Raw genomic sequence first — 54,454 nt, 5'->3', positions numbered from 1 at the left:
AGCAGTCAATGCACAAGCTAAAATTCGGCATATCTTTGTTTTAGAAGAATTTGTCAACAGAGTGCAGGATTTTCCTCAAGTTCATGTAGTGACGGCAGAAATTTTGGCGGATTTGGCTGATTCCAAAACACCGCAGGGCATCGTGGCAGAAATTGCTTTTGAAAAACAGATGCTTCCTTCCGTTCTCAAAGGGAAATATCTTTTTTTAGAAGATGTGCAAGATCCGGGGAATGTGGGCACGATTATCCGAACAGCTGATGCGGCTGGCTATGATGGGGTGTTTATTTCGCAGCATTCAGCAGATATTTACAATCTGAAAACTCTGCGTTCCATGCAAGGCAGCCATTTTCATTTGCCTATTTATCGAGTAAAAACAGCAGATTTTCTTGACCTTGCTAAACAAGTACAATTTCCGATATTGGCAACGACACTTTCAAAAGATTCGATGGATTATCGGGAGTTAGCACCACTGTCGGATTTTGCTCTTGTGTTGGGAAATGAAGGTCAGGGGATTAGTTCTGAAATGGCAGAAGCAGCTGATTACCTCATTCATATTTCGATGAAAGGACGAGCTGAGAGTTTAAATGTCGCCGTTGCAGCAGGAATTCTCATCTTTTCTTTAAGTTAAAATTTAGAAATATATTTATAATTTGAAGCACATGGAGGTGGTTCTATGCTTTATAAAGAAGATAAAGAGTATATGGATCATGTTGGACAATTGATTGCTCAACCACGCGTCCAGAAATTAAAAACCATAACACATCACATTTATTCCAACCGTTTGGAACATTCGATTCATGTTAGTTATACGAGTTATAAAATTGCTAAGAAATTAGGTTGGGATGCAAAAAGTACCGCGCGTGGAGGTCTTCTGCACGATATGTTTTACTATGATTGGCGGGAAACGAAATTTAATAAAAGCCATGCTTGGGTACACCCTCGTTTAGCAGTACGAAATGCACGCAAAGTGACCAGGCTGAATAAAGTTGAAGAAGATATTATTGTTAAGCATATGTGGGGAGCAACATTGGCACCACCGCGGTATAAAGAGGCTTATATTGTCACCATGGTGGATAAATACTGGGCAATTAAGGAAGCAATGGCGCCAGTTCGGAAAAGAATGGCTAAAAGAAGACTTTTCCACAGAAAAATGTTAAAATCATAACATATAACAATAAAGGAGAGAGCTTATGAACAATACAATTATTCAAGAAAATAGTGGTATCAATAGTTTTTACGCTAAAGTTTATTCATTAGTCGGTATGGGGATTGGCATTTCTGCCCTTGTCTCGGCTTTGATGTTAACAATATTTCAAGATGTGATTTATTCAGTAATAATGGCGAATAGTTGGATTTTTTACTTAGCTATTTTTGCTGAGTTGGTTCTTGTCTGGGTAGCTTCAGGAATGTCTGCCAAAAACAATCCAGCTGCATTGCCAACTTTTCTAGTTTATTCGGCTTTAAATGGCTTTACGATTAGTTTAGTGTTGGCTCTTTACACACAAGCAACGGTTTTAGCAGCCTTCATTACCTCGTCAGCGATGTTTTTTGCTATGGCATTGATTGGGAAATTTACCAAAAAAGATCTTTCTGGTCTGGGCAGATCCTTTATAGCAGGTCTGATTGGAGTTATCATCGCTAGTTTGGTGAATATTTTCCTTAGAAGTTCTGGACTAGATTTCATCATTAGCATTATTAGTGTGATTATCTTCTCTGGATTGATTGCTTGGGATAATCAAAGAATTCGCTATGTCTATGAGCAATCAGGCGGAAATGTAGCAGCTGGTTGGGCAGTTTCACTCGCCTTAAGCCTTTACCTTGATTTTATCAATCTGTTCCTCAGCATTCTTCGTATTTTTGGAAGAGATAATTAAAAGCAAGAATTAGAAGTTGGACTGGTTTCAGCTTCTTTTTTTATGATATAATAAAGCAAATGAAAAGAAAGTATGAGACTAGTTATGAATGAACCTTATATCAGTCGTGAAAAATTAGCTGAAATCACAGCTCAATTTCCAACACCATTTCATTTGTATGATGAGAAAGGTATTCGTGCAACAGCTCGTGCGCTTCAGAAAGCCTTTTCTTGGAATCAAGGATTTAAAGAGTATTTTGCAGTGAAGGCAACTCCGAATCCGACTATTTTGAAAATCTTGAAAGAAGAAGGCTGTGGAGTAGATTGTGCCAGCTATGTAGAACTTTTGATGAGCCAAAAAGTAGGTTTTTCAGGAAATGACATGATGTTTTTGTCCAATGACACGCCTGCAAAAGAAATGCAATTTGCGCGTGAATTGGGAGCTACTATCAATCTTGATGCTTATGAAGATGTTGCATTTTTACAGGAAGTGGCGAGCATTCCAGAAATTATTTCTTGCCGCTATAACCCAGGCGGTGTATTTGAGTTGGGAACAGATATTATGGATTCTCCAGAAGAAGCCAAATTCGGGATGACCAAAGAACAACTCATCCAAGCATTTAAAGATTTAAAAAATTTGGGCGTTAAAAAATTTGGGATTCATGCCTTATTAGCTTCTAATACTGTTACGAATCATTATTATCCTGAATTAGCCCGTCAGCTATTTGAATTAGCCGTTGAGGTCGTAGCTGAGACCAATGTGGACCTGGATTTTATCAATCTTTCAGGCGGAGTAGGCGTTCCTTATCGTCCAGAAGAAAAAGCAAATGACATTTTAGCGATTGGGCAAGGAGTTCGCCGAGTTTATGAGGAAATTTTAACACCTGCAGGTTTAGGAAAGGTTAAAATTTTTACGGAACTGGGACGTTTTATGCTGGCCCCTCATGGATTATTGGTGACGAAAGTATTGCATAAAAAGAAGACTTATCGCACTTACATTGGTGTAGATGCTTCAGCAGTGAACCTGCTGCGTCCTGCTATGTATGGCGCTTATCATCATATTACAAATATGGATCACCCAGACGGACCGACAGAAATAGTGGATGTGGTCGGCAGTCTTTGTGAAAACAATGATAAATTTGCCATTCAGCGCGAACTGCCGATTGCCAATATTGGGGATACCTTAGTGATTCACGATACAGGAGCACATGGTTTTTCAATGGGCCATCAGTACAATGCTAAACTTCGTTCAGCTGAAATTTTACTGGAAGAAGACGGCGGTGTACGAATGATTCGGCGTGCTGAAATACCAGAGGACTACTTCGCAACTTTGTATGGCTTTGATTTTGAAAAATAGACAATTTTTGATATAATAAGAAGATGTAAAAAGGGAAAAGAGGATTACATATTTATGAATTTACTATTAGCTATTTTGTTGATTATTGTGGCTTTTTTTGGTGGCATGCTCGCTGGAATGTATCTAGTTCGCAAACAAATTGAAAAAGAATTTGCAGACAATCCACGTTTGAATATTGATGCGGTTCGTACGATGCTATCTGCAAATGGACAAAAGCCAAATGAAGCAAAGGTACAACAAGTGTATCGTCAAATTAAAAATCAACAAAAAGCAGCACTTGAAAATGCTAAAAAGAAAAAATAAGCTGTTAAAACAGTATAAAATTTGATTTTTAAAGAGATAAATGAATGGGGATTTGGGACTTGCACCCAGTCCCTTCTTTAGAAAGAAGAACTTATGGATAATCGACCAATTGGTTTTTTAGACTCAGGAGTGGGCGGTTTGACAGTTGTTCGTGAATTGATGCGGCAGCTTCCACATGAGGAAGTGATTTATATCGGTGATTCTGCACGTGCGCCTTATGGTCCCAGACCAGCAGATCAGATTCGCGAGTATACATGGCAATTAGTGCAATTTCTCTTAACTAAAAATGTCAAAATGATTGTTCTCGCCTGCAATACAGCTACTGCTGTGGTTTGGGAAGAAATCAAAGAAAAATTGGATATTCCAGTTTTGGGAGTGATTTTACCGGGAGCTAGCGCAGCAATTAAAGCCTCTCAACATGGGACGATTGGCATTATTGGAACGCCAATGACGATTCAATCAGATATTTATCGGCAAAAAATCGAACGTCTTTTACCAGAAGTGGAGGTGACAAGTCTTTCTTGTCCCAAGTTTGTCCCACTGGTAGAGTCTAACGAGCTGTCGTCTAGCATTACGAAAAAAGTGGTCTATGAGAGCTTGATGCCGCTAAAAGGCAGGGTAGATACTTTAGTGTTAGGCTGTACGCATTATCCTTTGCTAAAACCAATCATTCAAAATGTAATGGGACCAACAGTGAAACTGATTGATAGTGGAGCAGAATGCGTGCGGGACATTTCTGTTTTGCTCAATTATTTTGAAATCAATCACAGCAGAGAAGGAGAACTTCCTCAACACCGCTTTTTTACAACAGCAAATGCGAAAAGTTTTGCTGAAATTGCAGAAACGTGGCTAAATAAAGAAATAAATGTGGAGCATGTGACCTTATGAGTAGCAAAATTTATGAGTATAAAGATACCCAAGATTGGTATGTTGGAGAATGGTCTCCCTATGGTGGTGGATTCTATTTTAAAGACGTCGTTTCAGAAGAATTGAGTCGCATGGAAGAAGGGCTCCGTCAATTAGTAGTTGAAGAGCAGTCTTTTTCTGTTGCAGTGATTCAATATAACTCCATAATGTCTTTTGTTCAATTTGTCCTGCAAATGATTAATGAAAATCAAGATTCACAGTTTCAGGCGCAATTTCATAAAGGTGCTATTCTGATTACGGAAAAAGGACAGTTAGTTTTAGTGCATTTGCCTAAAAATGGGATTCAGCTGAATGATTTCTTTTCTCAGAAAAACTTGTCAGGTTTGACAGTCGGAGATACGATTTTAGTCGCTACTCGCAATGAAGGAAAAACTGCTGAATTTCGTAAAATATTTGAAAAATTAGGCTACAAAATTGAAAACCTGAATGACTACCCTGATTTGCCAGAGGTAGCAGAAACTGGAATGACTTTTGAAGAAAATGCTCGTTTGAAAGCAGAGACCATTTCTAAGCTGACTGGCAAAATGGTATTGGCGGATGACTCAGGCTTAAAAGTGGATGCACTAGGTGGTCTTCCTGGAGTTTGGTCTGCTCGCTTTGCTGGAAATGATGCAACAGACTTAGAAAACAATGCAAAATTGCTACATGAATTGGCAATGGTTTTCGACTTGAAAGACCGCTCTGCACAGTTTCATACAACTCTTGTGGTGGCAAGTCCTGACAAAGGAAGTCTGGTCGTAGAGGCTGACTGGTCAGGCTATATCAATTTTGAGCCGAAAGGTGAAAATGGATTTGGCTATGATCCTTTATTTTTAGTAGGTGAAACAGGCAAAACATCTGCAGAATTAACAATGGAAGAAAAAAACGCTCAATCACATCGAGCTCAAGCAGTTCAAAAATTAGTGGAGGTATTTCCAACATGGCAAAACAAACCATCATCGTAATGAGTGATTCTCATGGAGATCGTGCTATTGTAGAAGAGATAAAGACCTATTATCTCGGAAAAGTAGATGCTATTTTTCATAATGGTGATTCTGAATTGCCAAGTGATGATGAAGTATGGCAAGGGATTTACGTTGTAGCTGGGAACATGGATTTCTATGATGGTTATCCAGATCGCTTAGTGACAGACTTAAACGGCACGATTATCGCGCAAACTCACGGACATCTTCAACAGATCAATTTTGGTTTTCAAAAATTGGACTTCTGGGCACAAGAGGTAAATGCAGATATTTGTTTGTATGGGCATTTACATATTCCAGATGCGTGGATGGAAGGAAAAACACTCTTTTTAAATCCAGGTTCTATCAGCCGACCGCGAGGTGTTATCAATGAGCGACTTTATGCTAAGGTAGAGATTAGTGATGATGCATTTCAAGTGAACTATTATACGCGTCAACACGAACTGTATTCTCGCCTATCAAAGGAGTTTACTCGATGATTGCCAAAGAATTTGAAAATTTTCTCTTACAGCAAGAAGATACTTTTTTAACACCGGCAGAAAACTTAGCTGTCTTGATTGATACTCACAATGCTGATCATGCTATTTTGTTGTTGAGTCAGATGACCTATTCGCGAGTACCCGTTGTGACAGATCAGAAAAAGTTTGTTGGAACTATTTCGCTGACAGATATCTTGTCTTACCAAATGCAGCATGAAATCCCTGATGAGGAATTTATGACAACGGATATTGTTCACATGGCGAAAAAAGATGACCTGACAGTCGGTCCGGATTTTACATTGACAGAAGTGCTGCATAAGTTAGTAGATGAGTCCTTCTTGCCAGTCGTTGATCAGGACAATACATTTCAAGGAATTATTACACGCAAATCTATCCTAAAAGCAGTTAATGCTCTTTTGCATAGTTTTGCGAATGAATACGAGATTCATCCAAAATGAAAGAAGAAATAACAACCTTTTTAGAAGGAAAAAATTTATCTGACAATTCAAAAACAGCTTATTTTTATGATTTGGAGCAGTTCGTAGATGTGACCCATGCAAAAATTACAGAGACCAATCTGCGGATTTACCAAGCTTCTATCGCTGACTTTAAACCTTCTGTTCAGAAACGAAAATTATCTGCTATCAATCAATTTTTGCATTATTTATATAAGCAACGATTGATTTCAGATTTTTATCGTTTGGAGTTGCCAAAAGTGGGAATCCCGAAAGAACACGATGCGGAAATTTTGGATTTGTCTGATTTTTATGCAGATACAAATCAATACAACGGTCGCTTGATTGCGCTTCTCATTTTAGAAATGGGGCTTTTACCAAGCGAAATTTTGCAGTTGAAAGTAGCAGATGTCAATCTGGATTTTCAGATTATTCGCATTGAGAAAGCAGGTCAAAAGCGTATTGTGCCCATTCCAGACCAATTGATTGGAGAATTGGAAACAACTCTGGAAGGAACTTACTTGTTAGAAAAGAATGGAAAAAGCTATTCGCGGCAATGGGGCTTTCGTCAATTAGAGGCTTTTTTGATTGAAAAAAATCAAGCTACTTTATCAGCTCAGGGTTTGCGGGAGCAATATATTTTACGCCAGCGAGAAAAAGGCGTAGAAATATATGAAATTGCGCGCAATTTAGGCTTGAAAACAATGATGACGTTGGAAAAATACAGATAATGGACATAAAAATTAAAGATTTTGAAGGCCCATTGGACTTATTGCTTCATTTGGTGTCAAGATACCAAATGGATATCTATGATGTGCCGATTACAGAGGTTATTGAGCAATATCTGGCTTACGTAGCGACGCTTCAAGCTATGAAGTTAGAAGTGACGGGTGAATACATGGTAATGGCAAGTCAGCTCATGTTGATTAAAAGCCGAAAACTCTTACCCAAAGTAGCTGATAGCTTAGAAACTGAAGAAGATTTGGAGCAAGATTTGCTTTCTCAAATTGAGGAATATCGGAAGTTCAAATTATTAGGTGAGAAAATGGCTGAGCAACATGAAGAACGAGCTCTTTATTATTCCAAACCTAAAATTGAATTGGTGTATGAAGGTGCAACATTGCTCCATGATAAGACAACGATTGATTTATTTTTGGCTTTTTCTAAATTGATGACGCAAAAAAGAGAAGAATTTGCTCAAAGTCATACAACGATTGTCAAAGATGAATATAAAATCGAAGACATGATGGATGTGATACGTGAACGCTGTTATTCTCAAGAAAAAATTGCTCTGCAAGCCATTTTTTCAGAAACAAAAGATATGAATGAAGTGATTACCTTATTTTTAGCGACATTGGAATTAGTAAAAGTTCAGGAAATTCAAGTGATACAAGAAGAAAATTTTGGGAATATTTATCTAATAGGAAAAAGAAATGAGTAAGTTAGCAGAGATTGAAGCCCTGCTCTTTGTGGCGGGCGAGGACGGCTTGCGTGTCCGTCAACTGGCAGAGCTCCTCTCTATGCCTCCTACGGGAGTGACACAGAGTTTGGAGAAATTGGCAGAAAAGTATCAAAAAGATGAAGATTCAAGTCTTGCCTTGTTAGAGACGTCGAATACTTATAAAATTGTTACCAAGCAAGATTTTGCTGAATTGTTGCGGAAATATTCAAAAGCCCCGATCAATCAAAGTTTATCAAGAGCTGCCTTGGAAACTTTGTCCATTATTGCTTATAAGCAGCCTATTACGAGAATGGAAGTGGATGAGATTCGTGGGGTCAATTCTAGTGGTGCGATTTCAAAGTTGCAGATATTTGACTTGATTCGTGAAAATGGAAAAAAAGAAGTGCTAGGGCGCCCAAATCTTTATGTGACAACGGATTATTTTTTGGATTATATGGGAATTAATAGCTTAGAAGAATTGCCAATAGTAGAAGAGACAGAGTTAATAGCAGAAGAAAGTCAGCTATTTACTGAAAGGATAGAGGATGAGAATCAATAAATATATTGCCCATGCTGGGATTGCGAGCCGTAGAAAGGCAGAAGAGTTGATAAAACAAGGGCTTGTCACTGTGAATGGACAAGTTGTTCGTGAGTTGGCGACGACGATTAAGTCAGGTGATCGTGTTGAGGTCAGTGGTCAGCCAATTTACAATGAAGAAAAAGTGTACTATCTCTTAAACAAGCCTCGCGGTGTCATTTCTAGCGTGACAGATGATAAAGGTCGTCCAACGGTAGTTGATTTGTTGCCAAATGTCACAGAGAGAATCTATCCAGTTGGTCGACTTGATTGGGATACGTCAGGTGCTTTGATTTTGACAAATGATGGCGATTTTACAGATGAGATGATTCATCCGCGAAATGAAATTGATAAGGTCTATGTAGCTCGTGTCAAGGGAATGGCTGATAAAGAAGTTCTCCGTCCCTTGACCAAAGGTGTGGAAGTTGATGGCAAAAAAACCAAACCAGCGGTTTACGAAATTCTGAAAGTAGACCCGGTTAAGAATCGTTCGGTTGTTCAGTTGACCATTCATGAAGGACGAAATCACCAAGTGAAAAAGATGTTTGAAGCTGTTGGCTTGCAAGTAGATAAACTTTCTCGTACGCAATTTGGTCATTTGAATTTAACTGGTCTTCGTCCGGGTGAAGCTCGCCGTCTCAATAAAAAAGAGGTCAGCCAGTTACATAACCTAGCTGTGACGAAGAAAAAATGATGAAAAAAATCTTTATCGAACCAGTGCGTTTTTATCAAAAGTTTATCTCGCCAGCCTTTCCACCCTCTTGTCGCTATCAGCCTACTTGCTCAAATTACATGATTCAAGCGATTGAAAAGCACGGTGCTAAAGGTGTCTTAATGGGAATTGCACGTATTTTGCGTTGTCATCCTTGGGCAGAAGGAGGAGATGATCCTGTACCAGATGTTTTTAGTTTGAAGCGCAATTATGCAGAAGACAAAGAAAGAGGTTGAGACGCATCCTCTATAAAGTGGTCAACCAGAGATTCTTTATAAAATACTATAACTTAATAGTACAAATAAGAAAAACGGACAATTTTGACATTCTAACTAACAGAAAATCAAAATTGCTCGTTTTTTGTATTTCTCGCTGGCCTTTTGTTGCTGGTTCATCTCATACTCAATGAGAATTGAAAAGTTTTAAAGGCATTCGCTGTGTGAAATCTAAAGACTGCCAGCTAATATTGTACTTTTGTCTCCATACTTTTTTAATAGTTGGTATACTTCGTTTTTTTGTATTTCAAACGTTTCAAATTGACTAGATAGTTCTCGAAATTGATTCAGTTTTTTTTCAGAGGAATGGTTGTTTTCTTCAAGATAATCTTGTAGTAATTTAATCTTTTTAGATAATTCATCCTGATTATTTTGTAAATGCTCCAGATAATTTTTGAAATTTATGCTCGCTATAATAAATTCTGCATTGCTTCCAAAGCTATCATAAAATTTTTCATAATAATCTAAAGTCTTATCATTATAGTTGCGACGTTCAGAAGTTGATGAAGTAATCTGCTTAAATTTATAAAGCTCATTACGTTTAAGTTTATGCAGTTCTATACCAAATGTTTTAGCCTTTTTGACTAATGATTTTCCTTGTTTAGTAAAAGACTTTAGTAATGTTTCTTCTGTTAAGTCATCTAGGTCTTTTACAAAATGCCAATCACCTTCACCTCCAGGATAGTCCTTTTGCAAGCCATCAAATTGGTAATTCAGGTTGGTGAGCATAGATACAAGTTCCTTCTTTTCTGTACTAATGGGATCGCCTTTACTATTGAAGACTTGATAAATATCATAGGGTTTCACAACCAGTTCTATAGCATTTAATTGTTTTGCATAGATTTTTAACTCTTCATAGAATTTAGGCAAGAACTCATAATTAGTGACAACAGGTCCAGAGTTGATTTCTAGGTATGGACCACCTGCCATTTTTGTACTAAATAATAATGCTGATACTTGTAATTGATTGTTATCAAAGAAGCCAATGAACTCAACATTATATCCTATTTTTTTCAATAGAATAGACATTTCTACGGATTGGATAAAGGATTTTCGTTTCGCTTTTTGATAATGTTGCTTAAATGCTTCTTTAGTAATTATTTCTAAAGGCATTGTTCTGTACTCCTTAATCATTTGTAGGTTAATAAAAAGAGCTGGTGAAGCTACAGAATAAAATTATTTCTTATTTGAAAACGTTTTTATTTTGAACTATTTTATCACCCAGAATTTAACCCTGTCAAAATACTTGCTCTTGAATTTTAATATTATGAAATTTTTAATTCACCAAAATTTTGTATTTATAAAAGAATAGGCAAACGAAGCCATAGGAAATTCAGGTTTCTTACGGATTTTATTTATGGCTTAGTTGATAAAAGAAAATAAAAAAACAATCCAAAGGAGCATTTTCTCTAGAAAACAAAAGACAAACCTACCAAAATGGTGGTTTGTCTACAGTCTGAGATATTAGTTTTATGACCAGCGATTTTCAGGCGATATGCTATCGTTTGGACCATGTCTGTGGCATAAAGAGCAGGATCATTGGGTAAATCTCTAAACGCCCTGCGATCATTGCAAGAGAGAGTAGGAGTTTGGAAATAGGACCAAAGATGGCAAAGCTATCAGTTGTTCCTAACATTGGTCCAATGTTGTTGAAACAGCTAAGAACGGCACTGACGACTGTCATCAAGTTATTATTATCTAAACTAACGATGAAAATGAGAAAGATGATAATCATCGTATAAAGTACAAGGTATTTTAAGATTTTATGCTGAGTGTATTTGTCAATTACACTATGATTGACGTGCAGAGTCAATACCCGCTTTGGTGAGAGGGTGGACAATACTTGATTTTTAGCAATGCGAACCAGCATTAAGCAACGAACTACCTTTAAACCGCCGGCGGTTGAACCAGCAGAACCCCCTATACACATAAGAATGAGGAGGATGAACTGAGAAAAGAGTGGCCAAGCCGTGGTGTCTCCAAAACCAAAGCCGGTTGTAGTAATAATATTAGAGACTTGAAAAAATGAAATCTCCAAAGTTTGAGAGAGGTTTTGGTAGATATGAAAGACATTAAGGCAGATGAAAATCGTTGCAGATGCTACAATAATGAGATAAGTTCGCAATTCTTCATCGCCAAAGGATGCTTTAAATTTCCTCAATAGTAAAAAGTAATAGAGATTGAAATTCACTACAAAGATAAGTACTCCAAAACTGACTAGATACGTAATGAGAGAGCTGTTATAGTGAGCAATTCCGTCATTGTAGACACTAAAGCCTCCTGTTCCCGCTGTTCCCATGGCAATGATAAAGCTATCAAATAGAGGCATGCCTGCCAGATAATAAATCACTACAAAAATAGCAAAAAGTGCTAAATACAGCAAATAGAGAATTTGTGCAGTATCCTTTAATTTAGAGACAACTTTACCAAAAACAGGACCAGGGACTTCTGCTCGCATTACTTCCAAATGACCATTTTTATTATTTTCCATAATAGCAATAGCAAAGACGAGTACTCCCATACCTCCGATTAAGTGGGTAAAACTACGCCAAAAGAGTAAGGAATGTGACAAAACAGAGACGTCTGGTAAGATAGAAGCTCCAGTTGTTGTAAAGCCTGAACTGATCTCAAAGAAAGCGTCGATGAGATGAGGAATTTGTCCTGAAAAAACAAAAGGAAGCGCCCCAAAGAAGGACCAAAGTATCCAGCATAAGGCGACAATTAAAACCCCTTCTTTGGCATAAATATGATGATTTTTGGGCTTAAAAGAACTGCCTAAAAGTCCGACTGCCAAGAGAATGCCAATTGTAGCGCTAATTGAGAGCAGGTTTTGATTGGGTTCATGATAGATAAATGCTACAATGAGGGGAATCAGTAGCAGTCCTGCTTCAATGATTAACAATTTTGAGAGGAGGAAACGAATCATACTTCTATTCATGGCTTACCTCTCTAACAAATCATATATTTGCGTGATATTTTGGATTAGTGTCGTGACGATGATTTGGTCGCCTATTTGAATGTGGTCTTCCAGTCATTTTATTTTCTTCCTTTATTTGAAATTGCAGGGTTTCGATTTGTCCATTGGCAAGGTGGTGCATGGCTTGTAAATCAGAATATTGGGCATTCACACGTCCGCGGACAAAGTGCATAATCGTGTCAACAGCGATTCTCTTTGGTGTTACAATGCTTGAAAATTCCTGACTGTCAATGATTTCAAGCAAGCTAGTCCGATTGACTTTCGTGATATTTTTTTGAATACCCATGCTTTCAAGGAACATAGATGAAATGATATTTTCCTCATCGACACCAATCAAAGTGGCAACAGCGTCATAGTGCGGAGCACTTTCTTCTAGTAAAATGTCTTTTGCGGTACCGTCTCCTTGAACAATATGTAAATGTGGAAATTCTTGACTAAACCATTCAGCATGTCTCGGATTGATTTCAATCACCTTCAGTTTTATTTTGCTATTTTTTAGGATATTGAGTAGGTAATAAGCAATTTTCCCAGCTCCAATGAGCATCAGACTTTTTATGACTTTTGGTCGAACGAAATTATGGAAAAGAATAACCTCAACTCGGTTTCCAGTGACATAGATAGTATCATTCTGCAAAATGGTGATTTCACCGTCTGGAATGAACAATTGGTTATCGCGTTCGATGGCACAAATCAGAACATTTCCAAATTTTTTTCGGAATTGAGATAAAGTCATCTGGCAGAGGTTGCTATTTTGTTTGACTTTGAAGGCCATTAAACTGACACGTCCATTTGAAAAATGCTCCACGGAAAGCGCGTTAGGAAATTCGATGATATTTGCAATGTACCGGGCTGCTAGTAGCTCAGGATTAACAATGAGCGAAAAACCAAGAATATTTTTTTCTTTAAAATAAGAATTTGAATATTCTGGGTTAAGAGCACGAACAATCGTTTCTTTTGCCCCCCATTTTTTTAGCTAATACAGCTGAAATCATATTGACTTCATCTTGCTCCGTCATGGCAATAAAAATGTCACAATGTCCGACATCAGCCTGTTCTAAAATTTTAAAATTGGCACCGTTACCCACAATGCCCATAATATCATAACGTTTTGTAACCCTATTGAGGACAGATTCATTTTGTTCGATTAGAATCACATCATGATTTTCCGCCACAAGTGAACGGCAGAGTGCAGCTCCGACTTTACCGCCACCAACGACAATAATTTTCATCTTATACCTCCCAAGTATCCTATCCTATCATACCCTTTTTTGCAAAAATTTCATCATTTTGAAGAAAGAAAAAGAGATATTTTATTCAGAAGAGTCCAGTAATTGAAAATAAAAAGATAAAACTTGAAAATTCATCATAAAAATCTAGAAAATATGAAAAAATAAAGTTTTTTTTGTTGACATGTGCTAATAAAGTGATATACTAAGAAAGTACCCTCATTGATTTACCTCAAACCTGTTGTGATGTAAGTTAATGAGCCTTAAACCACGCTGTCTGCTGAGCTTGACTCCGGGCAGTGTGGCTATTTTTTTGCTTGATAGCAATCACAGTTCACTAAGGTAGGTGAGAAGGTTATAACATATGACAACATTTCAAAATCACATTGTTCTTTTTGAACCACAAATTCCTCAAAATACAGGAAATATCGCACGGACTTGCGCAGCAACGAATTCATCGCTTCACATCATTTTACCAATGGGATTCCCGATTGATGATCGTAAGATGAAACGGGCTGGCTTGGATTATTGGGATAAGCTGGACATTACTTATTATGACAATTTAGAAGAGTTCATGAGTAAAATGGACGGACAATTGTATTTGATTTCTAAGTTTGCGGAGAAGGTTTATGCGGAAGAAAATTTTGCAACTGTTGGAAATCACTATTTCATGTTTGGACGTGAGGATAAGGGATTGCCAGAAGATTTTATGCGTGATCATTCTGAAAAAGCCCTGCGTATTCCTATGAATGATGAACATGTCAGAAGTCTGAATTTGTCAAATACAGTCTGTATGCTGGTGTATGAAGCCCTGCGGCAACAGAATTTTGCAGGTTTGGAGCTAGTACATCACTATGCACATGACAAATTAAAATAGGATTTCTTAAAAGAATGGACGACATCGGATAAAATGCTTGCTCTAGCAGGCTTTTTTTGTTATGATTAAAGGGTCTTCAGGGCAGGGTGAAATTCCCGACCGGCGGTAATTTGCAGCTGTTGACAATCTTTTGTTTTTATATAGCGTTGTAGTTTCTTTGTGTACCTTTGAAACGCCACTTCATTTAAAAACAAAATCTTTGCCAACTGGATAGCTGTTTTAAGTCCGCGAGCGTAAGCTGATGTGGTGCAATTCCACAACCGACAGTACAGTCTGGATGGGAGAAGACGAGAGGCAATGAAGAAGGTCTAAAAGTACAGCTTTTAAATTTTATTTAAGGAAATTTTCTTATACTATTTCAAAGGTTCCGTTGATTTAGAGAAATCGTTCTTCAGCAAGCCTTCCAGCTTCTCTAATTTTTATAAATTGGAGGAACCTGTTATGACACATACACGCAAAATGGCTGTTGTTGCCATTCTTTCAGCAATTTCATTTTTGCTGATGTTCTTTGATTTCCCGATTTTACCGGGGGCTAGCTTTTTAAAGCTAGATTTCAGTATTTTACCAATCTTACTGGGATTAGTGGTGTTGGATTTAGGTGGTGCTTTGAGCATTTTATTGGTTCGTTCGGCGCTCAAACTGCTGCTGAACAATCAAGGCGTCAATACTTATATTGGCTTGCCGATGAATATCATTGCGGTTGCTGTTTTCGTAATTGCTTTTGCTTTGATTTGGAAAAAAGAGCAGACAACCGTTCATTTTCTAATCGCTTCTGTGGTGGGGACGCTCGGATTGACCTTGGCAATGCTGATTCTCAACTATGCCTATGCTATTCCACTCTATACAACATTTGCTAATTTTGATATTTCAAAGATTCTGGGTGTGGCAAACTATCTATTTGCAATGGTCATTCCATTTAATCTATTAGAAGGTGTGGTTTTTGCAGTTGCCTTCTGGCTGATTTATCTGCTTTTGAAACCAATTTTAATCAAGTATGAAAAATAAACAAACGTTTTTAACCAAGGGCTCTTTTGCCCTTTTACTTTTTGTGATTTTAGGATATGTTGTCAAGTTTCATCCTAATTATTTAAAAGGCTTTGATTGGCCAACTCAGACAATTTTGCGTGGGGATTTACCAGATTCTTTGACATTTTTCTTTTCTAACGTGACAAGTCTAATCAACATACCCGTTATTATAACTTGGGTTGTAGTTTTAGTTGGTCTTTTCCTTTATAAAAAATGGTGGAGTGAGGCGATTCTTTTGGCTGGAAATCTTGCTTTGACGGGAATTTTAGTGGCTCTTTTGAAAAATGTCTATCAACGTCCTCGTCCTACGATCCAACATTTAGTAGAAGAAGGTGGATTTTCTTTTCCGAGTGGACATGCCTTGGCTTCGACGTTAGTTGTTGGGGCGTTAGTGATTATTGTGAGCCAGCGCGTGAAAAATCGTCATCTCAGACATTTGCTGCAAGTGTTACTCATGGTATTCATTCTTACAATCATGACATCTCGCGTTTATCTAGGAGTTCATTATCCAACAGATGTTTTAGGAAGTCTTTTCTTAGGTTTAGGGATGTTGCATATTGAATTTCCTTATTATGATAAGTTGCGCTTCCAATGGCGTTTTGCAGGAAAGCAAAAATAGATTGTTAGCAGACAGTTTAGAGGAGGCAGGGTGGCAAAAGTTTTAGATAAACGTCTGATTACTCAAATTTTGTCAATAGTTGAGCAGATTCCTGTGGGAAAAGTGACTACCTATGGACAAATTGCGCATTTGATAGGGCGAGAAAGAAATGCTCGTTTGGTAGGTCGCGTCCTGTCTCAGGCTGGACTTTATGGGAAGTATCCTTGCCATCGTGTGGTTAATTCCGCAGGACGCTTAGCGCCAGCGTGGGAGGAGCAGAGACATCTCCTTTGGGCCGAAGGAGTGACTTTTAAAACGAATGGCTGTGTGGATTTGAAAAAGCACCAATGGAAGCCAACGGACATTAGTAAAGTGTAAATGGAACTCCGAACGCGAGTTCTGTTTTATTTTGTGGTACAATGAAAGTTATGAAACCATATAATTCGTTAAATGCTTATTATCGAAAACTATTTGGAGAGAAGACCTTTAAAGTTCCGATTGATGCTGGCTTTGATTGCCCTAATCGAGACGGAACGGTAGCTCATGGTGGCTGTACTTTTTGTACGGTATCTGGGTCAGGTGATGCCATTGTAGCACCAGAAGCACCGATTCGTGAGCAATTTTACAAGGAAATTGATTTTATGCATCGAAAGTGGCCTGAAGTCAAGAAATATCTAGTTTATTTTCAAAATTTCACCAATACCCATGATAAGGTGGAGGTCATTCGTGAGCGATATGAGCAAGCCATCAATGAGCCAGGAGTTGTAGGTATTAACATTGGAACCAGACCAGACTGCCTGCCTGATGAGACGATTGCTTATCTAGCAGAATTATCCGAACGCATGCATGTGACGGTAGAGCTGGGCTTGCAGACGACTTATGAAGCTACTTCGCAATTGATTAACCGCGCACATTCCTATGAATTATATGTTGAAACGGTTCAACGTCTGCGGAAATTTCCAAAAATCGAGATAGTTTCTCACTTAATCAATGGTTTACCTGGTGAAACTCACGAAATGATGATAGAAAATGTTCGCCGCTGTGTGACAGACAATGACATTCAAGGGATTAAATTACATCTTTTGCATTTAATGACCAACACACGCATGCAACGAGATTATCATGAAGGACGCTTGCAGCTGCTTAGCCAAGATGAGTATGTTTCAATTGTTTGTGACCAATTAGAAATAATCCCTAAGCATATCGTCATTCATCGGATTACAGGCGATGCGCCACGAGATATGTTAATTGGCCCTATGTGGAGCCTCAACAAATGGGAAGTTCTCAATGCGATTGAACAGGAAATGAACCGTCGCGGCAGCGTTCAAGGGTGTAAAGCAAAGGAGCAACGATTTATATGTTAAGACCATTACAAATGGCACATGCTTTTTTAGAGGAAGTAGTGACTGATGAAGACATCGTCGTTGATGCCACTATGGGCAATGGGCACGACACGCTTTTCTTGGCACGACTGGCTAAAAAAGTGTATGCTTTTGATATTCAAGAGCAAGCCGTTGAGCAAACTACCAAGCGCTTGGCAGAAGCTAAATTGGACAATGTTGAACTGCTTTTGACAGGTCACGAAAATGTGGATCAATATGTTGAAAGTATTAAAGCAGCTATTTTTAATCTAGGCTATCTTCCGTCGGCAGATAAAACAGTGATTACGCAGCCACATACAACTATTCAGGCTTTGGAAAAATTATGTCAGCGTTTAGTAGCTGGCGGTCGGATTGCAATCATGATTTACTATGGGCATGCAGGTGGCGATGTGGAGCGAGATGCAGTTTTAGACTTTGTTAGTCAATTGCCGCAGCAGGAATTTACTGTCGCCCTTTATAAAACAATCAACCAAATCAATCAGCCCCCCTTTTTAGTGATGATTGAGAAATTAAAAATGACCTAAGTGGAGAGAAAAATGGATAAGCAATATCTACATGAAAAATTGAGCTGCTTGCGCAGTCAATATCTAGATTCAACCAATGGAGAAATCTTAGCAAAGCAAGTAAATGATGCGCAGATGAGCAAAAAATGCTTCGGATTAAGAAAAAATTAGTCAATCTTGAAATGGAGCGCTGTCAAAAAATGATTGAGCATCGCGATTTATCGAAAATAGAGCAAAAAATCTCCGAGCAGAAGATGCTTTTTGAAAAATGCTGTAGGCAAAAATAAAGGAGGAAAAGGTGGACTTACTCCTTTATATTATTATCTTTTTATCTGTTCTGATTGTTTCAAATGCCACCAACAAGCTATTTCCAAGCTTGCCAACGCCACTCATACAAATTCTATTAGGGATTGGCTTGGGATTTTTCATTCCAGTTGGAACGTTTCATTTAGAGACGGAGCTGTTTCTAGCTTTAATCATTGGACCGCTACTGTTTCGAGAAGCAGAAGAAAGCGATATTACCAGTATTCTTAAGCATTGGAAGATTGTTATTTATCTGATTTTTCCAGTTATTTTTCTATCAACTTTTAGTCTTGGCTTTTTGTCACATTGGCTATGGGTGTCCCTTCCTCTTGCAGCTTGTATCGCAGTTGGAGCCGCCTTGGGTCCGACTGATTTAGTGGCTTTTGCGTCCTTATCTGAGCGCTTTACCTTTCCAAGACGTGTAGAAAATATTTTGAAAGGGGAGGGCTTGCTAAATGATGCGAGTGGTTTAGTTGCCTTTCAATTTGCCCTGACGGCTTGGACAACAGGGAAATTTTCAGCTCAGGAAGCCAGCACCTCACTTATCCTTTCAATCATTGGCGGTTTTATTGTGGGTGGTCTAACTGCTTTTTTAAATCGTCAATTGCAAAAGCTGCTGTATATGGTGCGAGCCTCAGACACAGCAGGAGAACTGTTGTTAGAATTAAGTTTACCGTTGCTGACATTCTTTTTGGCCGAAGAACTCCATGTATCAGGAATTATTGCAGTGGTCGTGGCAGGGATTTTTAAGGCTAGTCGTTTTAAAAGGATTACTTTATTAGAAGCTCAAGTTGATACCGTGACAGATACGATTTGGCAAACTGTCACATTTATGCTGAATGGATCGGTCTTTGTCATTTTAGGAATAGAGTTAGAAACGATAGCTGAACCCATTTTGAAAAGTCCGGTTTATGATAATCTCTGGCTCCTTCTAACGATTCTTTTGCTGACGATTGTGCTATTTGCCATTCGTTTTGTCATGATTTATGGCTTTTATTTCTGGAGAAGTCTGCGTTTGAAAAAGAGAATGTCGAAATATTGGAGAGATATTGCTCTGTTAACTTTTTCAGGCGTGAAAGGAACGGTGTCTATTGCGACCATTCTCTTGATTCCAACAGCGTTAGAACAAAAGTATCCTCTCTTGCTTTTCTTGGTGGCTGGGGTTACGTTGCTTAGTCTTTTGACAGGGCTTGTAATATTACCTCGTTTATCAGAAAACAAAGAAGAATCATCCGACTACCTCATGCATATTGCTATTTTAAATGACGTTGTCCAAGAATTAGAAGAAGATTTGAAACATACCAAAGTCAAGGCTCCGCTTTACGCGGCTATTGATAATTATCATGGACGAATCGAAAATCTTATCCTGGAGCAGGAAGGAAAATCTGTTCAAAAAGATTTGACAGATTTGCAATTGCTGATGCTGAGTATTGAAAGTGACGGCTTGGAACAAGCCTACGAAGAAAGAAAAATAAGCAACCGTGCCTATTCCATTTACCAACGTTATTTATGGAATATGGAGCAAAGAATCAACCGCAACCTTGCTTCGCGCTTCACTTATTTTTTGATTAGCTTTTTCAGAATGACTCGCTTATTGTTACATGAGATTGTTACGTTTGGCTCTACTTTCCGTAATTGGCTCAATCAAGATAGAGCAAAGCCTAGTAAGGCTGAAAGAGAAGAGATTGCCGAACTGTATCTAGCCAATACAGAAGTGATTATCGGGAGTTTAGAAAATCTGAAGGGCGTTTATAATACTGCGCTTATCAATTTCTTACAAGATTCGCGTATTCGTGAGACAGCAATTATTGAAAGCAGTGTTTTATTGAGCGGGTTATCACGCGTATCAAACCGAATAATATCAAGGAAATGCTACGAGGTTATTATTTGGAGCGGAAGATTATTTTTGAATACGAACACGAAAAGCTGATTTCAGCTAGTTATGCAAAATTTCTCCGTCAAAATGTCAATAATTTAGAAAATTATTCTCTCAAAGAAACCGCCAATACATTACCATACGACATGATGAACTATGTCAGACAGAAATAAAACGGGAGTGGATTGAGCACTTAGTTGCGAATTCACTCTTTTTTAAACAAAAAAATAAGCCTTGACAGGCTTATTTAGTTGGGATGGATATTTCAATGAGGTTTGTTGAATAGAGTGTCTTAATTCGAGAAACATCAATCGATTTTGTATCAATTTTTCGTTTCAAAAAAAATTCTCGAATTTTTTCAACTTCTTGTTCGCGAATGGTGCGGTGTTTATTTGAAATCAGAATTTCATAATGAAAAGGTGCTTGCGTAAAGACGACGTCTGTATTTCCAGCGGAAAAAGTCTCAACTAGTGTAGCATCTGTACTTTCTAATTGACTTTGTACAAGGCGTGCATGGCTGTTTGTCGTGTTAATAAGCTTCATCTGACTTCCTCCTATATTCTATTCCTATTATAGCACTTTTTCATAAGAAATGTGAACAATTTCTCATACTTTATGATTCTTTTTCCACATTTCAATTCCCCATTTATGACTGCCACGTTTTAATTTGGAAATAGCTTCTGCGATTGGAAACCAGACGAGCTGATTAAAATCTTCTAAAGGTGCTTGCGATTGCTCATACTGGCTTACTTCATAAATGTAAGCAGGGTTATAAAAATAGGTATCGCGGTGGCGAGAATAAAAATATTCATCTGCTTGTCCGTAATATTGACCGATTTGAGCAGTAAAACCAAGCTCTTCAATCAGTTCACGTTTTAAGGCAGTCAAGCGATCCTCATCTTGCTCAATCTCGCCTCCGGGCAAGAACCAAGCGCCGTTGGGGGCTTGCACTAAAATTATCTTTTCTTGCTTTTCATCTGGAATAACTGCATAAACGCCATAGCGATTCACATATTGAACGTCTTCTTGCTTTTCTCCAAAAGTTGCGACTGTCATATCGTTTCCACTCTTTCTTATATGCTACTAATATCATAATGCAGAAATCAAGTGCTGTCAAGGCTTTCAAGCATTTTAAGGTTCAAATTTGAAAATATCTGCTGTATATAAATTGAGCACTTTTTCAAAGAGAAGACGGAAAAGAATGGCAACGACTGTTGGGATGACAAGCCAAGCTAAGATTGCCAGTCCCATGGGAAGTCCGCCTGTAACAGAAGTGAAGAGTCCAGTCAGACCAACTAATCCAAAACCTGCTGATGCAGGCGTCCCGGTAATGGTGAAGAGCGGAACCAACAGACCAGTAGCAGCAGAGGTTGCGACAATAGGAACATAAGAGATTGGGTCCTCAAAGACATTGGTCATCATCATTTTCATTGAACCAAGGGCGACAGCAGCAGTTACACCAGGTTTATTGACGAAGAATGAATGAACAACAAGTACGATACAAGTTGTTCCGACCCCCATAGCAGAAGCACCGGCAGCGAGTCCATTTAGTCCAATGGCAAGACCGATTGCAACAGTTGAGATTGGAGCCACGATTAAGATAGCAAAAGTAACACAGATGAGAACACTCATTAAGTAAGGCTGAAGATCCGTAAAGTAGATGATTCCTTGCCCGATTAAGCTAGAAATCATTTTGACATAAGGAAGTGTGAATAACCCCACAGTCGCAAGAAGCGATCCAACGATTGGCAGAAGAACAAAATTAAAGGATTCAAATTTCCCTTCTAGCCAGAGCAATACGAGAACGCTAAGGGCACAAATTAGCATGACATTGATAATGTCCCCTGTACCAGTCGTGTAGAATCCAGTAACCATTTTGTTTGCAGTTGCCGTAATTTCAGAAGGGGCTTTTTGCTTTTGAACATATCCTAATAACTCCGTTGCTCCAGCTAATTTACTAGAAGCACCAGAACTAACAAAAGCAATGGCTGTCAGAAGCGCAGCTTTCATTCCTTTGAAATTAAATTCCAAGGCAACCAGCGTTCCAATTACGGCAGATAAAGTGGCTTGGAAAAGAACGTTAGCCACATTCCAAGTTGCAAAGAAAGCATTATTTTTGAAAAAGTCTAAAGAGAAAATAATGGCAAAGATACAGTTAGGCAGCAAGGCTACGATAACACCAATTGCGGTGCCGTTTAGAACTTTATGCAAAAATGATTTAGGGGTAAGTGATGCGGTTGTGTTTTCTTTTGTCATAAAAAACTCCTTTATTTTTGAAAAATAAAATCCGCCCTATCCCAAATGAGAATAAGGCGGAGTCATGTAAAAATGGAGATGATTATCCCATTTTAAAACGGTAGCTACGCCTTGATAAGATACTATAAATAATGATAATAATAGCTATAACCAACATAACGTAACTCCTTTTTTATTTTTCTTGTTGTCTATTATAACATCTTATTCCAAAAAAACAATAGAAAAATTGAAATTTTCTGATTATTTTGAAAAAACAGAATATCTATTATAAAATATGGGAAAACAGAAGAAAAATCTTCAAACAAATTTTACTTTTATATAAAAGTTGACACCAGGCGACAAGTTTCTTCTGTTATACTCATGATAGAAAAATGAAAGGAGCAAACAAATGAAATATGAATGGAGAAAATTAGATAAAAAACTTTATCAAGGTCCAAAAACTCCTGTGGTCATTGAACACCCTGTGCAGTCATTTATCATGTTAAATAGTCAAGGAAATCCAAATAAAGCTGACTTTTCAGAAAGGGTTTCTGCTCTTTATTCCCTCGCTTATGCGATTAAAATGGAGTATAAAAAAACTGCTCATCATCAAGAATTTACTGATTTTACCGTTTACCCTTTGGAAGGGAGTTGGCAGCAAACAGAAGCAGAGACTTTGGTAAAAGACGACTTGGTTTATACGATTATGATTGCTCAGCCAGAGTTTATTACAAATGAAATAGTTGAAACAGCTCTCGAAAAAGTAAAAGTGAAAAAGCCAAATCCATTTTATAATGAGATTCGCTTTGAACGAATAAGCGAAGGAAGCAGCGTTGCCATGCTTCATGTAGGACCATTTGACGATGAACCACAAACCTTCGCGAAAATGGATGCTTTCTGTCAAGAAAATGGGTTAAAACGCTGCACAGCATATCATCGTGAAATTTATTTGAACAATAAAAATCGCACCGCTCCAGAGAAACTAAAGACAATTTTGAGATATAGTGTTCAGTAACTAAAAAATCACTCCCTAGATTTCTAAGGAGTGACTTTCATGTTTAATTAGCATTGTTATCTGCTGGTTTTTGGATTTCTTTGTCGGCTTCATTTTCAGCTTTTTTAGCCGATTTGATGACAATTTTACCGTTGCTTGTCATGACAGCCTTGAGTTCTTTTTCACTTGGGTGTTCAAGGTAGTAGTCAGTAATGGCGTCTTCGATGTGATCTTGGATTGTCCGACGCAGAGGACGAGCTCCCATTTTCGGATCGTAACCCAAGTCAACTAATTTTTCCTTGACTTTGTCTGTCACGTCTAGGTGAATGTCATTTGTTGCAAGTCGTTCATTGACATCTTTTAGCATCAAGTCTACGATTTTTAGGAGATTTTCCTTATCAAGGGACTTAAATTCGATAATACCGTCAAAGCGGTTCATAAATTCTGGACTGAAGAAGTTGCCTAATTCACCGAGAACAGAGTTAGTCCGTCCTTCGCGTGTTGCTCCAAAACCAACATTTGCTTCAACTTTGCCAGTACCGGCGTTTGAAGTCATGATGATAATTGTATCTTTAAAGCTAACTGTGCGCCCTTGTCCGTCTGTCAGACGTCCATCGTCAAGAACTTGCAGGAACATGTGCATGACATCTGGGTGCGCTTTTTCTACTTCGTCAAGCAGAATGAGAGAATAAGGATTGCGGCGTACGCGTTCTGTCAATTGTCCGGCTTCTTCGTAGCCAACATAGCCTGGAGGTGCTCCAACGAGTTTGGCTACGCTGTGTTTTTCCATATATTCACTCATATCAAAGCGAATCATGCTGTCAGCTGAGCCAAAGAGCTCAATCGCTAATTGTTTAGAAAGTTCTGTTTTACCGACACCGGTTGGTCCGACAAAGAGGAAGGATCCAATTGGTCGATTAGGAGAGCCAAGTCCGACACGATTACGGCGAATAGCTTTGGCAATTTTATCAACGGCATCATCTTGACCGATGACATGAGCTTTCAAATCATCAGCCAGACTAATTAATTGCGATTGTTCCTTTTCTTTTAAGTCACCAACTGGGATATTTGTTTTTTGCTCAATGATATGCTCAATCGTTTTTTCACTGATGATAGGTGTATCTTGGTCTGCCATTTTATTTTGCTGCATTTCTTTGTATTTGGCAATTTGGTCACGGAAATAAGCAGCTTTTTCAAAATCTTCATCACGAGTAGCTTGTGCCTTGAGGTTTTCAGCTTCTACCAAGCGTTGATCAATAACTTTGGGATCAATAAAATTAAGTGTCAAATTCATCTTTGAACCTGCTTCGTCTAGCAAGTCAATGGCCTTATCGGGCAAGAAGCGATCTTGGATATAACGATTGGACAAGACAGCCGCCGCTTCAATAGCATCATCTGTGTATTTAACGTGATGATAGTCTTCGTATTTTTTTTGAATGCCTTTTAGAATAGTAATGGTTTCTTCAACCGTTGGTTCATCCACTTTTACTGGCTGCATCCGGCGTTCCAGTGCTGCATCTTTTTCGATAATGCGATACTCATTGAGAGTTGTGGCACCGACTAATTGGAGTTCACCGCGAGCAAGTGCTGGTTTTAGGATATTTCCAGCATCCATATTTCCATCGCCAGCAGAACCAGCTCCAACAATTTCGTGAATTTCATCAATGAATAATATAACATCTTGTCGAGAGCGAATTTCGTTCATGAGTTTTTGCATTCGCTCTTCAAATTGACCACGGATTCCAGTCCCTTGAACCAAACTAACGACATCTAAACGAATGACTTCTTTGCCTTGGAGTTTATGTGGAACATCTCCATCTACAATTTTCTGAGCTAAGCCTTCGACAACTGCTGTTTTACCGACACCAGGCTCTCCGATGAGGACTGGATTGTTCTTTGTTCGACGGTTGAGAATTTCAATGACGCGGACGATTTCCTCATCACGACCGATGACAGGGTCAATTTCACCGCGCCGAGCAAATTCGGTTACATTGATACCAAATTCTTCTAGGAGGCCTTTAGGCTGTTGCGGAGCTTGCTGGCGTGCACTCCCACCTTGATTGGAACCGTAACCTCCATTGCCGTAACCACCTCCAGATTGAGTCGGAGGGGTTTGTGGTTCTTGATGATTTTGAAAATTCCCTAGATTGTTAAAGAAATCATCAAAAGGGTCTAAGTTGTTTTGATGATTCATATTGGTCATTCCACGAAACAAGGCATTGTTTGGGTCTGTTTTCATGATTTGATAACAATTTTGACAGAGGTCAACTTGGTGTTGTTTTCCATTCACATTCGTGTAAAGATGAATGGTAGATTCATTTATTTTACAATTTTGACAAAGCATGTGCTACCTCTTTCTTTTAAAATTTGTTTGAATAATACCAATTGGTCAATAATAGTCAAATTTCTTAGTTTTATTATAGCAGTATTCTAAAACATTGCAAGAATAAAGTGTTAAAAGACAGATTTTTGTACTGAAGCGTTTTATTTTGTGTTAAATTTATCAAAAACAGGGCTTTTACTGGTATTTCATCTTTCATTTGTGGTAAAATAGTAACGTATAAATGAATAGGAGAAGGAAAATGGAATCACATTTAGTAAGAATTATCAATCGTTTAGATGCTATGACAAAAGATGGCGGCAATTTGAAACGCAATTTTGAGCGTGACGGAGTTGTTGTAGCAGAAGTAGCTTATAGCTATGACGAAGAAAATGGCTCAGTATTCACTCTTCGTGATGTAGCAGCGCATGAAACTTATACATTTGACAGTATTGATTTGATTGCTATGGAAATTTATGAGTTGTTGTATTAATTTGCTAGTCTCTAATAAGATATCCTCTAGGCACCTGCTTAGGGGGGATTTATTTTGCAATAATTTTTATTTATCTACCTTAGAATTGTCAGAAATTCTTAGAAAAAAGTGGTATACTAATAGTGATAGCAAGCATATTTCTTGACAAACAGAAAAGGAGATAGTATGGATTTATCTCGGATAACATTATTAACAGAATATGAAATTGTCGGAATCGATCTAGAGGAAGCAAGTGTCCGTCATTTAGCTGATCTAGGGATTAAGATAGGCAGTTTTATTCAAGTCATTTCAAAAACAAACGACACAGCTATTCTCTTAGTTCGAGCTGCGAGGATTGCCTTGGATAATTCTCTTTTGAAAAAGCTGGATGTTGTGCCAAAGGGCAGTAGCAAATCTTCTCTTCCTTTATCTGAGTTGGCTGTTGGAGATGTGGCATACATCGAAGCAATTCATGCAGATGGTGTTTTAAAACGACGGTTGATGGATATGGGTTTGACGAAAAACACAAAAGTTCAGTTGCAGAAAGTCGCACCATTAGGTGATCCATTAGAAATTAAGTTGAGAGGTTACGATTTGACGTTGAGAAAGTCAGAAGCGAGTCTGGTTAGTGTTGTGAAAAGCGAAAAGGGAGCAAAAGGATGAAAGAATTAGCGCTTGCGGGAAATCCGAATAGTGGAAAGACCAGTTTATTTAACATTCTAACCGGTAGTAGCCAGCATGTGGGAAATTGGCCTGGTGTCACTGTCGAGAAGAAAAGTGGTCTGTTTCGTAAAAATAAAGATATTATTATTCAAGATCTACCGGGAATTTACTCGTTGTCGCCTTATACTTCTGAAGAAGTGATTAGTAGAAATTATCTTTTAAGCGGTAATGCAGACGGGATTTTGGATGTAGTTGACGCAACCAATTTGGAACGAAATCTATACTTGAGCTTGCAATTGATTGAGACGGGGATTCCGGTTGTGCTGGCTTTAAATATGAGCGATGTCGTTGAAAAACAAGGAAAATGGATTGATACGACTAAATTAAGTTATCAACTAGGTGTGCCAGTCGTTGCGACCAGTGCTTTGAAAAAGACTGGGATTGACCAAGTCATGCAGAAGGTCTTACGAGAAATGGAGCGCACGGATGAAACGCTCTATCCTGTTTACGACAGTCATTTTGAAGCGGCCTTGTCAGAAATTATCCGCATTTTAGGAAATGCAGTACCTCAAAAACAGGCTCGGTTTTATGCCATTAAGCTTTTTGAACGCGATAAAGAATTATCTGAACAGCTGGTATTGTCTGATTTTCAAAAAACAGAGATTGAAGATGCGATTAGGATTACGGAGGAAATCTACACTGAAGACGCAGAGACCATTGTTGTTAATGCGCGCTATGAGTTTATTGAGTCAGCAGTCAAAATGGCGCTGCAAGCCGATGTTACTAAATTAAGTTTGTCAGATAAGATTGACCGTATTGTGACCAATCGTTATTTAGCTTTACCAATCTTTGCGCTTGTTATGTGGTTGGTGTATTTCCTCTCTATTCAAACGATTGGAACGATGGGAACGGATTGGACAAACGATGTTCTCTTTGGAGAATGGATTCCAAATGGTGTTAAATCATTGCTAGAGCAATTAGCTGTAGCTGACTGGCTTCAATCTTTAATCATTGATGGGATTATCGCAGGCTGCGGAGCTGTGCTAGGCTTTGTGCCTCAGATTTTTGTCTTGTTTATCTGCTTGGGCTTCTTGGAAGACATCGGCTATATGAGCCGGATTGCCTTTGTGATGGATCGAATCTTTCGGCGGTTTGGTTTATCTGGAAAATCCTTTATCCCCATGTTGATTTCGACGGGGTGTGGCGTTCCTGGTGTCATGGCGAGTAGAACCATTGAAAATGAACGTGACCGTAGAATTACCATTATGACAACAACCTTTATGCCTTGTTCTGCCAAGTTGCCGATTATTTCCTTGATTGCGGGAGCTTTCTTCCCCGGCAATCCTTGGATTGCACCAAGTGCTTATTTTGTCGGAATGGGAGCCATTGTCTTATCAGGAATTGCTCTGAAAAAGACAGCAATCCTCGGTGGCGCTGTCGCGCCCTTTATCATGGAGTTGCCGAGTTACCACCTGCCACAAGTCAAAACGGTTTTGCGCTATGCTGGTCAAAAGGCTTTGAGCTTCATTAAGCGTGCTGGAACGATTATCTTTGTGACCAATATTTTCATTTGGTTTGCTAGTTCCTATAACTTTAGCTTACAGGCGGTCGAAACAGAAGATAGTATTCTAGCCACCTTAGGAAAAGGATTAGCTTGGATCTTTAGCCCTCTTGGCTTTGGCAATTGGCGAGCAACGGTTGCGGCTATTACGGGATTGTTGGCTAAGGAAACGGTGATTTCTACTTTTGGAATCTTGTATAAAGTGACAGACGCGACAGAGACCACCAAAGAGTTGTGGACCAATCTCCAACAGCATTATACGGCACTTTCCGCTTACTCATTCCTTGTCTTTAATCTACTCTGCGCTCCTTGTTTTGCAGCGATTGGTGCGATTCATCGGGAAATGGGAAATGCTAAATGGACGTGGATTGCTATTTCATTTCAAACCCTACTGGCTTATAATGTCAGCCTTGTGATTTACCAATTTGGTCAAGTTTTGCTGTACGGAAAAGGAATATCTCCAGTGACTGTCTTTGCTCTGCTCGTTGTGGCAGCGGGTCTCTATTTCATCTTTAGAAAACCGCGCAAAGAAACAGTAGAGGTTATCACTTTAGATAGTCTGACACGTCAAACAGTATAGGAGAAATTATGTCCACGATTATTGTATTTATCATCATTTTAGTTTTAGCAGGTGCAGCTATGCACCATATCATCAAAGGAAAAGGACGCTGTGGCGATTGCGACTGCCAATGTGAAATCAAAGAAAAAATGAGACAAAAATAAAGAGAAAACTAAAAATATGCCAGAGGTTGTCAGGTTATTTGTTGTATGATTTATTAAAAAAGGAGAACACAACATGGTAAGACCTACTAGCAAGACTGAGTTGATCAGTGCAGCGACGCAGCAATATGCAAAGCTGCAGTCATTGATTTCCCAATTAACAGAAGAAGAGTTAAAGACTCCATTTGATTTTTCAAAAGATGAAAAAAAGACAGAGGCGCATTGGAAGAGGGATAAAAACCTCAGAGATGTTCTCATTCATCTTTATGAGTGGCAACAATTGCTTTTGGATTGGGTGCATTCCAATCAAAATGGTGTCGAAAAATCGTTTTTGCCAGCAGCTTATAATTGGAGAAGTTATGGTGAGATGAATGTGGCATTTTGGCAAAAACATCAACAGACACCGCTAGAAAAAGCAATCAAGTTGCTTCATCAATCACAGGAAAAAGTGCTAACCCTGGCTGAAACCTTTACAAATGAAGAGCTGTTTTCAAAGGGCATCTATAAATGGGTTGGTGGGAGTACCCTTGGCTCCTACTTTGTCAGCTGCACATCGAGTCACTACGACTGGGCCATGAAGAAGCTGAAAGCACATCAAAAGAACTGTAAAAATCAGTAAACAATCAGTATGGTTGGGAGCAAAAAAGAGGGCAACAATAGGCAAGTGAGCCACATCCAATGTGCTTCATTTCGTCCGCCGGGCTGACGGAGCAAACCAAAAGTAGTTTATCTCGTCCACCGGGTCGACGTGGTAAACTAAAAGTTATTTATCTTTTCGACTGGGTCGACAGAGCCAATCCAAAGCGGTTCATTTTATCGACCAAGTCGACAAAGCGAACCTCACGTCATTTCATCCGAGAGTCAGTCTAGCTGTTTATATAGTAGATTGAATCTAGAACAGTACGCCGTGGTTGCTAAAATATTTCTATACATTAATTTGACTTTCCTAATCAATTTGTTCACATCTTATTTCAATCTACTATAAAATAAATCGGTCCGTCAACTTAGCTGACGGACCGATTTTGTCTGAACTCATTGATATCTTATTTGCTGTTATCTCCCATTAGTAAGTCTTTTGGTTGCTTACTAAGGAGCGTGATTGAAGCAATGAGGACGGAAACGATGATAATGGCAAGTCCAAAGATGACCACCTTGGTCATATCATCAGGAGATACATGTACATTGAGGCTAGTGAGGGTCTTGTTAAAGCCATCCACTTCAGCCCCGCCTCCAAGATTGGCGCTCTTACCTTCTCGAGCTAGTTTTTCAGCAATACTACTGGTAACTTGTTTTAAAATGCTATTTCCCATCACCTTGCTGACAGCACTACCTGCAAAGTAAGCACCAATGAAGCTAAATATACTTACAAAGAGAACTTCTGTGATAAATTGGAAGAAAATCTTTGTTTTGCTAATTCCCATTGAAAGCATGATTCCCATTTCTTTTCTACGACCATTGATCCATAAGAACAAGACTAGCGTAAGAACAATCGCTCCAAAGATTAGAGTTCCGATTAAGAGGTTTCCAGTAACGCCGTAAATACCGTTAATAGAAGATTGAAGTGCTGGGAAGTTGCTTGTGCTCTTAACAAGGGTGTAGGCTTCCCAATCAATAGATGATATTTCTTTTACTTTCGCCATCACTTTATCAATATCTTGGCTACCATTTACAAAGAAAGTAGCATCTTGATAAATAGCGTTTTTATCTGTTGAACCTTGTAAAGTTTTAGTCGTTTCTAAGTCTGTGATAAAGGTATTTTCATACAATTCTTGAGGACTAGAAACGCCTCCTTTATTTTTCCCGTCAAAAATTCCGATAACTGTCACTTTAGTCGTTTTATTAGATTTGCAAACGTTATCATAGTCATAAGTATTCGATTTTATATTAATCGTATCGCCGACTTTAAGTTTGTTCTTTTCTGCAAAATCTTTATGAATTAAAGCAACATTTTTGTCATTTTTGTTGATATGTCTACCTTCAACTAGTTTGAAGGTTTCTGCGGTAAATTTATCATCTTTAGATGAATCGTTGATACCTGTTGCCATAATGGCACGGCCGAATTTTTGTTTTCTATCTTCGCTTTCAAAGTCGGTTTCTCCAGATTCAACCAATTGGTGATCAATTAAGTCAGCGATAACATTCATTCGTTTGATGTAGCCAGAGATACCTTTAACTTTTTCCACAGCTTCGATATCTTCGCCTTTAAGATTTCCTGCTCCGCGAGGGGTACCTTGGTTCACTTCGCGGTTAATCTGCATTGAGAAACTGCTAGTGATATTTTTGAAAGTCTCTTTTGAAGCAGCGTCTGTTGCATTTTTAACAGCAATACTGCCAAGTGTTAAAGTAGAGATGGCTAACAGGATTAAAAAGATAATCAGTGTTTTTATTTTTTTGCGCCATACATAGGCAAGGGCGTTCTTTATCGTTAACATATAATTTCTTCTCCTTGGAGCTCTTATTTATAATTCTTAGTGACTTCGACTAAGTTCTTATTGCTTAACTCTAAGACGACGTCCGCTTTATTAGCTAACTCTTTGCTGTGTGTCACCACAATCACACATTTATTTTTTTGTTTAGCTGATTTAATTAGGACTTCAATGATGTCCATGGCAGTACCTTCATCTAAGTTCCCAGTTGGTTCATCTGCTAAGATAATTGGTGCTGTAGATGCAAGAGCGCGTGCAATAGCAACCCGTTGCTGCTGGCCACCTGATAATCGTAATACGTTACGATGGATTTCTTTTTCGTTGAGTCCAAGTTGTAACAAGCTATCTTTATTTGCTTGAGAATTCACGAGTCGAACATTCTCCATCGGAGTTAAGTAATCGATTAAATTATAATTTTGGAAAACCAGGGAGATTTGTTTCCGTCTGTGATGGTTATAGCCTTTTTGAGCGATGTCTTGATCTTCAAAGAGGATTTTTCCTTTTGTAGGAGTATCAAGTCCTGCAAGAAGGGAAAGCAAGGTTGATTTTCCTGCACCAGATTTCCCTATAATAGCATAAAATTTTCCTTCTTCAAATGAAGCTGTGATCTGATTCAATACATTTTCTTGTAGGCTATTGTATTGGTAACTAACTGAATCCATTTTTAAAATTGTCATGTTTTGTCTCCTTAACTTATATCGGTTAAAATATCTTTTGGTTTTTTATGTAGGATAATAGAAGATGAACCTACTACTGCAAATAAAATAATGATGAGCAGTATTCCATAAGTCATCAGAATAGTAGAGGTATGTAAGTGCGGAACGATATTTTCAAAAATAGCGGATGAGCTATCTTGTTGTTGACCGCCTTTTATAAACCCTTTGAATACCATAGTGGAAATATAAGAGCCACTAATAGAAGCTAGTGCCGTACTAAATACTGATATGATAACCAGTTCCAGTATGAATTGAGAGATAATCATCGCTTTTGAAATACCGAGAGATAATAGTACTCCGATTTCATAAATCCTTTCTCTCAACCAGAACATGAGAATCAAGGAAAGAACGATGATACTTCCAATAATGATACTGAAAGTTAAAACATTAATAATCTGTTTGAAACTGGTAACAGAAGAAGAAACTGCTTCAAAAGCTTTAGAGTTTTTAACAAGATCAGTTTGCTTCCAATCAATTTTTGACTTTTTGACTGTATTGATGACTTTATCAATTTGATTTGGATTTGATACGAAATAAACGGCTGCAGATAATTTATAATCAGCTGGTTTGTAGCCTTGTAAGTATTGGCTCGATTCATAGTCCATATAGACAGTATTTTCTGTCGCATCTGAGCTTAAACCGGTTTGTTTCTCTTCTTTTTTTCCGGAGAAGATACCAGCAATTTCAAACTCTACTTCATGGAGTTGTTTAGCATCCTCATCCTTTAAGGAGGCTCCCTTTAGTTTTAGTTTATCTCCAACTTTTAAATGGTTCTTTTTAGCTAATTTTTCATGGATGAGAATCTTAGATTTATCGTCTTTACGAATTGGCTTTCCTTGTTCAAGCTTGAAAACACCACTTGCAAAGGTTGTTTCTAGAGTAGAATCACTTGTTCCTAATGCTGCGACTAGGTTGTTGAGGACAGGGTTTTGATTGTCTCTTGTGACACCTTGTTTTTTCTTGACAACAGTTTTATCTGTCAAACTTGCTAAAGCATCGTATTTGAAGTTGAATTTTGAAATTTCTTTATTCTCAAGTAATTTTTCTGCTGTTTTTAGTGAAAGTGGTCGTTCAAGTGTTTTGCTAGTTATTGTAAAGCCAGTATTTGATGCGTCATAGATTTTCTTTTCGATATTATTAGTCGCTCCCATAATAGAAAAGCTACTAGTTAAGGCAGTTGAAATGAGAGTAAGTATCAGAAATACAAGAAGAGTTTTAACTTTTTTTCGACTGATGTAATGCAAAGATTGTTTCACTACTTGCATTGTCTTCTTCCCTTCTTTAAATTTTTAAACTAAATTGGTACCGTGTTCTATGTTAAAGCAGTTACCTTAAAATAGTTTTAAGGTTTAAGATAATTTTAAGTTTTTTGGCTCCTTTTTTTCTGTTTTTTGTGTAAATTTTCATAAAATAGTAGAAAAAGGTGGAAAGACAAGGTTGGTTTCGCTCTATAACTTTCTATAAAAAAGTCTATAGGACAAATGAATGAATTTCTGCTATAATAGAATGAAGAAAATAGAAATGAGAGTTATATGGCAAAGATAATCGACGGAAAAGCTTTGGCAGAAAAATTACAAGCACAATTAGCAGAGAAAGTTCGTAAATTAAAAGACCAAACAGGCTTAGTTCCTGGACTTGTAGTCATCTTGGTCGGCAATAACCCAGCTAGTCAAATCTATGTGAGAAATAAAGAACGGTCAGCTTTGGCTGCAGGACTTCGAAGCGAAGTGGTGCGTCTGCCAGAAACAACTAGTCAAGAAGAATTGCTTGCTTTGATAGACCAATACAATCAAGATTCAGCTTGGCACGGGATTTTAGTTCAGTTGCCACTGCCAAAGCATATTGATGAAGAGGCAGTGTTGTTAGCAATTGACCCTGATAAAGATGTGGACGGCTTTCACCCAATGAATATGGGACGCCTTTGGAGTGGTCATCCTGTCATGATTCCCTCCACACCTGCTGGAATTATGGAAATGTTTCATGAGTACGGTGTAGAATTAGAAGGTAAACGTGCTGTTGTCATTGGACGGAGTAACATTGTCGGAAAGCCCATGGCACAGCTTTTACTTGCTAAAAATGCAACAGTAACTCTGACGCATTCACGGACACATCACTTGTCAGAGATTACAAAAGAAGCTGATATTTTAGTTGTAGCTATTGGTCGCGGACATTTTGTGACTAAAGATTTTGTCAAAGAAGGCGCGGTCGTGATTGATGTAGGTATGAATCGTGATGAAAATGGTAAATTGATTGGCGATGTGAAATTTGATGAAGTATCTGAAACCGCAAGTCTCATTACTCCTGTACCAAGAGGGGTTGGTCCGATGACCATTACCATGCTCATGGAGCAAACCTATCGAGCGTGTAAACGGAGTTTGAAAAAATAAGAATGTCATGGGAGTGGGACAGACAACAGCCATGATTATACTACAAACTCCCCCACAGAAAGAGTGTAATCGTGAAAATTACGTATAAAAATGGTATTTCGTAAGAAATCAAATTTGTTGCCCCAACCTGCAAGGTTGAGTAGGTTTGTAAAAGCTGATATCATCAGCATAATAAAGGCCACTCAATTGCGTATTGAGTTTTATTCTAGAAAGTAAACGAGTCTGAGACAAGAATGTCCTAGACAGGTCTTTTTTCCTTTATATAAAATAGAGGTAGACAAGGGGAATCGCAGTATGCAAAAGGAGAAAATAATGGAAGTGGTCAATTGTACATTATTGGAAAAGGTCGTTCAGCCACGTGCACTCCATAGTCACAAGGGGGATTACGGTCGCTTGTTGTTAATTGGCGGGACATATCCTTTTGGTGGAGCGATTATCATGGCAGCCTTAGCTGCAGTTCATAGCGGAGCTGGTCTAGTGACGGTGGCGACGGATAGGGAAAATATCGCAGCTCTCCACGATCATTTACCAGAAGCAATGGCTTTTGATGTACAAGATAAAAAGCTATTGACCGAGCAAGTCCAAAAAGCAGATGTAGTATTGATTGGATCAGGTTTAGCTGAAAGTAAACTTGAAAAAGCCGTTTTGCGGCTGGTAGTGAAACTTGTCAGTGAACATCAAGTCTTCATCATGGACGGTGGAGCTATTTCCCTCTTTAGCAAAGAAGCTCTGCCAATTCCAAAAGCACAGACGATTTTTACCCCACATCAAAAAGAGTGGGAGCGGTTGAGCGGACTAAAGATAGCTGAGCAAACGGTTGAAAAAAGCCAAGAAGCTGTTAATTCCTTCCCTGCTGGAACTATCGTTGTTCAAAAGAAGCACGGAACGACTATTTTTCAAAGTGGAAATGGAAACCATTTTCAACTGACTATTGGTGGTCCTTATCAAGCAACGGGTGGCATGGGAGATACTCTGGCAGGCATGATTGCGGGTTTTGCAAGGCAGTTCAAGACTAGTTCTTTACTGGAACGTGTAGCAGCAGCAGTCTATCTGCATTCAGCCATTGCAGAGGAGTTAAACAAAGAAAACTATGTAGTCTTGCCAACGGAAATCAGCAAAGAAATCCCTAAGTGGATGAAGAAGCTAGCTAAAAAAGAAAATATGTTATAATGAAAAAAACTGAAAAAGCATTTAAAAAATTGGAAAGTTTAACTTTTATTAGCTATTTATAAAAGTAATATTTAGCTCATGAGGTTTAGTACAAGTTGAAAGGGAGAATAAACTTTTTCAATATCCACTATCTTATGAAAATTCATTGTATTTAATGAGGTTGAGATGTTTTATCTTGACCTTATTTTTTCTGCCTTACAAAAATGTCACTTTTCTTTCTGAAAATGTAAGTTTATGTAATGGAAAGAGTGGGAAAATTTCAGTAAGATTATGCTAGTTGAAAAAAAGAAATGGAGAATGTATGATGTTACAATCTTTAAAGAAAATATCGAATGCAACGAACTTGAAAATTTTAGCTATTTTACTTGTGTTTTTAGATCATATCTACGAAATGTTTGGCGCTTTTGGCGCCCCGATGTGGATAACAATGCTAGGACGCGTAGTTTTTCCTCTTTTTATGTTTCTGGCAGCTGATAGTTTTTATTAGACTTCCTGCGAAACTAAAATCCTAGCTCACGGTTGATAATGCCAGCAATCAAATTCATTCGTAATCCAAACCGTTTGCGTCGATTTCGATAGGTTGTTGAAAATATTTTAAACGTTTTTACTTTGGCAAAAATATTCTCAACCTTGATTCTCTCTTTGGATAGCGCATGGTTATAGGCTTTATCTTCAAGAGTTAGTGGCTTCAGTTTGCTTGATTTCCTCGGAGTTTGCGCTTGTGAATACATCTTCATGATCCCTTGATAACCACTGTCTGCCAAGATTTTACCAGCTTGTCCGATGTTTCTGCGGCTCATTTTGAACAACTTCATATCGTGGCAATAGTTCACTGCAATATCCAAAGAAACAATTCTCCCTTGGCTTGTGACAATCGCCTGAGCCTTCATAGCATGATATTTCTTTTTACCAGAATAATTGGCTAGTTGATTTTTACCTCTGTTGCATCCACAATCACCGTATCCTCAGCACTAAGATGAGTTTTTGAAATCGTAAAACCACTTTGAATAAGAGTTGATTCAATCCATTGACTCCGACGGATTAAGTTGCTTTCGTGAATGCCAAAATCAGCCGCAATTTGTTCATAAGTGCGGTATTCTCGCATGTATTGAAGAGTAGCCACGAGGAGATCTTCTAAGCTTAACTTAGGGGTTCGTCCACCTTTTGCGTGTTTACGTTGATAAGCTGTTTTTAACACAGCTAACATCTCTTCAAAAGTAGTGCGCTGAACACCAACAAGGCGCTTAAATCGTGCATCAGTTAATGGTTTACTTGATTCATAATTCATAGTTTTATTGTATCATATTTTGTTTCGCAGGAAGTCTATTGTACGCATAATCGAAAAGCTTATTTGAAACGGTTGCTCTTTATGACATGGTTTATGATTATTGGAAACATGATTGTCAGTCAATTTTTCACTAATGGTCAAGTTGGGCTGGCGAATAATGCTTTTGGCGCCTTTTTCTTAGCGGGCATATCTATCTGTGCTTAGGATTTGATGGTTGAGGGTATGAAAGAAAAGAAACTTTATTCATTCTGGAAAGGATTGGGCCTTTTTCTTTTACCGATTCTTCTGGCTCTGCCGGCTTTGTTTCTATTGGGTTATCTAGCCAGTGAAAATATATCACCTCTGATGGTTCAAATTATTGCTTTTTTTATCATGGCCATTCCAAACATTATCGTGGTTGAAGGAGGGGATGTCATGGTTTACCTTGGCCTTTTCTTTTATATCTTCCGCAGACACCGCATAGCACAAATGGTGACATTAACACCAGTCTCTTTATTTGTGTATCTAACAGATCCAATGTCTGTGCAATGGATGATGGTTTTTGCGGTTATTCCAATGTATTTTTACAACGGTGAAAAAGTCGTGGTATGAAGTTATTTTTCTATCCTGTGCATATCTATCTTTTGTATATTTTGGCAAGTTTGTTGGGCTAGGCTCTGCTTAAGATATGGGAAACTAGTCTTTCCTTTTTCGTTGAGGGCTGGAAATGATTTTTTATAGATTGTTTGGTATAATAAAAATTATGAATAAAGAAGCATTACAGGAAATGAAAGGAGAGGAATGTCTGAGTATTTATCCGTGTCAACCTTGACCAAATACTTAAAATTAAAGTTTGATAAAGATCCTTATTTAGAACGAGTTTATCTGACGGGGCAAGTTTCTAATTTTCGTAGGCGACCTAATCACCAATATTTCTCTCTCAAAGATGAAAAAGCAGTCATTCAGGCAACAATTTGGGGTGGTGTTTATAAGAAGTTAGGTTTTGACTTGGAAGAGGGTATGAAGGTTAATGTCATCGGTCGTGTTCAACTATATGAACCAAGTGGATCTTATTCTATTATCATTGAAAAAGCGGAGCCAGACGGTATCGGAGTTTTGGCAATTCAGTTTGAGCAGCTCAAGAAAAAGCTAGGCGAGGAAGGGCTTTTTGAGGAGTGCTTTAAGCAAGCTTTACCGCAATTTCCAAAGAAAATTGGAGTAGTGACCAGTCCTAGTGGAGCAGTGATTCGCGATATTATCACAACTGTTAGTCGCCGTTTTCCGGGAGTTGAGATAATTCTTTATCCGACGAAGGTGCAAGGCGAAGGAGCTTCTACTGAAGTAGCAGAAAATATTCGTCGTGCTAATGGGCGAAATGATTTAGATTTACTCATTATCGGTCGAGGTGGTGGCTCAATTGAAGATCTCTGGGCGTTTAATGAGGAAGTGGTTGTCCGTGCAATTTTTGAATCGCACATTCCGATCATTTCGAGTGTGGGGCATGAAACAGATACGACCTTGGCAGATTTTGTTGCAGATAGACGGGCTGCAACGCCGACTGCGGCTGCTGAATTAGCAACACCTGTAACAAAGCTGGATCTCCTAGCACACTTGCAGCAGCAACAAAATCGGTTAGCAACTGCCACATCGAATCGTCTTACTTACAATCGTGAGCGATTAGCTAAGCTGAGTCAGTCTGTCATTTTTCGACAACCAGAACGACTGTATGATAGCTACCTGCAAAAATTAGATCAACTAAATTTACGGCTCAAGCAAAAAATTCGCGAATATTATAACGAGGAAGTGCAGCGGGCAAGGCTTTTACAACATCGTTTGGAGGCTCTAGCTCCTTTAAGGCAGGTTCAGATTTATCAAGAGCGTGTAGCTCAGTTGGAACGGCTTCTGCGCAGTAATATGGCAGTTGTTTATGACCATAAAGTGGCTGAAGTCAAGCGTCTGTCTGACGCTTTGCTCATGCTGGATACTAGCCGAATTGTGGCTCGGGGTTATGCTATTGTCAAAAAAGATGAACAGGTGTTAGAATCTATTGAGAAAATCAATAAAAAAGATCAATTAACCATTTTGATGCGAGATGGTCAGATAGAAGTTGAGGTAAAAGATGTCGAAAGAAAAGAAATTTGAAGAAAATTTAGCAGACTTAGAAGTTATCGTACAGAAGTTAGAAAACGGAGATGTGGCTTTGGAAGAAGCGATTTCTGAGTTTCAAAAGGGGATGCAGCTCTCAAAAGAATTGCAAAAAACACTAGATCAGGCAGAAAAAACGCTGGTAAAAGTTATGCAGGCTGATGGCACAGAAATGGAAATGGAATGAAACAAGACGAAAAATTAGCTAGAATTGGACAGACTATCGAGGGATTTTATGCTCAAAAAGTGGTGTCCGCTGATTTGATAGAAGCAATCCTCTATTCTGTTAATGCAGGCGGTAAGCGAATTCGTCCTCTTTTACTTTTAGAATTATTAGAAGGTCTAGGACTGGAACTGACAGAAGCACATTTCCAAGTGGCAGCAGCGCTTGAAATGATTCATACAGGCAGCTTGATTCATGATGATTTGCCGGCTATGGACGATGATGATTATCGTCGTGGTCGCTTGACCAGCCACAAGAAATTTGGCGAAGCAATGGCTATTTTAGCAGGAGATTCTCTCTTTTTGGATTCTTATGCCTTGATAGCAGAAACGGCACTACCTAGTCAAATCAAGGTAAATTTGATTGCAGAATTGTCATTAGCAGCTGGAACTTTTGGTATGGTCGGAGGTCAAGTCCTTGATATGCAGGGCGAAGGAAAGGACATCAGTTTAGCAGAGCTGCAGAATATTCATGCCAATAAGACTGGTAAACTCCTGACCTATCCTTTTATTGCTGCGGGTTTGATTGCGGAAGTGGCACAGCCACAGCAGGAAAAATTAAGAAAAATTGGTCAATTACTTGGTTTAGCTTTTCAGGTGCGAGATGATATTTTAGATATCACAGCGAACTTTGAAGACTTGGGGAAGACACCGCAGAAAGATGTGGCAGCAGAGAAAGCCACCTATCCAGCCATTTGGGGTTTGGATGGAGCAAAGCGATTCTTTGAAAAACAGATAGAGGAAACAGAGCATTTATTGGCAGAATTAGAAGTAGAGCTTGCTTTTTCAGGCGCGGCTATCAGAAAGATAATAGAAAGTTTAAAACTCAATGACGAAAGAAAGAGTAGATGTTCTAGCTTATAAGCAAGGGCTTTTTGAAACAAGAGAACAGGCCAAGCGCGGTGTGATGGCGGGCTTAGTCGTTGCTGTTGCGAATGGTGAGCGTTTCGATAAACCTGGCGAGAAAATTGATGAGACCACTGAGTTAAAACTCAAAGGCGAAAAGCTCAAATATGTTAGCCGTGGTGGCTTAAAATTAGAAAAGGCTTTGCAGGTTTTTGAGATTTCAGTTGAAAATCAGATTACGTTGGACATTGGGGCATCAACGGGTGGGTTTACGGACGTCATGCTGCAAAATGGTGCAAGGAAAGTCTACGCAGTAGATGTCGGCACCAATCAACTGGCATGGAAACTCCGACAAGATGAACGCGTCATCAGCATGGAGCAGTTTAATTTTCGTTATGCCAAGGCAACTGATTTTGAGGAGACACCTAGCTTTGCCTCCATTGATGTCAGTTTTATCTCGCTTGGTCTCATTTTGCCAGCTCTGCATAAGATTTTGGCTGAAAATGGAAAAGTCGTTGCACTTATCAAACCTCAGTTTGAAGCAGGAAGAGAGCAGATTGGCAAAAATGGGATTGTGAAAGATAAAAAAGTGCATCAAGCAGTTTTAGAAAAAGTAACGGACTTTATGGTTGAAGCAGGATTTTCCGTCAAAGATTTAGATTTCTCCCCTATTCAAGGTGGGCATGGGAATGTGGAATTTTTAGCCTATTTGGAAAAAAATCCTCATCCTGAAAAACTAGTAAAAGCAATGATTACAACGGTCGTAGAGACAGCACATAAGGAATTTAAAGATGAATAAAAAGGAAAGATTAGAAAAAATTAGACATTTTGTGTCGGACTATGAAGTTGGGACACAAGAAGCAATTGTAGAATATCTGAAGAAATCAGGAATTACAGCAACACAGGCAACTGTTTCGCGTGATATTAAAGAATTGGGCATTGTCAAAATTCCGCTGAAAAATAACACTTATATTTATGAACTACCGAAATCAGCTAGTACGAGTTTGAAGTTAGCAGACAATAATATCTTAAAGTTTGAGCTATTGGGAAATATGATCAATCTCAATCTTGTCCCTGGAAGCACAGCTTTTGTGAAGCGACAAATTGTAGAAGATTTTTCTAAGGACATTTTTAGTATTTTAGCCGATGATGACACGATTCTCCTTATTTTCCGTAGTGAAGAAATGGCTCATCAGGTATTGGAACAAATCAGAAATTGGTAGATAGCCTATGTTACTTGAAATTTCCATTAAAAATTTTGCAATTATTGAAGAGATTTCCCTCAATTTTGAGCAAGGCATGACCGTTTTGACAGGTGAAACAGGGGCTGGAAAGTCTATTATTATTGATGCTATGAACATGATGCTAGGAAGCCGCGCGACAACAGATGTGATTCGTCACGGTGCATCAAAAGCAGAGATTGAAGGGCTTTTTGCAATTGAGCAGAGTAAGGCTTTGGTTGAAATTTTTGAGCAGCAAGGGCTTGATATGACAGAGGAGCTGATTATTCGGCGGGAAATTTTTCAAAATGGGCGTAGTGTCAGTCGTATTAATGGTCAAATGGTTAATTTGTCTGTCTTGCGAGCTGTTGGACAGCATTTGGTGGATATTCACGGTCAACACGATCAAGAAGAACTCATGCGACCGCAGCTGCATATTGCCATGTTGGACGAGTTTGGAGCTGACGCATTTTTCAAGCTCAAAGCTGATTATCAACAGACTTTTGACCAGTATCGTCAGTTGCGTAAGCAGATCTTAATAATTCAAAAGAATCAAGAAGAAAATAAAGCGCGGATTGACATGCTGGAATATCAAATTGCAGAGATTGAAGCAGCTAATTTAAAAGCTAGCGAAGATTTAGCTTTAAACCAAGAGCGTGATAAGTTACTCAATCATAAGCAGATTGCGGACACTTTGACAAATGCCTATGCCATGCTGGATGATGAAGAATTTTCTAGTTTAGCGAATATTCGTTCTGCCATGAATGACATGGAAGCTATTGAAGACTATGACGCCACTTACAAAGAAATTGCGACCAACCTTTCTGAATCTTACTATGTGTTGGAAGATGTGACAAAGCGTTTGGAGGATATTCTAGAAGACTTGGATTTTGATGGTGGCCGTCTCTTAGAAGTAGAAAGTCGCCTAGATTTAATCTATAGTATTACTCGCAAATACGGCGGTCAAGTAGATGATGTCTTAGCTTATTTTGAGCAGATTTCTAAAGAATATGCTCTACTTACTGGGAAAAATCTTTCATCAGATGATTTGAACAAAGAGCTGAAAAAGCTGGAAAAAGACTTGGTTTCTCTAGCAAGCAGTCTTAGTCAGGCTCGGCACGAATTAGCCCAGCAGTTAGAAGCAGAGATTCAGCAAGAACTGCAAGATCTCTATATGGAAAAGGCGAATTTTCGAGTTCAATTTATCAAGGGAAAATTTAGCCGCGATGGGAATGAACACGTTGAATTTTATATTTCGACTAATCCCGGTGAAGATTACAAACCGCTCGTTAAGGTTGCTTCAGGTGGTGAATTGTCTCGTTTAATGTTGGCAATCAAGTCTGCTTTTTCTCGCAAGGAAGGCAAAACCAGCATTGTCTTTGATGAAGTAGATACAGGTGTATCGGGACGTGTTGCACAAGCTATTGCTCAAAAGATTCATAAAATTGGCTCGAACGGACAAGTCCTCGCAATTTCGCACCTACCACAAGTGATTGCCATTGCAGATTATCAATTTTTCATTGAGAAAATATCTGATGAGCATTCGACCGTTTCAACTGTTCGCTTGTTATCAAATGATGAGCGTGTCGAAGAAATTGCCAAAATGTTGGCGGGCGAAAATGTGACCCAAGCAGCCCTCACGCAGGCTAGAGAGCTCTTGAAAAAATGAAATACTCTTTGGCTTGTGCTAAATGGGTTGTTATCAGGAGGTAATCATGACAAATTATTTTGTAATTGGTGATGTACATGGAAAAGCAAAAATGCTAAAAGAATTACTCAAAAAATGGGATGGAGAAAGTCAGCTCATCTTTTTGGGAGATTTGATTGACCGCGGCGAGGACAGCCGAGCGGTTTTAGAGTGTGTGAAAAGTCTTGTCGACAAGCAAGGAGCGATTTGTATTTCTGGGAATCACGAATACATGTTTTTAACTTGGCTGGACAATCCTGAGAGCGGCTATGCTCATTATCGTCGCAATGGCGGTGACACAACAATCAATTCTATTTTGGGGCGACCTCTAGATACTCCTGTTGATGGAGTTGAAGACGCAAAGCGCGTGTCGGAAGAGGCGCCAGACCTCGTGTATTTTATTCGTCAGATGCCTTTCTTTGTTGAAACAGATAACTATATTTTTGTACACGCTGGAGTTGACTTAACTTTAAAAGATTGGCATGAAACAAGCGATTATCAAAAGGTTTGGATACGTGAGCCCTTTCATCAAGGTCTCAATCACACAGGGAAAATAATTGTATTTGGACATACTCCGACTTTTTATCTTTTTTCTGAGATGCCTGGGACAAGTCGCCTTTGGCAAACGCAGGATCAAAAAATTGGCATGGATGGCGGAGCTGTCTATGGCGGTGTTCTCCACGGAGTTTTATTTGGAAATGAGGGAATTTTAGAACATCATTTCATCACAAATGATGGTTTCGCGGTAGAGGATAATTAGAAGTTGAGGATGATAAAAGAGCTGGAGAAAATTCATTTAAGGTTTTCTCCAGCTCTTTTATATTATTTCCCAGCTACATTTTTTACATCTTCAATCATCAATTTTGTGGATTCGAGTCCGCCTCCGCTTAGGTACCAGAGGTCGGATGTCAAGTTTACAATAGTTTTGTTTTTAGCAGCATTTGTTTCTTGGATCAGTGAGTTATTCAGTAAGTCTTTATTGGCCGAATTGTCCCCACCGATAGCAAGAGTGCGGTTCAGAACAAAGATAATATCTGGATTGATTTGTTTGATACTTTCAAAGCTGACTTCTTGTCCATGTCTTGATTCTTTGATTTTAGCATCTGTTGGTTTGAATTTCAAAGTACTGTAAAGGAAAGCAAAACGTGATTTAGCTCCGAAAGCAGATATTGCACCTTCATTTAACATCATCGCAAGAGCATTTTTATTTGACTTTTCATTGGCAGCAACAACGGTTTGAATTTCCTTGTCTAATGTAGCTAATTCACTTTTAGCTTTTTTGGTTCCGTCTTCTCCAAAGATACTTGCTAAAGAAAGGATGTTTTTCTTGGTAGAACCCCAGTAGTCTTTGTTGACTGTTTGGAATAATACAGTAGGGGCAATTTCCTTGAGTTTCTTGACATATTGAGCTGTACGACCAGAAGCAATAATCAAGTCTGGTTTTAAAGCTGCGATAGCTTCCATATTCGGTTCTTTCATGCTACCTACATTTTTAATGCTACTTGGTAAATTTTTTAAGTAAGCAGGCAGAGTTTTCTTTGGCATACCGACAATGCTGCTTTCTTTTCCTAAAGCACGAATGGTATCAGCTGCACCTAAATCCAGTGTTACAATTTTTTTAGGGTTGGTAGGGACTTTCACATCTCCATTTGCTGTTTTGATAGTGACTTCACTAGAAGCAGATGAAGAGTTTGTCGTTTTTGAATTGGACTGTTTATTGTCGCTGCAAGCAGCGAGTAGCACAACTGCAACAGCTGCGAAGAGAGATAGAAGTAGTGTTTTTGTATTCTTTTTCATTAAAATTCCTCCAAAATTAATATTTATAGGTAAATACAAACTTTTTTACCATTGATTTCCCCAAGGGTAATGTCCATTTCATACAATGGATCTAAAATTTCTTTTCTCATGACCTGATTGGTTGTACCTTGATAAAAGACTTTTCCGTCTTTAAAGGCGACAATTTCATCAACATACTGACTGGCAATATTGATGTCATGAATGACAATGATAATCGTTTTTCCTAAGTCATCAACGAGAGACCGCAAGATTTTCATCATAGAAATACTTTGCTTAATATCTAGATTGTTTAGTGGCTCGTCCAAAAAGATAAAATCAGTGTCTTGAGTGAGCACCATAGCGATAAAAACGCGCTGCAATTGACCGCCTGAAAGCGTATCAATGAAACGTTCTCGCAGATCAGCAATATCCAAATATTCCAATGCTTGCTCCACTTTTTTGAAATCTTCTTTTGTCAAACGATCCTGACTATAAGGAAAGCGACCGAAGGAAACCAATTCTTCAACCGTTAATTTAGATTGGTAATTGATTTTTTGTTTTAAAATCGTTAATTCTTTGGCCAACTCTTTTGAATTCCAAGCTTCAATTTCTTTTCCCTTGATACTGAGAAAACCTTGATCTTTCTTGAGCAAACGACTCATAATGGAAAGCAGCGTTGATTTTCCGGCACCGTTTGGACCAATAAAAGCGGTGAATTTGCTCGGTGAAATATTCAGTTGAATATCTTCTAAAATTGCTTGATTTCCAAATGATTTGCCAACGTTTTTTAATTGCATTCTAGTGTTTTACCTCCTTAGCTAAAAGATAAAAGAAGAATAACCCTCCGACAAGCTCAATGACCATGCTGACATTGATTTGGAGCTGAAAGACGCGCTCTACCAGCATTTGTCCAGTAGTTAGAGAGAGAAAACCGAGTAAAATTGCTACTGAGAACAACCATTTGTGTTGGTATTCTTTGATTAACAGATAGGCTAAATTAGACATCATAAAGCCGAAGAACATCATAGGTCCAACGAGAGCAGTTGTCGTTGAAGTCAGCAAAACAATTGCCCATAGTATCTTTTTTTGCTCTTTTTCAACTTCTACACCTAAAATAGTCGCTGTCTTTTTATCCAAATGAAAAACATTCAAAATAGCGTTCTTCTTTAACAAATACAAACCTGCTAGTCCAATGATGATTGCAGCGACAGATAGAATATCCATATTTATTCGTTGAAAGGAAGGAAATAGTTTTGTTTGCAGTTTATCATATTCATTAGGATCCATTAGCACCTGCAAGAATGTGCTGGCGCTTCTAAAGAGCGTCCCTAGTGCCATGCAAATCAATAAAATAAATACAAATCCTTGCTGGAGTAGCTTTTTTAATGCAGGTTGCAGGCAGAAAAAGAAGCCACACTGTATGAGTAAGACTAAGATAAACTCAAGCAAAGGATGACCAGTATTGCAGATGAATTTGCTAGCAAAGAAAAGATAAATCGTCTGCATAAAGACATAGAGAGATTCCATTCCAAGAATGCTTGGTGTTAAAAAACGATTCTCTGTGATTGTTTGAAAGCTGATTGTAGCAAGACCTCCAGCTATGGCGACTAAAAGATAGGCTAGTAACTTTTGCGAGCGCAATTTCATAATAAAACCTGTTAAAGGATATTCCATTGGCATGAGATATAACAAGCCACTCAAGCTAGCTAACAAAAGCAATAGAAGTAAGCGATTTCTTGTTTGACTCTTCATTTTATTCATGAGCAGCACCTCGCCACAAAAGATACACGAACGCCAAACTACCCAAAATTCCTAAAATCAAGCTGACGGAGACTTCGTAAGGGCGAATGACTAGACGAGCTACAATATCACAGATCAAGATGAGACAGGAACCAGTTAATGCGGTCAGTCCCTTAATGCGTGTGATATGGTCACCATAAAATTTCCGAATGATGTTTGGAACAATGACTCCGATAAATGGAAGAGAGCCGACTGTAATCATCGTCACACTTGTCGTCAATGCAATGAGAAACAACGTCATTCCTTCCATTTGGTAAAAGGAAATGCCTAGATTATGACTAGCGTCTTCCCCTAGATTCATAATGGTAAACGTGGCTGATAGCTTCCATACTGCAATCAAGATGATTAAACTTAAAAATAACCATTCATATTGATGTTTCTGAATCATGGAAAAAGAGCCTTGTGTCCATGAAGTCATGCTTTGGACAAGCTCAAAACGATAGGCAATGATTTCTCCTGCTGCACTAATCACTCCACTATAAATAATTCCGACAAGCGGTAACAACCATTTTTCTTTAAATGAGAATTTTCTGATAAGTCTAATAAAAATAATCGTAAAAAAAATAGCAGATACAAAAGCAAATAGCATTTTTTGCGCTAATGTGGCTGACGGAAAGAAAAATAAACTAAGCAACATACCAAATTTTGCAGCCTCGACCGTTCCAACCGTGCTAGGAGCAGCAAAATGATTTTGTGTAACAGTCTGCATAAGAAGCCCGGCAATGCTCATGCTAGAGCCTGCTAGGAGAATGCTGACTGTCCTTGGCAAGCGCGACTCTAAAAATAGCAGCCCAGTCTGCTTATCTCCGTGTAGCAGCTGCCACCACGAAAAGTGACCAGAACCAACTGTAATTGAAATCATAACAAGAGCAAGACAAAGAATTCCTAAAAATTTTGTCTGTTTCATTTATCAACCCTTTCTTCAAAGCAACAGCTTCAATAAGATACATCACTAGGCTAACAAAAAAATAAAACAGTGTCAATTATTTTCTGAAAATTTAATAATTCTGTTTATTTAGAAAAATAGAAAGCTCTACACACCTTTTACACATTTTATCCAGAAAAATTATTCCACAAAAAGTTATTTTTTTGATATAATAAATTAAATAGATAAAATTTATAAAAGTAGGAAAACTATGACAAAAATCAAAATTGTAACGGATTCATCTATTACGATTGAACCGCAAGTTGTAGAGGATTTAGAGATTACAATCGTTCCTTTGTCTGTAATGGTAGATGGTGTTGTTTATTCAGACGCTGACTTAAAAGAAGGAGAGTTTCTTCGTTTGATGCAGTCAAGCAAAAATCTACCGAAAACCAGTCAACCACCAGTTGGTGTTTTTGCAGAAATCTTTGAAACACTCGGAGAAACTGCCGATAAAATCATTTCTATCCATATGTCGCATGCTTTGTCTGGAACGGTCGAAGCTGCACGACAAGGGGCAACCTTGGCAAATGTAGATGTAACAGTGATTGATAGCTCTTTTACGGATCAAGCTTTGAAGTTTCAAGTGGTTGAAGCTGCAAAACTAGCAAAAGAAGGTGCAGACTTTGATGCTATTTTAGCAAGAATCGAAGAAGTACGTGAAAAAACAGAATTGTATATCGGTGTGTCAACGCTTGAAAATCTTGTAAAAGGTGGTCGTATTAGTCGTGTGACTGGGCTTCTCAGTTCGTTGCTTAATATTCGAGTAGTTATGCAAATGAAAAACAATGAATTACAACCGATTGTTAAGGGGCGTGGTGTAAAAACCTTCAAAAAATGGGTTAATGATTTAGTTGAAAGCTTAAAAGATAAAAAAGTGGCAGAGATTGGAATTTCGTATGCAGGAACTGCCGAATTGGCGAACGAAATGAAACAGATTTTGCAACCGTGTGTGGAAAAAACGATTTCTGTTTTGAAGACTGGTTCTATTATTCAAACACATACAGGTGAAAATGCGTGGGCAGTCCTCGTTCGCTATGAATAAGTTTGATATCTTTGGAAAAATTGAAAAAAGTTCGTTTTGTGCTTGACCTAATAACATTTTTTAGATATGATAATACTTGTTAGAGTTAGTGACTACTAATTCATAAAATATTTTGGAGGATTTGTTAAATGGCTAACAAACAAGATTTGATTGCAAAAGTAGCAGAAGCTACAGAATTGACTAAGAAAGATTCAGCAGCAGCAGTTGATGCGGTATTTGCAGCAGTAACTGAATACCTTGCAGCTGGTGAAAAAGTTCAATTGATTGGTTTTGGTAACTTTGAAGTTCGTGAACGTGCAGCTCGTAAAGGCCGCAACCCACAAACTGGTGCAGAAATCACAATAGCAGCTTCTAAAGTACCAGCATTTAAAGCAGGTAAAGCTCTTAAAGACGCTGTTAAATAATAGCGATTTAAAAAGCCTATTGCGTCAAGCTTTCTAGCTTGTACAATAGGCTTTTTCTTGTGTTTTGGGGCATTTTTGGGGCATAAAATCAATAGTTTTCCATGATGTCAGCCACATTTGACTTCATTTTCTTGGTGATGTGGGTGTAAATTTGAACAGCCGTCTTTGAATCAGCATGACCGACACGATCCATAATAGCTTTAAGTGGGACATTGTTTTCAGCCAGACGGCTGACTAGAGTATGACGGAAGATGTGGCTGGTAAGATTTTTCCGAATCGGCGTTTCCAATCGCTCGTTGGCAGCTTTAAGAGCTAGGTTGAAAGAGTTAGTTTGAATAGGAACTCCGTTTTTAGTTGTGAAAAGGTAGCCCATGTCTCTATATCGTAGATTGGTGTTTTTTTCCAGTTCATTCATGAACTCCAATTCTTTGAGGATTTCCATTTCACGGTTGGTCATGATTGTTTCCCGGTAGGAGGCAAGAGTTTTGGGAGTTGTTTTTTCGCCGTTACGGTAGCCCTCTGTGTGGTCATAGGTTCCGTGCAACTGTAGGATTCTGGTTTCAAAATTATAATTTGTTGGTTCGATACTGACTGCCTCACCAATACGGCAGCCATTTAGGCTCATGAACTCAGACAGTAACCCTAAACGGTAAGTGTTGGGGCGTCGATATAACTCTTTAAGAAGCGGTTGGATTTCATCCTCTTCAAGATATTTTTCTTCAATTTTCTTCCAATCTTCCAAAGTTTTCTTTATTCGCGGGAGCTTGGCCCGCCGAGACGGATTATCTTTAATAATATTCAGATCAACAGCGTAATCAAAAGCAAGGTTGAGCATAGATTTGTGACGTTCTTTCTTGTTTCTGGAGCAGTCGAGATTGTCTAGGTAAGTTTGGACATATTTGGGATCAATATTGACCACTTTTACATTCAGTCCAAAAGACTCTCTTATTTCTTTGATATTGCCCATTAACGAAGCGATAGACGACCGTTTTATCTCTTGCTGATAAAATCCCCACCACTGGTCTAAAAGAGCTGTAAAGAGCATTTCTGACGTTTTTAGGTTATTCAAAAGGTTAGTTATCTTAGTATCAAGTATCTTTTGGGCTTCTTTTCGTATTCTGGGGGTGTCTTTCTCCATGAGTATAGACGTTCTTTTCCATTTGTTGGTATAAGGGTCACGGTATCTTTCGATAAAATTTACTTTTCCGCTTTTGTGTTGTTCTACCCACATTGTGTTTTCTCCTTAAATTTGGTAAAATGGGTATAGGAAAACGACCTTTTGAATGGTTGTTTCTTATACAATCGTTTTTGCCTCACGCTCAGAGTCGCCAAACTTTGAGAGCGTGGGGCTTTTTTATTTAATAAATTTTTTCAAAAACCATAGTAGCTTGAATTCTATCACCACCACCTAGTCCTTTACTTCCGCCATTGCTAGTAGCAATGGTATGTAGACGATAACCTTTTTTGGCTTGTTTATTGATTGCATTTTCTAACTCTGTTAAATTTCCTGAACCAGTTCCAATAAATTTTTCTTTTAAAGTTACCTGTAATACGACGTAATGAAGATTCTCAATACCTGAAGCGGAAGAGAAAGATCCTTCTTCTTTTGCTTTGTCAAAAAATCCCATTTATTTACTCCTTGAATATTTTTTAGAAAATAGGGTGGCAACACCAAATGAAATGATACCAAGAATCAAAAAGAATATCCCTAAAACTGGTATCACAAACATCAATAGTAGACCTAAAATAATCATTACAATACCAGCCTGTTTATAGTCTTTTGTTGTGTAGTCTTTTGATTGTCGGATAGCTTTTTTCTTAACTTTAGCTGAACTTTTCTCTTTTGAAGATTTTACAATGTCCGATAATCCAAAAGTTGTTTTGCGATATACTTTGTTATACATTGCTTTTTTAGGTTTTTTAATCCAGCCTATTCCTTTTTGTCCATATCCTGGAATCACCGCTTTTTTTATTTGGCGCTTCCACTTTGATGTAGTCCTAGCTTTTAAGCTTCTTTTTAAACTAGGAGTTCTCATTCCTATTTTCATAAAACACTTCTTTATCTTTCTACCGGCATAAAATTGCCAACCACCTTACCGATGATACGGGGTTCTTCTTCCCATTTTGCGAATTTATCATCGTATTTGTCATTGATAGAGACGAGCCTTAGGCCATCTTTTTCTTTATAGACTTTCTTGATATAGCTTTGACCGTCCCAATCCACGGCATAAATGGCGCCATCATAGTCCCAACCAGTATCTTTAATAAGGGCGACAGATCCGTCAAGAAATTTAGGTTCCATGGAATCTCCATAGACCCAAGAAGCAAAGTCGTGGTCTATATCTTTGTTGTAGAATACGACATCGTAGTTACGATCTTCCATGTAGTCGTAACCATTTCCGGCAGATAATTTCTCGAATACATGATATTCAGTAAGCTGCTCGGAAATTTCTGTTTTCTGCGACCGTTTTTGTTCTTCTAGCTGCGTTTTAGCCGTGTCTAGTACAATTACCCTACGAGGTTCTTCCAAGCGCTCTACGGTCTCAGAAATAGCTTTTGCCGTAGTGGAAAGAGTGGGAGATGTGTTCGCAGAAGCAAATCTTGGGTCAATGTCGGATTTTAATAAACCAAAATAATCAGCTATTTTTTGGATGTTTCCAGGGATAGGCAAGGTATTCCCTTTTATATAGTCGTTAAAAGTACTTCTTGGAATATTGAGCGCGTCAGCTATTTGTGATTGTTTTAAATTTTTTTCAAATAAAATTTTTTGAAGATTGTTAGATACAACTTCCATCGCTTCTAACTCATGCGGAGTTAATTTTCCTCGTCCTCTAGCCATTTTTTTGCTCCTTTCTATTTATCCTTTTTACTATATAATACCGTTTTAAATCGTACTTGTAAACAAAAAAATATAAAAAAATCCGATTTTTTTCGTAAAAAGCTCTTGACATCCGGTTTAAATCGGATTATAATATAATCAAGCTTAGAGATAAGCAAATAAAATGAAAGGAAAAATCATTATGCTAAAGCGCCGGCGCAAGAAAAAAGACCCTTGGCTGACACAGCCAAGAGCCACAGTAATAGCAGCGATAATCGCACTTATCGCAGTTATACTCCAACTCTTATTTAAATAAGAGTCACGCCGAAGGAGTAGTAAGAACGGGGCGCAAGCCCCAACTCTTACACCGTCATTCTAGCATAATGCGAGGTGAAAAGCAATGGACAAAAACAAACTTTGGACAGTCGGAGGACTGGTCGCTGTTGGTGTGATAATCGCTATTGTGATTTGGAATTTGATATTTTAGAGGAAGCAAAATGAAAGATAATATTGATCGTGAAATCATTGTTATAGAACCTGGGTATTCTAAGGAACAAATCAAAAGGATTATCGGACATTATAACAAAAAACAAAAGGAACAAATAAAAATAACCACTTTTGAAAGTCCTAAAGTACCTGAAAGTGAATTATTTAAAAATGCCCTTTTAAAAGGGGTTGCTTATGGTGTTTTTATGTTATTTTTCGGCATTCCTTTTCTACTATGGGGAGTTTTATCTAACTATAGTACAAATGCTGCAAATGTTTATGGAATACTTGCGTTTATCTTTACTTTATTTGTTATTATTTCTCTTGAGGATAAGTAATTTTTACTTTCGTAGAAACTTATCTTTGATTTTTAATTTAAGTAAAAACCAAGTTTTTTTGTGAGAAAGTGAAACAACAAAGTCTTTTATAGATCTAATTCTATGTTGCCTCCAATGAACTTGAATGACTCTTACCCGCCCTTTCCTTTCTGCGGCGACATTTGGGTATGTATCTGGAACGGGATTGAAAGGGACTACTAAAAAGCGTTGTGGAGATTCAATTTCAAGAAAAAAATCATGTCTATATGTTCTAGGAAATTTGAAAGCAAAGTATCTAGCTTCTTTTGAATAAGGAGCAATGATAATAGGGAGATCAGAAGTCTTATCTTCTATCTCGTAACGGTTATGATTATTGCAATGAATAACTTTTATTTCTTTGTGAATAAATTCTCCCCAATCAGAAAGATGATATTGAAACTTATCTTGAGTAACCATTAAGCCTACTACAGTGAAAGGGAGAGATGATTCATTCACAAAAGTAATTTTGACAAACATTGTCTTAGAAGATTCGTCAAAAATCGCTTGACTGTTGGAAATCCCTATTTTATACAATTCACGATAATGCTTTATCACAAAAAGGTAAGTGGACATTAGGATAGATACTAACGAGATTACAAGTGCAAGCTGCATATTATTTCTCCAATCATTTTTATTACATTATACCACAGAAAAGGAGGTGAGGAGAGGTGCAGAAAATGACGTTACGAGCGCTACGAGTTAATAACAATTTGTCTGCTAAAGAAGCTGCTAAAAAAATAGGTATTCATCATCAAACTTTACTAAAATATGAACATGATAGTTCTAGAATTCCGCTAGACTTACTGCATAAATTAGCAAATTTATATCAGATTGATCCTAATTTTATTTTTTTAGGCCATAAATCCGATTTAAAACAGATTTAGAAAGGAGAAGACGACCGTATCGCCGTCACTGAAGTTTACTTCATTTGCGATATAAGTACCGTTAGCAGTATGAAATAAAAGCGCTATGGAATGTTTGCTAAACAGACTGTTAAGGTACGGTTCTAATTCGGACTTAGTCATGATTTATCCTCCTTCCTAGGTTGATAAGTCGATTATAACAAAAAAGCAACTGAAAAATCAGCTGCTTACCAAAAATACTAACTTAATTATAGCACAGAAAGGAACAATTTACTATGCCAAAAGCAGAAATAATTTACAGGCCTGCCAATCAGTCTGAAAAAGCAACATATGGCGACTATGCACACCTTTGCCAAATCTGGGAAGGGTTGACAGTCGGAACTGCTAAAGGTTGGGCGGCAGAAATGAGAGAACATCCAGACTTTCGACAATTCATTGACAACCCAACTCACAGAATCGTCTTTGTCAATTACGAAGGATTTCGCCTGTTCGTCAAATGGAAATCCCGTAACCGATACAGACCCAAAAAAGAAACACTGGCAGAAATGTTAGAGAACATTAAAACAGAAAAACGGTTAGGGGTGTAACATGCAAAACTACGAACAAATGCGCGTGATTATGAACTGGGAGCGCGACCATTACAGGCTAGGCAACGAATACAAGAATAAGCTAGCCAAGAAGCCAGTCGAAGTAGTCAAGCAGGAATTGGCTGAGATAGCCGAAGAATGGAATAGCGTTAGCTTTTCAGTCGTGCCAAAAGGCGCTATGAAGATTGACGGCGATAAAGTGACGATATTTAAAAAAGGAGAAGTCAAATGAAAT

64 protein-coding genes, 3 pseudogenes and 1 riboswitch (1 of these 68 cut by a window edge) are annotated in these 54,454 nt (G+C 38.3%); of the genes and pseudogenes, 46 read left to right on the top strand and 21 right to left on the bottom strand.

The features are described from left to right. The 14 genes from HMPREF2574_RS08160 to yidD form a co-directional block, all read left to right on the top strand. Positions 1-628, top strand: the 3' portion of a protein-coding gene (locus HMPREF2574_RS08160) for a TrmH family RNA methyltransferase (RefSeq protein ID WP_070812430.1). The gene continues 113 nt to the left of window position 1, outside the view; the window shows 628 of its 741 coding nt (coding positions 114-741); its start codon lies off the left edge, out of view; it ends in the stop codon at positions 626-628. Between the two features lie 45 nt (positions 629-673). Continuing rightward, positions 674-1,165, top strand: coding sequence for an HDIG domain-containing metalloprotein (locus HMPREF2574_RS08155; protein WP_024051486.1), 492 nt, complete (start codon positions 674-676; stop codon positions 1,163-1,165). A gap of 25 nt (positions 1,166-1,190) precedes the next feature. Further along, the gene (locus HMPREF2574_RS08150) at positions 1,191-1,874 is read left to right on the top strand and encodes a Bax inhibitor-1/YccA family protein (RefSeq protein WP_003023624.1); all 684 of its coding nucleotides are present in this window, start codon (positions 1,191-1,193) and stop codon (positions 1,872-1,874) included. A gap of 84 nt (positions 1,875-1,958) precedes the next feature. Continuing rightward, entirely contained in the window at positions 1,959-3,209 is a 1,251-nt protein-coding gene (locus tag HMPREF2574_RS08145; protein WP_070812429.1) for a diaminopimelate decarboxylase, read from the top strand. A gap of 54 nt (positions 3,210-3,263) precedes the next feature. Beyond that, the gene (locus HMPREF2574_RS08140; RefSeq protein WP_003031614.1) at positions 3,264-3,512 is read left to right on the top strand and encodes a YneF family protein; all 249 of its coding nucleotides are present in this window, start codon (positions 3,264-3,266) and stop codon (positions 3,510-3,512) included. 93 nt (positions 3,513-3,605) lie between these two features. Then, entirely contained in the window at positions 3,606-4,400 is a 795-nt protein-coding gene (gene racE, locus HMPREF2574_RS08135) for a glutamate racemase (protein WP_024051489.1), read from the top strand. Further along, on the top strand, positions 4,397-5,383 hold the full coding sequence (locus tag HMPREF2574_RS08130; RefSeq protein WP_070812428.1) for a nucleoside-triphosphate diphosphatase: 987 nt from the start codon (positions 4,397-4,399) through the stop codon (positions 5,381-5,383). The genes racE and HMPREF2574_RS08130 overlap by 4 nt, the downstream gene beginning before the upstream one ends. Beyond that, positions 5,359-5,880 (top strand): metallophosphoesterase, encoded by a 522-nt coding sequence (locus HMPREF2574_RS08125; protein ID WP_070812427.1) that lies wholly within the window; start codon positions 5,359-5,361, stop codon positions 5,878-5,880. Before HMPREF2574_RS08130 ends, HMPREF2574_RS08125 begins: the two co-directional genes overlap by 25 nt. Continuing rightward, positions 5,877-6,338, top strand: coding sequence for a cyclic-di-AMP-binding protein CbpB (gene cbpB / locus HMPREF2574_RS08120; RefSeq protein WP_024051492.1), 462 nt, complete (start codon positions 5,877-5,879; stop codon positions 6,336-6,338). The genes HMPREF2574_RS08125 and cbpB overlap by 4 nt, the downstream gene beginning before the upstream one ends. Beyond that, positions 6,335-7,066, top strand: coding sequence for a site-specific tyrosine recombinase XerD (gene xerD, locus HMPREF2574_RS08115; RefSeq protein ID WP_024051493.1), 732 nt, complete (start codon positions 6,335-6,337; stop codon positions 7,064-7,066). The genes cbpB and xerD overlap by 4 nt, the downstream gene beginning before the upstream one ends. Next, a complete protein-coding gene (locus HMPREF2574_RS08110; protein WP_024051494.1) occupies positions 7,066-7,776 on the top strand; it encodes a segregation/condensation protein A in 711 nt (236 codons plus the stop codon). The genes xerD and HMPREF2574_RS08110 overlap by 1 nt, the downstream gene beginning before the upstream one ends. Continuing rightward, a complete protein-coding gene (scpB, locus tag HMPREF2574_RS08105) occupies positions 7,769-8,335 on the top strand; it encodes an SMC-Scp complex subunit ScpB (RefSeq protein ID WP_024051495.1) in 567 nt (188 codons plus the stop codon). The genes HMPREF2574_RS08110 and scpB overlap by 8 nt, the downstream gene beginning before the upstream one ends. Continuing rightward, positions 8,322-9,047, top strand: coding sequence for a pseudouridine synthase (locus HMPREF2574_RS08100; protein WP_024051496.1), 726 nt, complete (start codon positions 8,322-8,324; stop codon positions 9,045-9,047). Before scpB ends, HMPREF2574_RS08100 begins: the two co-directional genes overlap by 14 nt. Beyond that, the gene (gene yidD, locus HMPREF2574_RS08095; protein WP_042753912.1) at positions 9,047-9,301 is read left to right on the top strand and encodes a membrane protein insertion efficiency factor YidD; all 255 of its coding nucleotides are present in this window, start codon (positions 9,047-9,049) and stop codon (positions 9,299-9,301) included. Before HMPREF2574_RS08100 ends, yidD begins: the two co-directional genes overlap by 1 nt. Before the next feature lie 210 nt (positions 9,302-9,511). Here yidD and HMPREF2574_RS08090 read toward each other — a convergent pair whose 3' ends face one another. The 3 genes and pseudogenes from HMPREF2574_RS08090 to trkA all read right to left on the bottom strand — a co-directional run bounded on the left by HMPREF2574_RS08090 (position 9,512) and on the right by trkA (position 13,546). Then, positions 9,512-10,453 carry an aminoacyltransferase gene (locus HMPREF2574_RS08090; RefSeq protein WP_257374291.1) on the bottom strand — a complete coding sequence of 314 codons (942 nt, stop codon included), beginning with the start codon at positions 10,451-10,453 and terminating at the stop codon, positions 9,512-9,514. Between the two features lie 385 nt (positions 10,454-10,838). Continuing rightward, a complete protein-coding gene (locus tag HMPREF2574_RS08085) occupies positions 10,839-12,278 on the bottom strand; it encodes a TrkH family potassium uptake protein (RefSeq protein WP_070812426.1) in 1,440 nt (479 codons plus the stop codon). Positions 12,279-12,281: 3 nt separating this feature from the next. Further along, a pseudogene (gene trkA, locus HMPREF2574_RS08080) lies at positions 12,282-13,546 on the bottom strand (Trk system potassium transporter TrkA). Positions 13,547-13,907: 361 nt separating this feature from the next. Between trkA and HMPREF2574_RS08075 the strand changes: the two are divergent. The 8 genes and pseudogenes from HMPREF2574_RS08075 to HMPREF2574_RS08045 all read left to right on the top strand — a co-directional run bounded on the left by HMPREF2574_RS08075 (position 13,908) and on the right by HMPREF2574_RS08045 (position 20,281). Further along, on the top strand, positions 13,908-14,420 hold the full coding sequence (locus tag HMPREF2574_RS08075) for a tRNA (cytidine(34)-2'-O)-methyltransferase (protein ID WP_024051501.1): 513 nt from the start codon (positions 13,908-13,910) through the stop codon (positions 14,418-14,420). Positions 14,421-14,488: 68 nt separating this feature from the next. Further along, positions 14,489-14,713: riboswitch (FMN riboswitch) on the top strand. A gap of 148 nt (positions 14,714-14,861) precedes the next feature. Then, positions 14,862-15,425 (top strand): ECF transporter S component, encoded by a 564-nt coding sequence (locus HMPREF2574_RS08070; protein ID WP_070812425.1) that lies wholly within the window; start codon positions 14,862-14,864, stop codon positions 15,423-15,425. Beyond that, the gene (locus tag HMPREF2574_RS08065; protein ID WP_024051503.1) at positions 15,415-16,065 is read left to right on the top strand and encodes a phosphatase PAP2 family protein; all 651 of its coding nucleotides are present in this window, start codon (positions 15,415-15,417) and stop codon (positions 16,063-16,065) included. The genes HMPREF2574_RS08070 and HMPREF2574_RS08065 overlap by 11 nt, the downstream gene beginning before the upstream one ends. A gap of 30 nt (positions 16,066-16,095) precedes the next feature. Further along, a complete protein-coding gene (locus HMPREF2574_RS08060) occupies positions 16,096-16,422 on the top strand; it encodes an MGMT family protein (RefSeq protein ID WP_070811332.1) in 327 nt (108 codons plus the stop codon). A 41-nt stretch (positions 16,423-16,463) separates the two neighbouring features. Beyond that, on the top strand, positions 16,464-17,408 hold the full coding sequence (locus HMPREF2574_RS08055) for a tRNA modification radical SAM protein MnmL/YtqA (protein WP_003023668.1): 945 nt from the start codon (positions 16,464-16,466) through the stop codon (positions 17,406-17,408). After that, a complete protein-coding gene (locus tag HMPREF2574_RS08050) occupies positions 17,402-17,950 on the top strand; it encodes a tRNA 5-(aminomethyl)-2-thiouridylate-methyltransferase MnmM (protein WP_024051505.1) in 549 nt (182 codons plus the stop codon). The genes HMPREF2574_RS08055 and HMPREF2574_RS08050 overlap by 7 nt, the downstream gene beginning before the upstream one ends. A gap of 12 nt (positions 17,951-17,962) precedes the next feature. After that, positions 17,963-18,216, top strand: a pseudogene (locus HMPREF2574_RS10270) (hypothetical protein). An 11-nt stretch (positions 18,217-18,227) separates the two neighbouring features. Then, positions 18,228-20,281 (top strand): annotated as a pseudogene (locus HMPREF2574_RS08045) (cation:proton antiporter). 70 nt (positions 20,282-20,351) lie between these two features. Here HMPREF2574_RS08045 and HMPREF2574_RS08040 read toward each other — a convergent pair. From HMPREF2574_RS08040 to HMPREF2574_RS08030, 3 genes are all read right to left on the bottom strand, one after another. Beyond that, entirely contained in the window at positions 20,352-20,651 is a 300-nt protein-coding gene (locus HMPREF2574_RS08040; protein ID WP_024051512.1) for a DUF1827 family protein, read from the bottom strand. A gap of 63 nt (positions 20,652-20,714) precedes the next feature. Further along, a complete protein-coding gene (locus tag HMPREF2574_RS08035; protein WP_070812424.1) occupies positions 20,715-21,164 on the bottom strand; it encodes an NUDIX hydrolase in 450 nt (149 codons plus the stop codon). Positions 21,165-21,239: 75 nt separating this feature from the next. Continuing rightward, positions 21,240-22,364 (bottom strand): PTS sugar transporter subunit IIC, encoded by a 1,125-nt coding sequence (locus HMPREF2574_RS08030; RefSeq protein WP_024051514.1) that lies wholly within the window; start codon positions 22,362-22,364, stop codon positions 21,240-21,242. Positions 22,365-22,752: 388 nt separating this feature from the next. On the opposite strand from HMPREF2574_RS08030, the gene HMPREF2574_RS08025 reads away from it, so the two are divergent. Continuing rightward, positions 22,753-23,358, top strand: a complete 606-nt coding sequence (locus tag HMPREF2574_RS08025) for a GyrI-like domain-containing protein (protein WP_024052848.1) — start codon at positions 22,753-22,755, stop codon at positions 23,356-23,358. Between the two features lie 43 nt (positions 23,359-23,401). On the opposite strand, the gene HMPREF2574_RS08020 is transcribed toward HMPREF2574_RS08025, so the two are convergent. After that, complete coding sequence (locus tag HMPREF2574_RS08020) at positions 23,402-25,681, bottom strand: ATP-dependent Clp protease ATP-binding subunit (protein WP_070812423.1); 2,280 nt, start codon at positions 25,679-25,681, stop codon at positions 23,402-23,404. Positions 25,682-25,919: 238 nt separating this feature from the next. Here HMPREF2574_RS08020 and HMPREF2574_RS08015 point away from each other — a divergent pair, with 238 nt between their 5' ends. The 5 genes from HMPREF2574_RS08015 (at position 25,920) to HMPREF2574_RS08000 (ending at position 29,692) form a co-directional block, all read left to right on the top strand. Continuing rightward, the gene (locus HMPREF2574_RS08015; protein ID WP_024052846.1) at positions 25,920-26,150 is read left to right on the top strand and encodes a DUF1797 family protein; all 231 of its coding nucleotides are present in this window, start codon (positions 25,920-25,922) and stop codon (positions 26,148-26,150) included. 165 nt (positions 26,151-26,315) lie between these two features. Next, the gene (locus HMPREF2574_RS08010; RefSeq protein WP_070812422.1) at positions 26,316-26,792 is read left to right on the top strand and encodes a FeoA family protein; all 477 of its coding nucleotides are present in this window, start codon (positions 26,316-26,318) and stop codon (positions 26,790-26,792) included. Next, complete coding sequence (gene feoB, locus HMPREF2574_RS08005; protein ID WP_070812421.1) at positions 26,789-28,933, top strand: ferrous iron transport protein B; 2,145 nt, start codon at positions 26,789-26,791, stop codon at positions 28,931-28,933. The genes HMPREF2574_RS08010 and feoB overlap by 4 nt, the downstream gene beginning before the upstream one ends. A gap of 8 nt (positions 28,934-28,941) precedes the next feature. Continuing rightward, entirely contained in the window at positions 28,942-29,076 is a 135-nt protein-coding gene (locus tag HMPREF2574_RS10265) for a FeoB-associated Cys-rich membrane protein (RefSeq protein WP_003023693.1), read from the top strand. 73 nt (positions 29,077-29,149) lie between these two features. Continuing rightward, complete coding sequence (locus HMPREF2574_RS08000; protein WP_070812420.1) at positions 29,150-29,692, top strand: ClbS/DfsB family four-helix bundle protein; 543 nt, start codon at positions 29,150-29,152, stop codon at positions 29,690-29,692. Between the two features lie 424 nt (positions 29,693-30,116). On the opposite strand, the gene HMPREF2574_RS07995 is transcribed toward HMPREF2574_RS08000, so the two are convergent. The 3 genes from HMPREF2574_RS07995 to HMPREF2574_RS07985 are packed head-to-tail and all read right to left on the bottom strand — an operon-like array spanning position 30,117 to position 33,480. After that, complete coding sequence (locus tag HMPREF2574_RS07995; protein WP_070812419.1) at positions 30,117-31,505, bottom strand: ABC transporter permease; 1,389 nt, start codon at positions 31,503-31,505, stop codon at positions 30,117-30,119. Between the two features lie 23 nt (positions 31,506-31,528). After that, positions 31,529-32,176 (bottom strand): ABC transporter ATP-binding protein, encoded by a 648-nt coding sequence (locus HMPREF2574_RS07990; RefSeq protein ID WP_003030192.1) that lies wholly within the window; start codon positions 32,174-32,176, stop codon positions 31,529-31,531. Positions 32,177-32,187: 11 nt separating this feature from the next. Continuing rightward, a complete protein-coding gene (locus HMPREF2574_RS07985; RefSeq protein ID WP_070812418.1) occupies positions 32,188-33,480 on the bottom strand; it encodes an ABC transporter permease in 1,293 nt (430 codons plus the stop codon). A gap of 267 nt (positions 33,481-33,747) precedes the next feature. Between HMPREF2574_RS07985 and HMPREF2574_RS07980 the strand changes: the two genes are divergently transcribed. From HMPREF2574_RS07980 to HMPREF2574_RS07970, 3 genes are all read left to right on the top strand, one after another. Then, complete coding sequence (locus HMPREF2574_RS07980; RefSeq protein WP_024052840.1) at positions 33,748-34,602, top strand: bifunctional methylenetetrahydrofolate dehydrogenase/methenyltetrahydrofolate cyclohydrolase; 855 nt, start codon at positions 33,748-33,750, stop codon at positions 34,600-34,602. Positions 34,603-34,914: 312 nt separating this feature from the next. Continuing rightward, a complete protein-coding gene (locus HMPREF2574_RS07975; RefSeq protein WP_070812417.1) occupies positions 34,915-35,772 on the top strand; it encodes an NAD(P)H-hydrate dehydratase in 858 nt (285 codons plus the stop codon). Between the two features lie 301 nt (positions 35,773-36,073). Then, entirely contained in the window at positions 36,074-36,259 is a 186-nt protein-coding gene (locus HMPREF2574_RS07970; RefSeq protein WP_070812416.1) for a TraX family protein, read from the top strand. A 13-nt stretch (positions 36,260-36,272) separates the two neighbouring features. Here HMPREF2574_RS07970 and HMPREF2574_RS10260 read toward each other — a convergent pair. Further along, positions 36,273-37,060 (bottom strand): IS5 family transposase gene (locus HMPREF2574_RS10260; RefSeq protein ID WP_373878901.1). Its coding sequence is split into 2 segments (ribosomal slippage): positions 36,273-36,697 and positions 36,697-37,060, totalling 789 coding nucleotides; the frame shifts between segments, so codons are not numbered across the junction. Between the two features lie 81 nt (positions 37,061-37,141). Between HMPREF2574_RS10260 and HMPREF2574_RS10935 the strand changes: the two genes are divergently transcribed. The 9 genes from HMPREF2574_RS10935 (at position 37,142) to HMPREF2574_RS07920 (ending at position 43,919) form a co-directional block, all read left to right on the top strand. Then, positions 37,142-37,264 carry a hypothetical protein gene (locus HMPREF2574_RS10935; protein ID WP_257374288.1) on the top strand — a complete coding sequence of 41 codons (123 nt, stop codon included), beginning with the start codon at positions 37,142-37,144 and terminating at the stop codon, positions 37,262-37,264. 18 nt (positions 37,265-37,282) lie between these two features. After that, positions 37,283-37,651, top strand: a complete 369-nt coding sequence (locus HMPREF2574_RS10680; RefSeq protein ID WP_257374287.1) for a conjugal transfer protein TraX — start codon at positions 37,283-37,285, stop codon at positions 37,649-37,651. Between the two features lie 189 nt (positions 37,652-37,840). Next, the gene (gene xseA / locus HMPREF2574_RS07950; RefSeq protein ID WP_070584395.1) at positions 37,841-39,181 is read left to right on the top strand and encodes an exodeoxyribonuclease VII large subunit; all 1,341 of its coding nucleotides are present in this window, start codon (positions 37,841-37,843) and stop codon (positions 39,179-39,181) included. After that, positions 39,159-39,371 carry an exodeoxyribonuclease VII small subunit gene (locus HMPREF2574_RS07945; RefSeq protein WP_070812413.1) on the top strand — a complete coding sequence of 71 codons (213 nt, stop codon included), beginning with the start codon at positions 39,159-39,161 and terminating at the stop codon, positions 39,369-39,371. The genes xseA and HMPREF2574_RS07945 overlap by 23 nt, the downstream gene beginning before the upstream one ends. Further along, positions 39,368-40,270 (top strand): polyprenyl synthetase family protein, encoded by a 903-nt coding sequence (locus HMPREF2574_RS07940; RefSeq protein ID WP_024052834.1) that lies wholly within the window; start codon positions 39,368-39,370, stop codon positions 40,268-40,270. The genes HMPREF2574_RS07945 and HMPREF2574_RS07940 overlap by 4 nt, the downstream gene beginning before the upstream one ends. Further along, positions 40,236-41,051, top strand: a complete 816-nt coding sequence (locus HMPREF2574_RS07935) for a TlyA family RNA methyltransferase (protein WP_024052833.1) — start codon at positions 40,236-40,238, stop codon at positions 41,049-41,051. Before HMPREF2574_RS07940 ends, HMPREF2574_RS07935 begins: the two co-directional genes overlap by 35 nt. Beyond that, positions 41,044-41,475: an arginine repressor gene (locus HMPREF2574_RS07930; protein ID WP_003031395.1), complete on the top strand. Its 432-nt coding sequence runs from the start codon at positions 41,044-41,046 to the stop codon at positions 41,473-41,475. Before HMPREF2574_RS07935 ends, HMPREF2574_RS07930 begins: the two co-directional genes overlap by 8 nt. A gap of 7 nt (positions 41,476-41,482) precedes the next feature. Continuing rightward, positions 41,483-43,141 (top strand): DNA repair protein RecN, encoded by a 1,659-nt coding sequence (gene recN, locus HMPREF2574_RS07925; RefSeq protein WP_070812412.1) that lies wholly within the window; start codon positions 41,483-41,485, stop codon positions 43,139-43,141. Positions 43,142-43,187: 46 nt separating this feature from the next. Continuing rightward, positions 43,188-43,919 carry a metallophosphoesterase gene (locus HMPREF2574_RS07920; protein WP_070812411.1) on the top strand — a complete coding sequence of 244 codons (732 nt, stop codon included), beginning with the start codon at positions 43,188-43,190 and terminating at the stop codon, positions 43,917-43,919. A gap of 62 nt (positions 43,920-43,981) precedes the next feature. Here the strand turns inward: HMPREF2574_RS07920 and HMPREF2574_RS07915 are convergent, their stop codons facing one another. From HMPREF2574_RS07915 to HMPREF2574_RS07900, 4 genes are read right to left on the bottom strand one after another with little or no spacing between them, the layout of a single operon-like run. Next, entirely contained in the window at positions 43,982-44,956 is a 975-nt protein-coding gene (locus tag HMPREF2574_RS07915) for a siderophore ABC transporter substrate-binding protein (protein ID WP_070812410.1), read from the bottom strand. A 23-nt stretch (positions 44,957-44,979) separates the two neighbouring features. Further along, positions 44,980-45,732, bottom strand: coding sequence for an iron ABC transporter ATP-binding protein (locus HMPREF2574_RS07910; protein ID WP_024052829.1), 753 nt, complete (start codon positions 45,730-45,732; stop codon positions 44,980-44,982). A 1-nt stretch (position 45,733) separates the two neighbouring features. Next, complete coding sequence (locus HMPREF2574_RS07905; RefSeq protein WP_070812409.1) at positions 45,734-46,696, bottom strand: iron chelate uptake ABC transporter family permease subunit; 963 nt, start codon at positions 46,694-46,696, stop codon at positions 45,734-45,736. Next, a complete protein-coding gene (locus HMPREF2574_RS07900; protein WP_024052827.1) occupies positions 46,689-47,642 on the bottom strand; it encodes an ABC transporter permease in 954 nt (317 codons plus the stop codon). The genes HMPREF2574_RS07905 and HMPREF2574_RS07900 overlap by 8 nt, the downstream gene beginning before the upstream one ends. Before the next feature lie 229 nt (positions 47,643-47,871). On the opposite strand from HMPREF2574_RS07900, the gene HMPREF2574_RS07895 reads away from it, so the two are divergent. Together HMPREF2574_RS07895 and HMPREF2574_RS07890 are read left to right on the top strand one after the other, a co-directional pair. After that, positions 47,872-48,705 (top strand): DegV family protein, encoded by an 834-nt coding sequence (locus HMPREF2574_RS07895; protein ID WP_024052826.1) that lies wholly within the window; start codon positions 47,872-47,874, stop codon positions 48,703-48,705. Positions 48,706-48,833: 128 nt separating this feature from the next. After that, positions 48,834-49,109, top strand: coding sequence for an HU family DNA-binding protein (locus HMPREF2574_RS07890; RefSeq protein ID WP_003023726.1), 276 nt, complete (start codon positions 48,834-48,836; stop codon positions 49,107-49,109). A gap of 88 nt (positions 49,110-49,197) precedes the next feature. Here the strand turns inward: HMPREF2574_RS07890 and HMPREF2574_RS07885 are convergent, their stop codons facing one another. The 4 genes from HMPREF2574_RS07885 to HMPREF2574_RS07870 form a co-directional block, all read right to left on the bottom strand. Next, positions 49,198-50,340: a tyrosine-type recombinase/integrase gene (locus tag HMPREF2574_RS07885; protein WP_070812408.1), complete on the bottom strand. Its 1,143-nt coding sequence runs from the start codon at positions 50,338-50,340 to the stop codon at positions 49,198-49,200. Between the two features lie 127 nt (positions 50,341-50,467). Then, entirely contained in the window at positions 50,468-50,737 is a 270-nt protein-coding gene (locus tag HMPREF2574_RS07880) for a DUF4177 domain-containing protein (protein ID WP_070812407.1), read from the bottom strand. After that, positions 50,738-51,157, bottom strand: coding sequence for a hypothetical protein (locus HMPREF2574_RS10930; RefSeq protein WP_070812406.1), 420 nt, complete (start codon positions 51,155-51,157; stop codon positions 50,738-50,740). Between the two features lie 11 nt (positions 51,158-51,168). After that, on the bottom strand, positions 51,169-51,948 hold the full coding sequence (locus HMPREF2574_RS07870; RefSeq protein ID WP_070812405.1) for a LexA family transcriptional regulator: 780 nt from the start codon (positions 51,946-51,948) through the stop codon (positions 51,169-51,171). A 476-nt stretch (positions 51,949-52,424) separates the two neighbouring features. Here HMPREF2574_RS07870 and HMPREF2574_RS07865 point away from each other — a divergent pair, with 476 nt between their 5' ends. Then, positions 52,425-52,751, top strand: coding sequence for a hypothetical protein (locus tag HMPREF2574_RS07865; protein ID WP_070812404.1), 327 nt, complete (start codon positions 52,425-52,427; stop codon positions 52,749-52,751). Between the two features lie 3 nt (positions 52,752-52,754). Here the strand turns inward: HMPREF2574_RS07865 and HMPREF2574_RS07860 are convergent, their stop codons facing one another. After that, positions 52,755-53,381, bottom strand: a complete 627-nt coding sequence (locus HMPREF2574_RS07860) for a hypothetical protein (protein WP_070812403.1) — start codon at positions 53,379-53,381, stop codon at positions 52,755-52,757. Positions 53,382-53,437: 56 nt separating this feature from the next. Between HMPREF2574_RS07860 and HMPREF2574_RS07855 the strand changes: the two genes are divergently transcribed. After that, on the top strand, positions 53,438-53,653 hold the full coding sequence (locus tag HMPREF2574_RS07855) for a helix-turn-helix domain-containing protein (RefSeq protein ID WP_070812402.1): 216 nt from the start codon (positions 53,438-53,440) through the stop codon (positions 53,651-53,653). Here the strand turns inward: HMPREF2574_RS07855 and HMPREF2574_RS10585 are convergent. Further along, positions 53,639-53,794, bottom strand: a complete 156-nt coding sequence (locus HMPREF2574_RS10585; RefSeq protein WP_167697707.1) for a hypothetical protein — start codon at positions 53,792-53,794, stop codon at positions 53,639-53,641. The genes HMPREF2574_RS07855 and HMPREF2574_RS10585 overlap by 15 nt on opposite strands. A 113-nt stretch (positions 53,795-53,907) precedes the next feature. Between HMPREF2574_RS10585 and HMPREF2574_RS07850 the strand changes: the two genes are divergently transcribed. Continuing rightward, positions 53,908-54,219, top strand: coding sequence for a hypothetical protein (locus HMPREF2574_RS07850; protein WP_057489777.1), 312 nt, complete (start codon positions 53,908-53,910; stop codon positions 54,217-54,219). Between the two features lies 1 nt (position 54,220). Beyond that, a complete protein-coding gene (locus HMPREF2574_RS07845) occupies positions 54,221-54,451 on the top strand; it encodes a hypothetical protein (protein WP_070811614.1) in 231 nt (76 codons plus the stop codon). Positions 54,452-54,454: the final 3 nt, after the last annotated feature.

Source organism: Streptococcus sp. HMSC034E12 (assembly GCF_001835915.1).
Taxonomy (GTDB): Bacteria; Bacillota; Bacilli; order Lactobacillales; family Streptococcaceae; genus Streptococcus; species Streptococcus vaginalis.
The sequence above is the reverse complement of the archived record's forward strand: the minus strand, read 5'-3'. Positions and strand labels throughout refer to the sequence as shown.

What these genes read in the sequence shown, in the direction of transcription:
- HMPREF2574_RS08155 (WP_024051486.1), top strand. Translation starts at nt 674, where the DNA reads ATGCTTTATAAAGAAGATAAAGAGTATATGGATCATGTTGGACAATTG.
- HMPREF2574_RS08150 (WP_003023624.1), top strand. Translation starts at nt 1,191, where the DNA reads ATGAACAATACAATTATTCAAGAAAATAGTGGTATCAATAGTTTTTAC.
- HMPREF2574_RS08145 (WP_070812429.1), top strand. Translation starts at nt 1,959, where the DNA reads ATGAATGAACCTTATATCAGTCGTGAAAAATTAGCTGAAATCACAGCT.
- HMPREF2574_RS08140 (WP_003031614.1), top strand. Translation starts at nt 3,264, where the DNA reads ATGAATTTACTATTAGCTATTTTGTTGATTATTGTGGCTTTTTTTGGT.
- racE (WP_024051489.1), top strand. Translation starts at nt 3,606, where the DNA reads ATGGATAATCGACCAATTGGTTTTTTAGACTCAGGAGTGGGCGGTTTG.
- HMPREF2574_RS08130 (WP_070812428.1), top strand. Translation starts at nt 4,397, where the DNA reads ATGAGTAGCAAAATTTATGAGTATAAAGATACCCAAGATTGGTATGTT.
- HMPREF2574_RS08125 (WP_070812427.1), top strand. Translation starts at nt 5,359, where the DNA reads ATGGCAAAACAAACCATCATCGTAATGAGTGATTCTCATGGAGATCGT.
- cbpB (WP_024051492.1), top strand. Translation starts at nt 5,877, where the DNA reads ATGATTGCCAAAGAATTTGAAAATTTTCTCTTACAGCAAGAAGATACT.
- xerD (WP_024051493.1), top strand. Translation starts at nt 6,335, where the DNA reads ATGAAAGAAGAAATAACAACCTTTTTAGAAGGAAAAAATTTATCTGAC.
- HMPREF2574_RS08110 (WP_024051494.1), top strand. Translation starts at nt 7,066, where the DNA reads ATGGACATAAAAATTAAAGATTTTGAAGGCCCATTGGACTTATTGCTT.
- scpB (WP_024051495.1), top strand. Translation starts at nt 7,769, where the DNA reads ATGAGTAAGTTAGCAGAGATTGAAGCCCTGCTCTTTGTGGCGGGCGAG.
- HMPREF2574_RS08100 (WP_024051496.1), top strand. Translation starts at nt 8,322, where the DNA reads ATGAGAATCAATAAATATATTGCCCATGCTGGGATTGCGAGCCGTAGA.
- yidD (WP_042753912.1), top strand. Translation starts at nt 9,047, where the DNA reads ATGAAAAAAATCTTTATCGAACCAGTGCGTTTTTATCAAAAGTTTATC.
- HMPREF2574_RS08090 (WP_257374291.1), bottom strand. Translation starts at nt 10,453, where the DNA reads ATGCCTTTAGAAATAATTACTAAAGAAGCATTTAAGCAACATTATCAA.
- HMPREF2574_RS08085 (WP_070812426.1), bottom strand. Translation starts at nt 12,278, where the DNA reads ATGAATAGAAGTATGATTCGTTTCCTCCTCTCAAAATTGTTAATCATT.
- HMPREF2574_RS08075 (WP_024051501.1), top strand. Translation starts at nt 13,908, where the DNA reads ATGACAACATTTCAAAATCACATTGTTCTTTTTGAACCACAAATTCCT.
- HMPREF2574_RS08070 (WP_070812425.1), top strand. Translation starts at nt 14,862, where the DNA reads ATGACACATACACGCAAAATGGCTGTTGTTGCCATTCTTTCAGCAATT.
- HMPREF2574_RS08065 (WP_024051503.1), top strand. Translation starts at nt 15,415, where the DNA reads ATGAAAAATAAACAAACGTTTTTAACCAAGGGCTCTTTTGCCCTTTTA.
- HMPREF2574_RS08055 (WP_003023668.1), top strand. Translation starts at nt 16,464, where the DNA reads ATGAAAGTTATGAAACCATATAATTCGTTAAATGCTTATTATCGAAAA.
- HMPREF2574_RS08050 (WP_024051505.1), top strand. Translation starts at nt 17,402, where the DNA reads ATGTTAAGACCATTACAAATGGCACATGCTTTTTTAGAGGAAGTAGTG.
- HMPREF2574_RS08040 (WP_024051512.1), bottom strand. Translation starts at nt 20,651, where the DNA reads ATGAAGCTTATTAACACGACAAACAGCCATGCACGCCTTGTACAAAGT.
- HMPREF2574_RS08035 (WP_070812424.1), bottom strand. Translation starts at nt 21,164, where the DNA reads ATGACAGTCGCAACTTTTGGAGAAAAGCAAGAAGACGTTCAATATGTG.
- HMPREF2574_RS08030 (WP_024051514.1), bottom strand. Translation starts at nt 22,364, where the DNA reads ATGACAAAAGAAAACACAACCGCATCACTTACCCCTAAATCATTTTTG.
- HMPREF2574_RS08025 (WP_024052848.1), top strand. Translation starts at nt 22,753, where the DNA reads ATGAAATATGAATGGAGAAAATTAGATAAAAAACTTTATCAAGGTCCA.
- HMPREF2574_RS08020 (WP_070812423.1), bottom strand. Translation starts at nt 25,681, where the DNA reads ATGCTTTGTCAAAATTGTAAAATAAATGAATCTACCATTCATCTTTAC.
- HMPREF2574_RS08015 (WP_024052846.1), top strand. Translation starts at nt 25,920, where the DNA reads ATGGAATCACATTTAGTAAGAATTATCAATCGTTTAGATGCTATGACA.
- HMPREF2574_RS08010 (WP_070812422.1), top strand. Translation starts at nt 26,316, where the DNA reads ATGGATTTATCTCGGATAACATTATTAACAGAATATGAAATTGTCGGA.
- feoB (WP_070812421.1), top strand. Translation starts at nt 26,789, where the DNA reads ATGAAAGAATTAGCGCTTGCGGGAAATCCGAATAGTGGAAAGACCAGT.
- HMPREF2574_RS10265 (WP_003023693.1), top strand. Translation starts at nt 28,942, where the DNA reads ATGTCCACGATTATTGTATTTATCATCATTTTAGTTTTAGCAGGTGCA.
- HMPREF2574_RS08000 (WP_070812420.1), top strand. Translation starts at nt 29,150, where the DNA reads ATGGTAAGACCTACTAGCAAGACTGAGTTGATCAGTGCAGCGACGCAG.
- HMPREF2574_RS07995 (WP_070812419.1), bottom strand. Translation starts at nt 31,505, where the DNA reads ATGTTAACGATAAAGAACGCCCTTGCCTATGTATGGCGCAAAAAAATA.
- HMPREF2574_RS07990 (WP_003030192.1), bottom strand. Translation starts at nt 32,176, where the DNA reads ATGACAATTTTAAAAATGGATTCAGTTAGTTACCAATACAATAGCCTA.
- HMPREF2574_RS07985 (WP_070812418.1), bottom strand. Translation starts at nt 33,480, where the DNA reads ATGCAAGTAGTGAAACAATCTTTGCATTACATCAGTCGAAAAAAAGTT.
- HMPREF2574_RS07980 (WP_024052840.1), top strand. Translation starts at nt 33,748, where the DNA reads ATGGCAAAGATAATCGACGGAAAAGCTTTGGCAGAAAAATTACAAGCA.
- HMPREF2574_RS07975 (WP_070812417.1), top strand. Translation starts at nt 34,915, where the DNA reads ATGGAAGTGGTCAATTGTACATTATTGGAAAAGGTCGTTCAGCCACGT.
- HMPREF2574_RS07970 (WP_070812416.1), top strand. Translation starts at nt 36,074, where the DNA reads ATGATGTTACAATCTTTAAAGAAAATATCGAATGCAACGAACTTGAAA.
- HMPREF2574_RS10935 (WP_257374288.1), top strand. Translation starts at nt 37,142, where the DNA reads ATGACATGGTTTATGATTATTGGAAACATGATTGTCAGTCAATTTTTC.
- HMPREF2574_RS10680 (WP_257374287.1), top strand. Translation starts at nt 37,283, where the DNA reads ATGAAAGAAAAGAAACTTTATTCATTCTGGAAAGGATTGGGCCTTTTT.
- xseA (WP_070584395.1), top strand. Translation starts at nt 37,841, where the DNA reads ATGTCTGAGTATTTATCCGTGTCAACCTTGACCAAATACTTAAAATTA.
- HMPREF2574_RS07945 (WP_070812413.1), top strand. Translation starts at nt 39,159, where the DNA reads ATGTCGAAAGAAAAGAAATTTGAAGAAAATTTAGCAGACTTAGAAGTT.
- HMPREF2574_RS07940 (WP_024052834.1), top strand. Translation starts at nt 39,368, where the DNA reads ATGAAACAAGACGAAAAATTAGCTAGAATTGGACAGACTATCGAGGGA.
- HMPREF2574_RS07935 (WP_024052833.1), top strand. Translation starts at nt 40,236, where the DNA reads ATGACGAAAGAAAGAGTAGATGTTCTAGCTTATAAGCAAGGGCTTTTT.
- HMPREF2574_RS07930 (WP_003031395.1), top strand. Translation starts at nt 41,044, where the DNA reads ATGAATAAAAAGGAAAGATTAGAAAAAATTAGACATTTTGTGTCGGAC.
- recN (WP_070812412.1), top strand. Translation starts at nt 41,483, where the DNA reads ATGTTACTTGAAATTTCCATTAAAAATTTTGCAATTATTGAAGAGATT.
- HMPREF2574_RS07920 (WP_070812411.1), top strand. Translation starts at nt 43,188, where the DNA reads ATGACAAATTATTTTGTAATTGGTGATGTACATGGAAAAGCAAAAATG.
- HMPREF2574_RS07915 (WP_070812410.1), bottom strand. Translation starts at nt 44,956, where the DNA reads ATGAAAAAGAATACAAAAACACTACTTCTATCTCTCTTCGCAGCTGTT.
- HMPREF2574_RS07910 (WP_024052829.1), bottom strand. Translation starts at nt 45,732, where the DNA reads ATGCAATTAAAAAACGTTGGCAAATCATTTGGAAATCAAGCAATTTTA.
- HMPREF2574_RS07905 (WP_070812409.1), bottom strand. Translation starts at nt 46,696, where the DNA reads ATGAATAAAATGAAGAGTCAAACAAGAAATCGCTTACTTCTATTGCTT.
- HMPREF2574_RS07900 (WP_024052827.1), bottom strand. Translation starts at nt 47,642, where the DNA reads ATGAAACAGACAAAATTTTTAGGAATTCTTTGTCTTGCTCTTGTTATG.
- HMPREF2574_RS07895 (WP_024052826.1), top strand. Translation starts at nt 47,872, where the DNA reads ATGACAAAAATCAAAATTGTAACGGATTCATCTATTACGATTGAACCG.
- HMPREF2574_RS07890 (WP_003023726.1), top strand. Translation starts at nt 48,834, where the DNA reads ATGGCTAACAAACAAGATTTGATTGCAAAAGTAGCAGAAGCTACAGAA.
- HMPREF2574_RS07885 (WP_070812408.1), bottom strand. Translation starts at nt 50,340, where the DNA reads ATGTGGGTAGAACAACACAAAAGCGGAAAAGTAAATTTTATCGAAAGA.
- HMPREF2574_RS07880 (WP_070812407.1), bottom strand. Translation starts at nt 50,737, where the DNA reads ATGGGATTTTTTGACAAAGCAAAAGAAGAAGGATCTTTCTCTTCCGCT.
- HMPREF2574_RS10930 (WP_070812406.1), bottom strand. Translation starts at nt 51,157, where the DNA reads ATGAAAATAGGAATGAGAACTCCTAGTTTAAAAAGAAGCTTAAAAGCT.
- HMPREF2574_RS07870 (WP_070812405.1), bottom strand. Translation starts at nt 51,948, where the DNA reads ATGGCTAGAGGACGAGGAAAATTAACTCCGCATGAGTTAGAAGCGATG.
- HMPREF2574_RS07865 (WP_070812404.1), top strand. Translation starts at nt 52,425, where the DNA reads ATGAAAGATAATATTGATCGTGAAATCATTGTTATAGAACCTGGGTAT.
- HMPREF2574_RS07860 (WP_070812403.1), bottom strand. Translation starts at nt 53,381, where the DNA reads ATGCAGCTTGCACTTGTAATCTCGTTAGTATCTATCCTAATGTCCACT.
- HMPREF2574_RS10585 (WP_167697707.1), bottom strand. Translation starts at nt 53,794, where the DNA reads ATGACTAAGTCCGAATTAGAACCGTACCTTAACAGTCTGTTTAGCAAA.
- HMPREF2574_RS07850 (WP_057489777.1), top strand. Translation starts at nt 53,908, where the DNA reads ATGCCAAAAGCAGAAATAATTTACAGGCCTGCCAATCAGTCTGAAAAA.
- HMPREF2574_RS07845 (WP_070811614.1), top strand. Translation starts at nt 54,221, where the DNA reads ATGCAAAACTACGAACAAATGCGCGTGATTATGAACTGGGAGCGCGAC.